The organism is Enterobacter sp. RHBSTW-00901 (assembly GCF_014103115.1).
Taxonomy (GTDB): Bacteria; Pseudomonadota; Gammaproteobacteria; order Enterobacterales; family Enterobacteriaceae; genus Enterobacter; species Enterobacter cloacae_P.
Genome location: NZ_JABXPB010000002.1, coordinates 57,672 through 112,817, shown reverse-complemented (window position 1 = coordinate 112,817; position 55,146 = coordinate 57,672). Strand labels below are relative to the sequence as shown.

At 48.2% G+C, this 55,146-nt stretch carries 64 protein-coding genes and 4 pseudogenes (2 of these 68 running past the window's edge); 16 read left to right on the top strand and 52 right to left on the bottom strand.

The features are described 5' to 3' along the window. The 16 genes from HV318_RS22975 to HV318_RS22900 form a co-directional block, all read right to left on the bottom strand. Positions 1-78, bottom strand: the 5' portion of a protein-coding gene (locus HV318_RS22975; RefSeq protein ID WP_009654999.1) for a hypothetical protein. 678 nt of this gene lie to the left of the window's left edge; 78 of the gene's 756 nt are visible here — the first part of the coding sequence; its start codon is at positions 76-78; the stop codon falls past the left edge of the window. A gap of 153 nt (positions 79-231) precedes the next feature. Beyond that, positions 232-1,941 carry a DUF4942 domain-containing protein gene (locus HV318_RS22970; protein ID WP_007372173.1) on the bottom strand — a complete coding sequence of 570 codons (1,710 nt, stop codon included), beginning with the start codon at positions 1,939-1,941 and terminating at the stop codon, positions 232-234. A gap of 191 nt (positions 1,942-2,132) precedes the next feature. After that, positions 2,133-2,717, bottom strand: coding sequence for a hypothetical protein (locus HV318_RS22965; protein WP_032951326.1), 585 nt, complete (start codon positions 2,715-2,717; stop codon positions 2,133-2,135). Positions 2,718-2,768: 51 nt separating this feature from the next. Beyond that, positions 2,769-3,209: a hypothetical protein gene (locus tag HV318_RS22960; RefSeq protein WP_223226831.1), complete on the bottom strand. Its 441-nt coding sequence runs from the start codon at positions 3,207-3,209 to the stop codon at positions 2,769-2,771. After that, complete coding sequence (locus HV318_RS22955; protein ID WP_032951323.1) at positions 3,199-3,681, bottom strand: hypothetical protein; 483 nt, start codon at positions 3,679-3,681, stop codon at positions 3,199-3,201. The genes HV318_RS22960 and HV318_RS22955 overlap by 11 nt, the downstream gene beginning before the upstream one ends. Positions 3,682-3,778: 97 nt before the next feature. Next, complete coding sequence (locus HV318_RS22950; RefSeq protein WP_032951321.1) at positions 3,779-4,207, bottom strand: HNH endonuclease; 429 nt, start codon at positions 4,205-4,207, stop codon at positions 3,779-3,781. An 18-nt stretch (positions 4,208-4,225) separates the two neighbouring features. Continuing rightward, positions 4,226-4,828 (bottom strand): hypothetical protein, encoded by a 603-nt coding sequence (locus tag HV318_RS22945; protein WP_223226832.1) that lies wholly within the window; start codon positions 4,826-4,828, stop codon positions 4,226-4,228. Next, a complete protein-coding gene (locus HV318_RS22940) occupies positions 4,825-5,703 on the bottom strand; it encodes a hypothetical protein (protein WP_009654998.1) in 879 nt (292 codons plus the stop codon). The genes HV318_RS22945 and HV318_RS22940 overlap by 4 nt, the downstream gene beginning before the upstream one ends. 11 nt (positions 5,704-5,714) lie before the next feature. Continuing rightward, a complete protein-coding gene (gene rdgC / locus HV318_RS22935; protein WP_007372167.1) occupies positions 5,715-6,698 on the bottom strand; it encodes a recombination-associated protein RdgC in 984 nt (327 codons plus the stop codon). Continuing rightward, positions 6,685-6,915 carry a hypothetical protein gene (locus HV318_RS22930; protein WP_007372166.1) on the bottom strand — a complete coding sequence of 77 codons (231 nt, stop codon included), beginning with the start codon at positions 6,913-6,915 and terminating at the stop codon, positions 6,685-6,687. The genes rdgC and HV318_RS22930 overlap by 14 nt, the downstream gene beginning before the upstream one ends. Then, a complete protein-coding gene (locus tag HV318_RS22925; protein ID WP_007372165.1) occupies positions 6,912-7,733 on the bottom strand; it encodes a DNA adenine methylase in 822 nt (273 codons plus the stop codon). Before HV318_RS22925 ends, HV318_RS22930 begins: the two co-directional genes overlap by 4 nt. Positions 7,734-7,883: 150 nt before the next feature. Next, positions 7,884-9,167: a DNA polymerase III subunit beta gene (dnaN, locus tag HV318_RS22920; protein ID WP_223226826.1), complete on the bottom strand. Its 1,284-nt coding sequence runs from the start codon at positions 9,165-9,167 to the stop codon at positions 7,884-7,886. Between the two features lie 72 nt (positions 9,168-9,239). Further along, positions 9,240-9,539 carry a hypothetical protein gene (locus HV318_RS22915; RefSeq protein WP_009653866.1) on the bottom strand — a complete coding sequence of 100 codons (300 nt, stop codon included), beginning with the start codon at positions 9,537-9,539 and terminating at the stop codon, positions 9,240-9,242. 13 nt (positions 9,540-9,552) lie between these two features. Continuing rightward, positions 9,553-9,897 carry a hypothetical protein gene (locus HV318_RS22910; protein WP_032951317.1) on the bottom strand — a complete coding sequence of 115 codons (345 nt, stop codon included), beginning with the start codon at positions 9,895-9,897 and terminating at the stop codon, positions 9,553-9,555. Then, positions 9,887-10,171 (bottom strand): hypothetical protein, encoded by a 285-nt coding sequence (locus HV318_RS22905; protein WP_223226827.1) that lies wholly within the window; start codon positions 10,169-10,171, stop codon positions 9,887-9,889. Before HV318_RS22905 ends, HV318_RS22910 begins: the two co-directional genes overlap by 11 nt. A gap of 104 nt (positions 10,172-10,275) precedes the next feature. Beyond that, positions 10,276-10,689 (bottom strand): hypothetical protein, encoded by a 414-nt coding sequence (locus HV318_RS22900; protein WP_007372162.1) that lies wholly within the window; start codon positions 10,687-10,689, stop codon positions 10,276-10,278. 133 nt (positions 10,690-10,822) lie between these two features. Here HV318_RS22900 and HV318_RS22895 point away from each other — a divergent pair, with 133 nt between their 5' ends. Next, positions 10,823-11,170, top strand: a complete 348-nt coding sequence (locus HV318_RS22895) for a hypothetical protein (protein ID WP_127649446.1) — start codon at positions 10,823-10,825, stop codon at positions 11,168-11,170. 17 nt (positions 11,171-11,187) lie between these two features. Here the strand turns inward: HV318_RS22895 and HV318_RS22890 are convergent, their stop codons facing one another. From HV318_RS22890 to HV318_RS22820, 15 genes are all read right to left on the bottom strand, one after another. Further along, positions 11,188-11,502 (bottom strand): hypothetical protein, encoded by a 315-nt coding sequence (locus tag HV318_RS22890; RefSeq protein ID WP_127649449.1) that lies wholly within the window; start codon positions 11,500-11,502, stop codon positions 11,188-11,190. A 27-nt stretch (positions 11,503-11,529) separates the two neighbouring features. Continuing rightward, a complete protein-coding gene (locus HV318_RS22885) occupies positions 11,530-12,210 on the bottom strand; it encodes a hypothetical protein (protein WP_007372161.1) in 681 nt (226 codons plus the stop codon). Positions 12,211-12,487: 277 nt separating this feature from the next. Further along, positions 12,488-12,841, bottom strand: coding sequence for a hypothetical protein (locus tag HV318_RS22880; protein ID WP_154050669.1), 354 nt, complete (start codon positions 12,839-12,841; stop codon positions 12,488-12,490). Between the two features lie 55 nt (positions 12,842-12,896). Next, positions 12,897-13,454 carry a single-stranded DNA-binding protein gene (locus HV318_RS22875; protein WP_008786804.1) on the bottom strand — a complete coding sequence of 186 codons (558 nt, stop codon included), beginning with the start codon at positions 13,452-13,454 and terminating at the stop codon, positions 12,897-12,899. Between the two features lie 322 nt (positions 13,455-13,776). After that, on the bottom strand, positions 13,777-14,307 hold the full coding sequence (locus HV318_RS22870; RefSeq protein WP_007372158.1) for a hypothetical protein: 531 nt from the start codon (positions 14,305-14,307) through the stop codon (positions 13,777-13,779). Between the two features lie 82 nt (positions 14,308-14,389). Further along, positions 14,390-14,842 (bottom strand): hypothetical protein, encoded by a 453-nt coding sequence (locus HV318_RS22865; protein WP_007372157.1) that lies wholly within the window; start codon positions 14,840-14,842, stop codon positions 14,390-14,392. A gap of 12 nt (positions 14,843-14,854) precedes the next feature. Next, positions 14,855-15,160 carry a hypothetical protein gene (locus tag HV318_RS22860; RefSeq protein WP_032941601.1) on the bottom strand — a complete coding sequence of 102 codons (306 nt, stop codon included), beginning with the start codon at positions 15,158-15,160 and terminating at the stop codon, positions 14,855-14,857. 5 nt (positions 15,161-15,165) lie between these two features. Then, on the bottom strand, positions 15,166-15,693 hold the full coding sequence (locus HV318_RS22855) for a hypothetical protein (RefSeq protein ID WP_007372155.1): 528 nt from the start codon (positions 15,691-15,693) through the stop codon (positions 15,166-15,168). A gap of 79 nt (positions 15,694-15,772) precedes the next feature. Further along, positions 15,773-16,657 carry a hypothetical protein gene (locus HV318_RS22850; protein ID WP_007372154.1) on the bottom strand — a complete coding sequence of 295 codons (885 nt, stop codon included), beginning with the start codon at positions 16,655-16,657 and terminating at the stop codon, positions 15,773-15,775. A gap of 199 nt (positions 16,658-16,856) precedes the next feature. Beyond that, a complete protein-coding gene (locus tag HV318_RS22845) occupies positions 16,857-17,258 on the bottom strand; it encodes a hypothetical protein (RefSeq protein WP_182274662.1) in 402 nt (133 codons plus the stop codon). A gap of 90 nt (positions 17,259-17,348) precedes the next feature. Further along, complete coding sequence (locus tag HV318_RS22840) at positions 17,349-17,810, bottom strand: hypothetical protein (RefSeq protein ID WP_009653863.1); 462 nt, start codon at positions 17,808-17,810, stop codon at positions 17,349-17,351. 383 nt (positions 17,811-18,193) lie between these two features. After that, a complete protein-coding gene (locus HV318_RS22835) occupies positions 18,194-18,529 on the bottom strand; it encodes a PerC family transcriptional regulator (protein ID WP_008786801.1) in 336 nt (111 codons plus the stop codon). A gap of 8 nt (positions 18,530-18,537) precedes the next feature. Beyond that, the gene (locus HV318_RS22830) at positions 18,538-18,855 is read right to left on the bottom strand and encodes a hypothetical protein (protein WP_020996134.1); all 318 of its coding nucleotides are present in this window, start codon (positions 18,853-18,855) and stop codon (positions 18,538-18,540) included. A gap of 109 nt (positions 18,856-18,964) precedes the next feature. Further along, the gene (locus tag HV318_RS22825) at positions 18,965-20,035 is read right to left on the bottom strand and encodes a phosphoadenosine phosphosulfate reductase domain-containing protein (RefSeq protein WP_007372151.1); all 1,071 of its coding nucleotides are present in this window, start codon (positions 20,033-20,035) and stop codon (positions 18,965-18,967) included. Further along, positions 20,028-20,351 (bottom strand): hypothetical protein, encoded by a 324-nt coding sequence (locus tag HV318_RS22820; protein WP_020996132.1) that lies wholly within the window; start codon positions 20,349-20,351, stop codon positions 20,028-20,030. The genes HV318_RS22825 and HV318_RS22820 overlap by 8 nt, the downstream gene beginning before the upstream one ends. A 122-nt stretch (positions 20,352-20,473) precedes the next feature. Between HV318_RS22820 and HV318_RS22815 the strand changes: the two genes are divergently transcribed. Beyond that, a complete protein-coding gene (locus HV318_RS22815; RefSeq protein WP_007372150.1) occupies positions 20,474-21,463 on the top strand; it encodes a hypothetical protein in 990 nt (329 codons plus the stop codon). 26 nt (positions 21,464-21,489) lie between these two features. Here HV318_RS22815 and HV318_RS22810 read toward each other — a convergent pair whose 3' ends face one another. From HV318_RS22810 to HV318_RS22790, 5 genes are all read right to left on the bottom strand, one after another. Beyond that, entirely contained in the window at positions 21,490-21,894 is a 405-nt protein-coding gene (locus tag HV318_RS22810; protein ID WP_008786799.1) for a hypothetical protein, read from the bottom strand. A gap of 326 nt (positions 21,895-22,220) precedes the next feature. Next, on the bottom strand, positions 22,221-22,772 hold the full coding sequence (locus HV318_RS22805; protein ID WP_007372149.1) for a LexA family transcriptional regulator: 552 nt from the start codon (positions 22,770-22,772) through the stop codon (positions 22,221-22,223). Positions 22,773-22,801: 29 nt separating this feature from the next. Beyond that, on the bottom strand, positions 22,802-23,038 hold the full coding sequence (locus HV318_RS22800) for a hypothetical protein (RefSeq protein ID WP_007372148.1): 237 nt from the start codon (positions 23,036-23,038) through the stop codon (positions 22,802-22,804). A gap of 77 nt (positions 23,039-23,115) precedes the next feature. After that, a complete protein-coding gene (locus HV318_RS22795; protein ID WP_007372147.1) occupies positions 23,116-23,406 on the bottom strand; it encodes a hypothetical protein in 291 nt (96 codons plus the stop codon). A gap of 185 nt (positions 23,407-23,591) precedes the next feature. Beyond that, a complete protein-coding gene (locus HV318_RS22790; protein ID WP_008786797.1) occupies positions 23,592-23,993 on the bottom strand; it encodes a hypothetical protein in 402 nt (133 codons plus the stop codon). Between the two features lie 356 nt (positions 23,994-24,349). On the opposite strand from HV318_RS22790, the gene HV318_RS24300 reads away from it, so the two are divergent. After that, entirely contained in the window at positions 24,350-25,033 is a 684-nt protein-coding gene (locus tag HV318_RS24300; protein WP_008786796.1) for a hypothetical protein, read from the top strand. Positions 25,034-25,118: 85 nt separating this feature from the next. Here the strand turns inward: HV318_RS24300 and HV318_RS22780 are convergent, their stop codons facing one another. From HV318_RS22780 to HV318_RS22755, 6 genes are all read right to left on the bottom strand, one after another. Beyond that, positions 25,119-25,610 carry a GNAT family N-acetyltransferase gene (locus tag HV318_RS22780; RefSeq protein WP_000217395.1) on the bottom strand — a complete coding sequence of 164 codons (492 nt, stop codon included), beginning with the start codon at positions 25,608-25,610 and terminating at the stop codon, positions 25,119-25,121. Between the two features lie 170 nt (positions 25,611-25,780). Beyond that, a complete protein-coding gene (locus tag HV318_RS22775) occupies positions 25,781-26,038 on the bottom strand; it encodes a helix-turn-helix domain-containing protein (RefSeq protein ID WP_001333498.1) in 258 nt (85 codons plus the stop codon). Positions 26,039-26,326: 288 nt separating this feature from the next. Continuing rightward, positions 26,327-26,707: a type I-E CRISPR-associated protein Cas6/Cse3/CasE gene (locus tag HV318_RS22770; RefSeq protein ID WP_127649377.1), complete on the bottom strand. Its 381-nt coding sequence runs from the start codon at positions 26,705-26,707 to the stop codon at positions 26,327-26,329. A gap of 312 nt (positions 26,708-27,019) precedes the next feature. Then, positions 27,020-27,910 carry a DNA replication terminus site-binding protein gene (locus tag HV318_RS22765; RefSeq protein WP_007372144.1) on the bottom strand — a complete coding sequence of 297 codons (891 nt, stop codon included), beginning with the start codon at positions 27,908-27,910 and terminating at the stop codon, positions 27,020-27,022. A gap of 149 nt (positions 27,911-28,059) precedes the next feature. Continuing rightward, complete coding sequence (locus HV318_RS22760) at positions 28,060-29,325, bottom strand: translesion error-prone DNA polymerase V subunit UmuC (protein ID WP_009652912.1); 1,266 nt, start codon at positions 29,323-29,325, stop codon at positions 28,060-28,062. Then, on the bottom strand, positions 29,325-29,741 hold the full coding sequence (locus HV318_RS22755) for a translesion error-prone DNA polymerase V autoproteolytic subunit (protein ID WP_008786793.1): 417 nt from the start codon (positions 29,739-29,741) through the stop codon (positions 29,325-29,327). Before HV318_RS22755 ends, HV318_RS22760 begins: the two co-directional genes overlap by 1 nt. A 253-nt stretch (positions 29,742-29,994) precedes the next feature. Between HV318_RS22755 and HV318_RS22750 the strand changes: the two genes are divergently transcribed. Next, complete coding sequence (locus HV318_RS22750) at positions 29,995-30,498, top strand: hypothetical protein (RefSeq protein ID WP_007372141.1); 504 nt, start codon at positions 29,995-29,997, stop codon at positions 30,496-30,498. 358 nt (positions 30,499-30,856) lie between these two features. Here HV318_RS22750 and HV318_RS22745 read toward each other — a convergent pair whose 3' ends face one another. From HV318_RS22745 to HV318_RS22735, 3 genes are all read right to left on the bottom strand, one after another. Then, the gene (locus HV318_RS22745) at positions 30,857-31,879 is read right to left on the bottom strand and encodes an IS110 family RNA-guided transposase (protein ID WP_001567660.1); all 1,023 of its coding nucleotides are present in this window, start codon (positions 31,877-31,879) and stop codon (positions 30,857-30,859) included. A gap of 356 nt (positions 31,880-32,235) precedes the next feature. Further along, positions 32,236-32,580 (bottom strand): hypothetical protein, encoded by a 345-nt coding sequence (locus HV318_RS22740; RefSeq protein WP_075552837.1) that lies wholly within the window; start codon positions 32,578-32,580, stop codon positions 32,236-32,238. A gap of 298 nt (positions 32,581-32,878) precedes the next feature. Beyond that, entirely contained in the window at positions 32,879-33,826 is a 948-nt protein-coding gene (locus HV318_RS22735) for a DMT family transporter (protein WP_071200094.1), read from the bottom strand. Between the two features lie 117 nt (positions 33,827-33,943). Between HV318_RS22735 and HV318_RS22730 the strand changes: the two genes are divergently transcribed. After that, positions 33,944-34,405 carry an Lrp/AsnC family transcriptional regulator gene (locus HV318_RS22730; protein WP_071200095.1) on the top strand — a complete coding sequence of 154 codons (462 nt, stop codon included), beginning with the start codon at positions 33,944-33,946 and terminating at the stop codon, positions 34,403-34,405. Positions 34,406-34,729: 324 nt separating this feature from the next. On the opposite strand, the gene lspA is transcribed toward HV318_RS22730, so the two are convergent. Together lspA and HV318_RS22720 are read right to left on the bottom strand one after the other, a co-directional pair. Then, on the bottom strand, positions 34,730-35,818 hold the full coding sequence (gene lspA, locus HV318_RS22725) for a signal peptidase II (RefSeq protein ID WP_071200096.1): 1,089 nt from the start codon (positions 35,816-35,818) through the stop codon (positions 34,730-34,732). Next, positions 35,815-38,220 carry a heavy metal translocating P-type ATPase gene (locus HV318_RS22720; protein WP_049592186.1) on the bottom strand — a complete coding sequence of 802 codons (2,406 nt, stop codon included), beginning with the start codon at positions 38,218-38,220 and terminating at the stop codon, positions 35,815-35,817. The genes lspA and HV318_RS22720 overlap by 4 nt, the downstream gene beginning before the upstream one ends. A gap of 85 nt (positions 38,221-38,305) precedes the next feature. On the opposite strand from HV318_RS22720, the gene cadR reads away from it, so the two are divergent. After that, positions 38,306-38,731, top strand: coding sequence for a Cd(II)/Pb(II)-responsive transcriptional regulator (gene cadR, locus HV318_RS22715; protein ID WP_049592187.1), 426 nt, complete (start codon positions 38,306-38,308; stop codon positions 38,729-38,731). 257 nt (positions 38,732-38,988) lie between these two features. Here cadR and HV318_RS22710 read toward each other — a convergent pair whose 3' ends face one another. After that, positions 38,989-39,630, bottom strand: a complete 642-nt coding sequence (locus HV318_RS22710) for a recombinase family protein (protein WP_049592188.1) — start codon at positions 39,628-39,630, stop codon at positions 38,989-38,991. A gap of 167 nt (positions 39,631-39,797) precedes the next feature. Between HV318_RS22710 and HV318_RS22705 the strand changes: the two genes are divergently transcribed. Both HV318_RS22705 and HV318_RS22695 read left to right on the top strand, forming a co-directional pair. Beyond that, positions 39,798-43,853 carry a Tn3 family transposase gene (locus HV318_RS22705; RefSeq protein WP_500697543.1) on the top strand — a complete coding sequence of 1,352 codons (4,056 nt, stop codon included), beginning with the start codon at positions 39,798-39,800 and terminating at the stop codon, positions 43,851-43,853. Positions 43,854-43,876: 23 nt separating this feature from the next. Further along, positions 43,877-44,899, top strand: coding sequence for an IS110 family RNA-guided transposase (locus HV318_RS22695; RefSeq protein ID WP_001567660.1), 1,023 nt, complete (start codon positions 43,877-43,879; stop codon positions 44,897-44,899). Positions 44,900-45,185: 286 nt separating this feature from the next. Here the strand turns inward: HV318_RS22695 and HV318_RS22690 are convergent. Continuing rightward, a pseudogene (locus HV318_RS22690) lies at positions 45,186-45,443 on the bottom strand (IS1 family transposase); the annotation flags it as partial. A gap of 98 nt (positions 45,444-45,541) precedes the next feature. Between HV318_RS22690 and HV318_RS22685 the strand changes: the two are divergent. Further along, on the top strand, positions 45,542-46,975 hold the full coding sequence (locus HV318_RS22685) for a DNA cytosine methyltransferase (protein ID WP_001288432.1): 1,434 nt from the start codon (positions 45,542-45,544) through the stop codon (positions 46,973-46,975). Between the two features lie 33 nt (positions 46,976-47,008). Here the strand turns inward: HV318_RS22685 and HV318_RS22680 are convergent, their stop codons facing one another. Further along, on the bottom strand, positions 47,009-48,217 hold the full coding sequence (locus HV318_RS22680) for a type II restriction endonuclease (RefSeq protein WP_000110241.1): 1,209 nt from the start codon (positions 48,215-48,217) through the stop codon (positions 47,009-47,011). A 245-nt stretch (positions 48,218-48,462) separates the two neighbouring features. Between HV318_RS22680 and HV318_RS22675 the strand changes: the two are divergent. Further along, positions 48,463-49,026, top strand: a pseudogene (locus tag HV318_RS22675) (recombinase family protein); the annotation flags it as partial. Positions 49,027-49,063: 37 nt separating this feature from the next. Here HV318_RS22675 and HV318_RS22670 read toward each other — a convergent pair. Beyond that, positions 49,064-49,768, bottom strand: a complete 705-nt coding sequence (locus tag HV318_RS22670; RefSeq protein WP_047389788.1) for an IS6-like element IS26 family transposase — start codon at positions 49,766-49,768, stop codon at positions 49,064-49,066. 64 nt (positions 49,769-49,832) lie between these two features. Here HV318_RS22670 and HV318_RS22665 point away from each other — a divergent pair. The 5 genes and pseudogenes from HV318_RS22665 to HV318_RS22645 all read left to right on the top strand — a co-directional run. Next, a pseudogene (locus HV318_RS22665) lies at positions 49,833-50,660 on the top strand (IS110-like element IS4321 family transposase); the annotation flags it as partial. A 277-nt stretch (positions 50,661-50,937) separates the two neighbouring features. Next, a pseudogene (gene trbF / locus HV318_RS22660) lies at positions 50,938-51,258 on the top strand (conjugal transfer protein TrbF); the annotation flags it as partial. Further along, positions 51,255-52,304: a P-type conjugative transfer protein TrbG gene (gene trbG / locus HV318_RS22655; protein WP_011191356.1), complete on the top strand. Its 1,050-nt coding sequence runs from the start codon at positions 51,255-51,257 to the stop codon at positions 52,302-52,304. The pseudogene trbF and the gene trbG, both read left to right, overlap by 4 nt. Next, entirely contained in the window at positions 52,301-53,521 is a 1,221-nt protein-coding gene (locus HV318_RS22650; RefSeq protein ID WP_011191355.1) for a TraB/TrbI/VirB10 family type IV secretion system protein, read from the top strand. Before trbG ends, HV318_RS22650 begins: the two co-directional genes overlap by 4 nt. A gap of 2 nt (positions 53,522-53,523) precedes the next feature. Next, complete coding sequence (locus HV318_RS22645; RefSeq protein WP_026227538.1) at positions 53,524-53,760, top strand: DUF2274 domain-containing protein; 237 nt, start codon at positions 53,524-53,526, stop codon at positions 53,758-53,760. Here HV318_RS22645 and HV318_RS22640 read toward each other — a convergent pair. Further along, the gene (locus HV318_RS22640) at positions 53,757-54,653 is read right to left on the bottom strand and encodes a LysR family transcriptional regulator (RefSeq protein ID WP_011191354.1); all 897 of its coding nucleotides are present in this window, start codon (positions 54,651-54,653) and stop codon (positions 53,757-53,759) included. The genes HV318_RS22645 and HV318_RS22640 overlap by 4 nt on opposite strands. Positions 54,654-55,020: 367 nt before the next feature. Here HV318_RS22640 and HV318_RS22635 point away from each other — a divergent pair, with 367 nt between their 5' ends. Beyond that, on the top strand, positions 55,021-55,146 hold the beginning of the coding sequence (locus HV318_RS22635; RefSeq protein ID WP_223296479.1) for a MarR family winged helix-turn-helix transcriptional regulator. 297 nt of this gene lie beyond the right edge of the window; only the first 126 of its 423 coding nucleotides appear in the window; the start codon lies at positions 55,021-55,023; its stop codon lies off the right edge, out of view.

The window sequence follows — 55,146 nt, the reverse complement described above, 5'->3', positions numbered from 1 at the left end:
TGCCATTGTTTTCATGGAGGACAACATTATTTGTTTGGTATCTTCGAAAGATAATTTATTGATGAGAAATGCTGACATTGTGTTTCCTCTTCATGTAGTTGGCTCAATTGTCGCATGTTGAAAAATTTGAATAGCATTTAACATCGACAAACTGACGGCTTTTTCTCTATCTCATTTTTTCTGTTCAGTTACGGGTGACGAAATTAACTCGACCAGCTCTTCCTTTCCCCACTATTCATGGGCATCAACGGAGAAAAGTTTTATGGATTCTGCGGTTCCTTCAAAGGCGTTGTCATAGCAACCCAGAATATTGATGTCGTAACCGGGCCCAGCTTCTCGGGTTAAAAGATGCTCCTTTGCGCTCCCTGGCAGTATTGCTATCAAGCGTCCTCCCGGTTTCAGGAATCTCATCGCATGTTGAAAATGTGCAATCCAGCGTGAGTCACTAAATGGAGGATTCATCAGAATTCTTTCAAACAAGCCGGTATTTTCAGGCTTGACCAATAGAAAATCATTAAGGGTGACGTTCCAGCGCAGGCCAGTAATTGCAACAGCTGCGGGGTGTATATCAAAACCAGTAACATCCACCCCCTCTGGTAACCCTTTCAGTAGCGCACCAAGACCGATATTCGGTTCCAGCAAACGCATACCTGAAGCCACCATACATTCATCAATTGCTCGTTTCTGGAGTTCTCCGACCGTTGCATAGAACTGGTGCGTATAGCGGTCAGGTATAGAACCATGTAATGCCAGAAGTTTGAATGCTTCAACGGGGCTAAAGTCAAAGTCATATACTTCTCTATATCTTCTGACAGCACCCAATGACTCCCATATGTTCACCAGTTCTTTTTTCTCACTAACAGACTGGTTGTCCCGCAGGATAAAAGTGTGCGGCCCCGGTGACAGGTGTTTGCCCGCGTTCAAATGGTCAGTGGCATATGATATTAAGGAGTTAACAGCAGAGAATGATATCAACTGCGACCGATATTCATTGGTTTTTACAGTTCTTGCGGAGTTATGGCCGGTGGTGTATCGGCGATCGAGAGGAATGCAGCCTGGCATTAAATGGGATAGTACCAGATTGAGATTGTCACAAGTTTCCTCCTCAATCAGGATATGCACATTGCCGTTAATAAACCCCTTCACTTTAAGACTATCGTTATCAATACTTACCCATTCGCCAGGGTTACTCATCATGTACTCTTTGACCGCAGCCGAATTCACATCCTCAGCACCGCTTCGTCCATACATCAGTCCAATAACCTTACGAAGGTCATTAAAATAGTTGAGATAGTCATAGGATCTGCGGTTATCTCTACTTGGTAAGCAGCTGGCTATGATGAGTTTGTTGCTGAAGCCCTGGGCACGGTTAGTCTTATGCAGAGCGGAGAGCTTTTCAAACACACCATGAACCATCTGGGCGAAGTAGTCTTTTTTCTCTTCATTCAATGCGAATGCGGTAGAAAAGATACTTTCTTCGTTGAAGGGTACAGGCTTAAGCTTCTCAAAATTTGATTCTGATGATTTTCGCCATGCCCTTAATCCTTCGTTCCAGTCATCGTATCTTTCGGTGGGCATAAATGGTTTTACGCCGGTCAGATCGAGCAGCTTTTGCCAGTACTTTTCATCGAGAGCACAGCGGGCCCGTTCTATACAGAACAAATTTTCTACAGCCAGCGTATATTTGATGGAATTGTCACAAGAATCACAGAACATGCGCCATGCTTCATCATGCCGGTTCCGCATCACTGCATCATACATGGCCTGCATGTGCTTCAGTGTTGTGTTGTATTCCACCAGCAGATCGCGCATGGCATTTAGTTTTTGAAAGCCGTCATGTTCAATGAGGCCACTTTGACTGTCTACGGGATTAGCATAAAGGCTGAGGACGTCTGATTCATTTTCATCGTTATTCGCTAATACAGCTGTCGGTAGGTTCATCAGATTTCTCCAAATAGAGAAATTATGAGACAGGTATGGCAGGTGACGAAGCAAATCGACGAACTACATAAGCCGGGATATTTGGGGATACCGTGAAGTACATAGCACGGCGGAAGTCCAAAAAAAGAGACCCCAGTAAGGGGTCTTAAATGAGGTATATATAACTATCAGATCACAGAGCCCGAAGCAGACTACTCAACGTCCTGAATTTCAGGAAGCTTCAACCCTTTCGGATAGAAGATTGTATGAACAGTCAGGTCAGCCAGGAACGTAGATTTGATAATTAATTTTATTATAGGGTTAATACTATCCCAAGAATCGGGCGAATTCCAGATAGTGGCATCACAGCTTTCAGGATACTGGTTAACTCCAGGAGCATGGCCAGCCGTGCAGCGCATTGGGTCGGTTGATTCATGCTCGCATTTAGGGCAAATATAGCGCCGCAGCTGGTGTTCACCTAGGTCTTGGTCAAAATCGTGAGGAGTTTCCCAGCAATGAACATCTTCAAGCTCAGGTAGCCTGGACGGAGTGTAAAAAGCCCACGGCACTTCCGTACCTCGCAGTACCTCAAGTGCGTGTATCACCCGCTCAGGCTCGATTTTAAGCACGTCACTGTATGCTTCTATTCGATCACGTAACAGGCTGGCCATTACAGAGATTGTATGGATATCGATACCGGCTGCTTGAGCGTCCCTTTCCAGCTGCTCAATAACGACATCAATACTTGCTGGTGGTGCAGACATAAATAACTGCGTTGCGGCTTCTTGTCGTGACATATACGAAGGTTCCTTCGGTTACCGGTGACAGTAACCGATATTTTCCCCTCGCTACAGCTGGTCACGAATTTTTTCAGCTTGTACATCGGATACCAGAACACAATCACCTGTTGCAGAATTACAAACGTAATATTTTCCGTCCTGATGCTGCTGTAATTTCAGTTTTGTACCCGTAAGTGACACTGTAACGCCACTTGCTTCAAACTGCCCTTTGTTGGTGATGAAAAAGTTGTTTTTTGCGAGGGTTCCGGCTTTCAAATCAACGCCTCTGATCACTTCACCCAGGTCCCATTCGTTCATTACTGAGCGTTGTTTATGGATCAAGGAGCCAAGACAGACAAACACCACGACACTGATTGCAGCAAGACCCATAAGGTTTTTAAACGAATGGTGGGCTTTCAGGTCAAGCGTCTTCGCTTCTACCAGCTGCTCGGACGTTAACTGGACAGCTCGATTGTTACGCGAAGGACGTTTACGTTGGTTAGCAGTCATGGTTCACCTCTGTTTGAAGGAGAGATAATTTTAAACCTGCCAGTATATAAGCGATCTGAATTGGGTGAAGCGAATCATCAATGCTCATGGCCAGTCTACCCTTCTGATTGGTATCTACGGCTTTGCTGCCTCGGTACTGGTATCCATATCTCTTCCTGGCAAGTTCCAGGCCAGCCAGCATGTACTGGACTTGCTGTAACGATAATGAATCAATTTGCAGAGACTTGAGCCTGTTTTTTTGCTGGCACAGACCAAATAACTCCCTCGACTCGAAATCGTCGGGGTAAGAGTGTAGTAACCCATCAACTGAGCAGGCATTCAACTTATCGAATTCACGTTCAATACCCTCGACCGAGAAATGTCGGTCTCGAACGGACTCGACTCTACATTTGCTGAGCTGGCCATCTGGTGTGGCTACAAATATAGTTGCGCCTTCGGTCAGGTCTCCAGTCCAGTTTGTATGATTAGTCATATACGCTCCGTAATGGGCCTACTAAACAATATTATCACGGCTGAATATTTGACGAAGCAGTGCGCGATACGCGCCATGATAATGTTAAATTAGTCGTTTATTTGATAGCACCATTTTTCTCTGAATACTGTTCAAACCAGAAAACAATGGGTTTCTCTACAATGCTTATCTGGCCGAATCTTTCTGCCGTTCTGAAATTCATACTACTCTTCCGTGCCCTTTCAACCTGTAAACTTATTTGTTTGCGGAACATTTCCAGTGAATATGTTGTTTTGAGCAGATTGCAGGGCGCACAGGCTGGGAAAAGATTTTCTAAGCAGTTGGCACTTTCATTAAACACTTCACCGGTAGCCTTAAGCTTAAATTTCCCTCTGGCCGCAGCTTGCATATCCTGGACGGATTTCCTTAGCACAGGTTCTACGTGATCAGCGTGCCAACCTTTTTCTTTCAGTACCTCGCCACAATATGCACATCGACCACCAAATTTAGCCCTCAGTACTATTCTTTGTTTTTTTGACAGAGACATAATAAATTCCTTGTGGAACTAAGAGAATCGGCCATCGTCTATTGATTCAGCGATGTTGACTGCCAGGGCGTTATCGTCCAAGCCTGACAACGTTTCATAGCGAAAGACAGGAATGTGAGTTCTTTTAAAAAGGGCAATAATGAACTCTCCTTCAGGCTGAGCGCTGATAGCATCTTCATTGATCATTGCTAGCACTAGTTCCCCGGTATGCGCATCGGAGAGAACAAAATCGAACACGAATTCATCTGCGTACTGTTGCGCCTGAAGTACGTCAACCGGGGCAACCGGTTCATCTTCGAGCTCCAGCTCTACTAAGTCCCGGGCAAGCACCTGGGGTGCGATAATGTACTGACCATTGAACACCGCACTCAAGCGCACATAAAGATCCATCAGGACTTTTGGCAATATCGAATTTTTTTTGATGAAGTACTCGCTCAACCCATCAAGTGCGGCGTTCTCGTCGGCATCGGCATTAATATCTGCCTGCTGATCATGCTCGTCCAAAGGTTGCTGAGTTTGTTGTTGTTCTCGTTTTGTTCGACTCGCGTAGATAAGTATGAAAGCTGCAAAGCACACAAATGTCAGAAATATTGCGAGAGCGATTATATATTTTAGAGTCATGGGTTCATTCCTATAGTCTGGAGATACTCAGGCTCCTTGAACTTCATATTTTCGGGTATATGCCGCATCACCTTTTTGATGTATGGTTGTTCAATTCTCTTAAGCGTATCTAATTGAGATTGATAATCCTTAGTTCTCAAATCATGCTCAGCACCCAGTTGTCCTAATAACGTCTGAAGTTTCTTTAAGGCTTTGCTGCACTGCACTTCGGCATTATCCAGCTTTTCAATATTTAACCAGGAGAGAATATCGATAACAGGATTTATAGTCAGATCGACAAACAGATCAAGCGTGTCATCTGGTAAATTTGAATCAATAGGTGATTGCCGGGCAGGCATTTCATCTGCTAATCGCTTAAGCGCACCCATAGCTCTCTTTAACGAACTACTCGCAGAGGATGTGTCTATTGCTGAAAGTATGGATATTGCTTTACTGGTAGTAACCATATCCAGAAATTCAGTTGTGGAAGCACTATTACATTCATCCTTTGCTGTTTTTAATAGTTCACGGGCATTTTCTGCAAGTTTGAGTCGTCTGCCTGACTCGTTATATTTTATCTGAGCTTCTTTCCAGCAGTTGACTAGATGCTGATAAATCTCACAATCTGGTGATTTCGAAATTTCTTCCAACGAGGACATAACTACGTATTGAAGAAAGATGCTCCTGCATTTTGGCAGCAGCAGGTTAAGATGCAATTCACATTCGTTCAGCTTTTTTCGCGCCGGTGTCTCTCTGAAGAGACCAATAAATAGCGCCCACAATGAAAACTGACGATCTCTTGTCTCTTTAACCAACTCTTTAACTGCCAGGGCTCGGGCAATGTTAGCATTTTCAACCTGGCGTGATAACTCTTGGAGTTCTGTAGCTGTAATCATCTCTCAGCCCTTTAATGGAAGGTTTTTTCTGGTTGTTTGGCTTCTGCCGCGACACCTTGTTGTTCGTCTGACGGCGTTGTGATGAGTCCTGGGCTTTCACCCCCGAGGGCTTTTATCATTGTGTCCAGAACCTCCATAACAACAGAGGTAAACAAAACGAAATCGGCATCAAATCTTTGGGCGTGATCTTCTGGCGAAATGTCATCGTTCTGTTCAATAAGTTCTTCCGTAAAGGTCAGTCGTGAAAAGATGAAATTGTCATTCAGGATGAAAAACATCTGGTTCATCCAGCCCAGTGCAACCTTTGTCACAAGCTTTCCGGCCTCGATGTGATGAGCGATCTCATCACATATCAAATCCTGGCGTTTTGTTGTAACGACCCCCCCGTTTTCGAGCACATCTTTGAGCGTGGCTTCGTCGCATAAAGCTAGGCCAGGCGGCAGACTTCCTGTTTTGACCCACTCTGTTAACGTCAGTTCTACCGGCGTTTCCAGCGTGAATGGGATAATTGGAAGTGAGCCAATAGTTTTACGTAGCAAAGCTGTTACATCATCTGCTTTTTTATGGCTGGTGGTCTCAACAAGCAGTAGACGTGATTTAGTATCCACCCAAATGTTTGTAGTGCTGTATTTGCTGAAAGCCTTTGGTATGAGCTCAGCGAGCACGGCATCGTTGACGGCCTGGATCTCCATTTTCTTTAGCCTGCGGTTTTGCTCTTTCTCCAGTTTCTGAACCCGGGTTCGCACAATTTCTTTGATGGTCGCGGGAGGAAGTATTTTCGATTCGTGCTTAACAGTCAGAAGAATGAGATTATTCGACTCATGCTTTAACAGCTCGACATCTTCACCCAATGGCGGGATCCATCCTGACCGTGCCATATCATTAGGCCCGCAGGGAGTGTATTTCAACTCACTTAACTGTTCATCCAGCTTGTCTAATTCCAGAGCTTTTTGGATGCGGTAGACTACAAGGCTTTTGGGTTTAAATTGGCTCATCGTGGCCCTCAGCTGTTGCTTGATTAATTTTAATAAGGTCAGAGACACGCTCGCGGATCACGACACACTCCCAGTAAGTTAGAGGCTTAGAGCTCAGCACTTGTTTAAACTGCGCCACGGCAATATCAGGTGCTGTCCGATATTGTTCGGCGATATCCTGACAAAATTTCTCAGTCTCTGGGTTATGCAGCTTTTCAGAACAATGGAAGCGTTTCATGCCGCAGCTCCCTTTTTCGAGTTATCCGCTAATTTGACCGCGAAGATTTCTGAAGCTTTTTTCCCATCCCCGCTGCCTTTAAATATGCTTCTCCGGGCAGTCACACCATGAATAGCGAAGGCTTGATAAAGCTCACGAATATCAGGCGCATCGTGGCATGATGCGATGACATGAACCCCGCGTTCAGGCAGCAACTGGAGCAGTTTGGTAAGCTCAATCTGCATAGCGGGTGTAAAACCGCTGGCATGGTAAGCCGTGAATCTGCCGGGATTAACATATGGTGGGTCGCAATACACCACATCACCCGGGCGGGCCATTGATAGCGTGGTCTGGAAGCTGGCGCAAAGTAAAGTTGCTGAGGACATTTTCTCAGCCATTGCGTATAACTCTGTCTCTGGGAGATAGGGGTTGGCGTAATAACCCCAGGGGACGTTAAAGATGCCTTTCCGGTTGTATCGGCATAGTCCGCGATGGCCAAACCTATTCAGATAGATAAACAGAGCAGCTTGAGTGTCACTTGCACTATCATGATTATTGAACTGGCTTCGCAGCTCATAATAGGCGTCCTCAGAACGCCCGAGACAGTAAAGGCGTTTAAGCTCAGAAAGTACCTTTTCAGGCGACTTAAAAATACTCTGGTATGTATCGATCAGGTCGCTATTAATATCGGCCAAAATGTATTCTGGGTAATTCGTATTCATCATTACAGCGCCTGAACCGCCAAAGGGCTCAATAAGCCGACCACCTTTCGGTAGTACATGCTTAAGACTTGCCATAATGTTGTGTTTGGCTCCTACCCACTTCAGAACGCTTTTCATTTCATTCTGGCTCCAGAATATTAGGACGCAGTGATCGCGACCAATGGGAGCGAGATGGCATATAGCCATCCCGTCAGGAAGCTTGTTTTAACGTTATCACGCCCATGAAATTGGCTATTTCGAAAAGGCCGACAAAACGAGAGCGTTTTGTCAGACACGGACAGGCATGATGATGTCGTAATTGTTTTTGTTTACTGAAATCAATATGCCGGTCGTTGTATCACGCAAAGCAATCTGTGCGGCTTCTCCTTCTTCCGAACACGCCCCCAGGCTTGCCAGTGATTCCAGGAGGTAATCGGCATTCATACCGATATCAACAATTGTTTCGGGCTCGCCTGCCTCTTTCGCAATGTCCATCACCTCTTTGCAACTGATTGCATTTGAGCCGGGCGACTTAAGCTGTAGGGCGTTGTCTTTGAATGACATCACACAAACACTGGTGTTGTTTGGCGAGCCCTCTTTAAGCAATGGGGTTGCGCGTTTTAGTGCGGTGGTGAGTTCAGAAGGATCAACCTTAAACAGTTCAGTATTTTTGGCTACCGTGCTGGCCACGCGCTTCCAGTCCGGGTAACGGCCATCGACAAGATTTGAAATGACTGTATGGCTTCCGAGCGTAAATGTCAGGTTACGGTTGCTGTAGTCAATTTTGAATTGACCCTGGCTACCGCTCAGGATTTTATGGAGCACGGGGAAAACCCCGTTGGGTAAAATCACACCTGCATTCGTGTTACTGATAGAGGTAGGAGCTGTCGGAGATTGAATCTCATCGCCCACGTCATCGCTGAAGTCGATATCATGAGAACTGACGGCCATACGATGTCCATCAGTGGCTACAGCAATAAATTGGCCATTATCGATACCGAGGTAGACCCCATTCATATAAAAGCGGACATCGTTCTGAGCCGCAGCGTGGCTGACACGCTTGATAATCTGACTCAGCATCTGCGTTGGAAAGTAAACGCTGTAATTATGTTCCAGCGTCTCAGCCTGAATTTCGGGTATATGGTCTAAGCAAACCGGGATGTTATAGGAGTTTTTGTCGGTGCGAATGACAAGATGGTTTTTTGCCGCATGGAAGCGGACGTTAATTTCATCTTCGCCGCGCATGTTGCGGATTAAAGAAAAGAGTTGTGTTGCAGGTACTGATACGTCCATATCACCATTGCCCCCCGATACCGTCCCTTTACTGGTAATTTGGGCAGAGTTTAAGTCAATGCCAAGGGCAGAAAGACAATCCCCACGTAACCGCAGCGTGATCATCTCCAGTACTTTCATTGCAGGAGACCGGCGAATAACCATACACGGCATTTCGATAATTTTGAGAAGTGCTTCAGCAGAAATATCAAACCCTGGAAGCTCTTTAAATGATAAGCGTCTTGCCTTTGGTTGAACTGCGTCTATTGTAGATGCGTCTGTCATTTTACTGTCTCCCATAATTATCCGTGTTAAATTAATCGTACCCCCGGTCAATCAAGTGACGAATAGCAAATTATGAAAAAATGAAGTTTATTTGTGGTGACGGCGATAACCTAATTCAAACGCGAACTGCCATTGGTATTCATTTAAAGCACATCCAAGAGATGTGATGGCCTCAACAATTTCCTTTATAATGAGGTTGCCTGAATTCAATCTGTACTCGTAGTACCAACCTATATCAAATGCGATAAGCTGGAGGCGGAAAAGATGGATCTGAGGAACGTAACCAGTAACGCCGCTAAGCGCTTTTATATAAATGAGTTCCCCTTCCATTTCTGATAGAAAAACCATGTCAAGAATATTGGACGCGAAATTCGTCATGGTGAACATAAATTGAGCCTCTTTATTGAGCCTCGCGTAACACATCGGATGCCTTAAAGTAGCCGAGTCGGTGCATCATTTTATTGATCTGACCTACTTTGCCATCAGACCCTTCATACTTACTCAACCGGTGAAGTAAGATACGCATGGACATCAACACACTGTCTGATGCGTTATCACCACGGGTAAGTAGTTTATCAGTACTATCTGAGTATGACCCCGTAAGTGCCGCGCTCACCAAATCACCGGCAATAGCATCCGGGTGGCACAATGCCATCAAACCGATAATCAATGCCTGCCGATTAAGTTCCGTTTCTGTCAGGCCTGTTTTTGAAGTGAGTTCTGCTAGTAAATTATCAGTGCTCATTATCATGCTCCTTTTGCTTATGTTCTCCCGGTTGAATGGCGGAAGAGTCTTTACTACTGCGTGAAAATACATCCGCGACCAGAAATTTAGCTTTCTCTGAAGGACTCATAAATTTCCAGAGTTCATCAGGATATTCATCGTCATGCTTTTCAGATTTTTTCAATCGGGAGATTCCTTTTAATTTTGCAGCCATGCGGCTCCGTCCATACGGACGGATTGGCATTGTAAAATTTTGCTGCGAACTATCAATCAGACCAGTAAAGTGACGACCCATATAAATACCTCTAAGTGCAGTAGTTATTTTTTCCCGATTCAAAGCTCCGCCTTTAACGTCATACTACGGGATAGCATTACTGCAACGAAATATTCAGGGATTGTTTACGGCGTTTTGAAGGTGTTATCCATTACCGTTTTACTTCTCGCTACCCAGTCGTTTGCATCACTGCAATTGATGTTTGACGCTACGACCTGACGGGCGGATGTATAGATTGGACTTGCATAACCACCATTCCCGGCAACTACCAGACGGATACTGTTGAGATATGCGTAAACAGGATCCTGTAGGATTGTAGAATCGATGGATGCCTGCTGTTTACAGCTATCGCTACGCATCTTTACTACATCAGTTGCGACCATGACGCATTCAGGACATTCATTTTTAAGCTGAATGAACTGAGTTGGTGTCTGCCCCGCTGCTGGACTTCCATCTGCTCTAAGAGGAATATTGGCTTCAGCAATATTGATGCAGAAAGTCGATCCCGCAATTAGCGCCAGCAATAATTTCGTTTTCATATAACCTCGCCTTATTTAATTCAGATTTATCGAACTGAGCTTACTGCTTTAAGTGGTGAGTAAGAAAAAAAAAGGGTGACAAAACGGGGGGTGTTTTTTAACCTTAATCATATCCCATATGATTAGGTTGATTATGAACAATGCCAATATGCAGGGAGATGGTACTGAACATCGCCTGGAGCGCTTTTCCCGTATTCAGAAGGATGCGTTGGTACTTCTTCTTTTGTGCAAAGAAAAAGGCACTGCGATAGTGCCATTCACCAGGTTGCTGGGGTTTATTAACTCTGTTCCAGACAGCCAGGATGTAGCTGAGCCCAACCTACGTAAGTCACTCAAAACATTGCAGCAAAATGGCTATGTATGGAAGTACCGGAACAAAAACGATCTTACAGTTTCATTTGAGTTAACTTCATCAGGAGAACTCCAGGCAACTTCATTTCGGGTGCGAAGATTAGAGGCATGGGGCCAGGCAGACGAGTAAAACTCGTCTGCTGGTGGTTACACAGAAAGATACTTTTTACTGATAGTTAAAGCGCTGCGTCGTTTTAATGCAAATGGACGATTATCAGAAAGTCTGGAAGCATTACCGGCGCGAATGAATATGCGTTTCATCCTGCGGTCAAAATGTTCTTCTGACCAGCCGAAGGGATACGTACCCTTAATACCATCTATTGGCCCGGCAAGAATGCGAGCGGTTTCGCTACGAAGAGTACTTCCCCTTAAACCAAATGAGCTAAGTTTATTTCTTATCAGACTTACAGAAAATTTCCTGGGTTTTAAAACACCCTTAATACAGTACAGATGTTTACTCATAGCATTACCCTTTTATTATGGGAACGATTAGCTGCGCTGCATAAAGTCGATGGATTGGCGTTTGTTTTCTTCGATTATCTTCATTGCCTCTTCAAGCCATCCAGCATCTTCACCCCGGCTGGTTAGCTCTTTGTGCTTTAGTTTGAGTGCAAATACTGCGTCATCAGCACCGGCAGTAAACAATTCTTGTCTGACTTGTTGTGTGCTGGTTGTACCATTTATAACACCAACCATATAATTCACGATATCAATAACTTGGGGGAGTAAATCTGGATCCTCATGATTAATCTCCTCGATACTGACAAACGGCAGTAACCGGTCAATCAGCATATGGGCTAGGTTGGTGATATTCAGCAGGAATAGGTTATCGTTCTCGGTGTCGCTTTTGCTTTTTACTTCTGATGCGGTAAACGACTGAACCCGGCGATTGTATTCGCACTGCCACTCCTTACAGGCACTGATCATCCAGTTCTGTATCTCTTCATCAGAAGCGTTGGATGATGGAATGTCCATCGCAGCAGGGAGAACTTGATCCCACGGGTAAACATGAGAATCAATCATCACGCCTTCCGCGTTACGCATTAACTCAGATAAAGCCACTATGATGCGGCGCATCAGATGGTTTTCAGTGAGGAGAGTAAACTCTTGTTTCGATGCACCAACGAGCTCGACGTTGAGTCCTGTCAGCGAGTCGTTAGTGTTTGGCATAGTAACAGGCCTCCTGCCCTAAAAGATGATTATGAACCAGTCCGTGGTCGCAGGGTTTAGTAGTGCCAGTCAGCGTATCCGATTTTACGCTTTCGTCTTGATCACCAGTGTTCACTGAGGGTAGTAAAGTTTTGACGACGTTTTTCATAAAGACCTTATACTGTCATGACAGTCGTATGTAATTTTAGATAAGTTCTATAAGACATCTCAAAAAATAATGGTAATCCGCGAGCAGATTACCATTCAGGCATTCATCAATCATAATATGCTACGGTTATTATTTTATAATACCGCACTGCTTTGCTATCTCGATAACATCGCCATTTTTTATGATGATACCCAGAGTTTGCGCATCCTCAATGTGTCTAGTGGCGCATCCACCGACAGCTTTAACCTGCTCGATGAGACGGTCTGAGGCAGCAGCAGTATACGCCAGTGTACTGTCTGGAGTGTTGAGACTGAACAGATAAAAGCCTGAGACAATTCCCAAAATTACCAGTAGTCCACTTCTGAGTATCGCCGAAAAAAGGGCCGCAACGCAAATTGCACCACCGGCATAAATAGCAGCCTGGCCATATGACATAGACCCATTTTCCAGTATCGTCTGGAGTGCGTTATTGAATTCATTCACGGCAATAATTCCCCATTAGTTATGATACAAATTAAAACAGATATGCTGCTAATCATTAAAAGGCTATCTCAGTTCCATAAGCACCAGTGCTTCCTGGAACTTCATCCTGATTTCCCAAATAATAATTTTCCATTGTTGGGGGCGAGTTGCGTGGTGTTGCTGGCCTCGCGTTCGTGTTTTGTGGCCTGCGGCTATAACTGGTATTCTGCCGGTGATCCTGCCCACGGTTCTGCTGGAGGTGACGACTCACCAGTTTATTACCGCCTACATTGACTTTGCGAAGAACATGCCCCTTCACGGGGTTGACAAGTACGTCCATAAAGAAGCGTTCTTTACCATCCTCCTTGATTAGGCGGGTACGCAATTGGGCCTCCAGGTACACTCCTGTCCCGACATGAAGATGATTGCGGGCCACATCAGCAAATTGACCAAGCAAAATGATCTGATAGTGTTCTTCCGTAATTTTCTCCAGACCAGATTTATCCTCCATTGAGGACTCAGATGTTGTTACATAAATCTTTGCGTAGATGCCGTGGGTAGGGTGTTGTCGGATTTCAGGCTCACGGCCTACAGTACCTTCGATAATTACTTTGCTATAGCCACGATTAGTCATACACCCTCCCCAGCTCTGTATCGGATGACATTATTATCAGCCTGTCCGGTCTGGTGACGAATGGTAATTCGTTAAATAATTGCACTGCACATCCATAAAAATAGTCAGGATATTAAGTTTGTGGTGAGAAGGACGGCACATCAGACAAAAAAAATCCCGGCCAGGCCGGGAAAGGTGATCTTTATGCCAGCGTACTCGCCAGCGTTCTCTTTGTTATGTCCCCATACTAAACATGTATGGCCCAGAGTGAAACAATTTTTGAAACCTGCAATGAAAATACATTGTGTTTCCATTTTGTTTACCTGAAAAGAGACGAAATGTATTATTGCTTGAGATGCCTTTTTGCCATACGTTTTAGGGTTTGGAGTATTGTTTGGTAAGCAGCGAGTTCATTTTTGTACTCAGCAATCTCCGTCTCATTCTTAACATAGTCGTTTTCAAGCTTAGCTATAGTATCAGTGTATTCTTGCATACTCTGTTCAACTTTTTTTGTTGCTGTACGAAACGCAGCGCTTTTAGTCGTTCTGATACCAACGGGGAATGTTTTCCCGATTTCCACGTCATGTTTATAGAAACTGCTGATGCTTGTATTCCAGACGCTTGGCTTTTTGTCGCTAGGCCGAATTTTGATAAATGTGATTCCAGGGATTTTATCCACAAGAAAAACAGTTTTTTCACTGCCTTCTGCCGCATTCTTTTTCATTCGAATTGTTTTTACGCCAACTTCTATTAATTCGACGCTGGTTTTTATTTTCGACGGGTTGTCTACGTCCATATCAATAAATACCCGCCAGCATGACTGGCCCTCTTTTATCGATGAAGGACACGCTTGTGGAAAATGGTCTTTGTACATGGTAAACCCCAACAACCTGAAATATGTAGGATAAAGATTAAGGGCATTTATGCTGCTTACGAAATTCGGGGCGACTCACTAATCACAGGGTGCGCTGGATTGACTCTGCGGCCTGTTGCCTTAGTGCGTTGCTGATACCAATTGCTTCAGCGAGATAAGCAAGATTATCCACCAGCACACATCGTGTCCCGGAACTGAGATCTCCAGTTACTCCCCAGCGGAGCATTTCACCAGGAGCCGGTTCATAATTATCCAGTTCACACTCAGGAAGGTCTACTGGCTCTCCCAGATAATCAATTAAGACCGGCCTGATATCGCTATATTCGGCATCAATACCAAGTGGCAGATCTTTCCTGACATATTGCCTCAGAACAAATAAATCCCTTTCGCTACATTGAGGGAAAATTCCAACCGGCAAGTTTGTGATAAGAATAGCTGCACCTTTTGAATCGCCAATTTCCTGAACGAGTTTTGCGGCGCACCAGACCGCCCCCTTCAGGAACTCCAGATTTTCATGCGATTGCTGTAATGACATATAACCTCTTTCTTATTGTCTGGCCCGCTTAAATCCATCGTTGCCATATGATTTAAAATACTCAGTAAACCCCTTATCGCTTTCACGAGTGTCGGCTGCGGCTTTCGAATTTGCCTCTTGCATGTCTCTTTCGCCTTTTTCCTGGCTGAGTTTCATGAAAGTCTTAATGTTATCGTCATTAGGGTCAGCCAGTACTTTCTGATAAGCCTTCTGGTAGCGCTCATCCAGGCTTAACCCTATTCCGAGACTCTGGCATCCGCTAATGCCGGTTATGAAAGCAATGATCAGAAACTTTCGTAGGTACGCACATTTCATCATTACTCCTACCGGGATGACCCGAGCATTTTGTTCCAGGCCGTAATCAGTGACTGAATCCCAGAAGTGGGCACAGGAGCAACCCATTTACAGCAGCTGAACCACAGGCGGTTAAACCGGTGAGGCATTTTCGTGATGTAGTTTTCCTTATACTCAAAGTTGTATTTATCACCAACGATGCGCGGAACTTCTTTGCAGAACGGACAGCGTTGAGCACCCGCGCTCATTTCAGGAACGATGATGAACTCGGTTTCCCCCAGCGTATCTGGATCCCACGGTTCGCGTTCACGCCAGCATGTGCCTTCTGGGAGCACGATATTCTCGTCGCATACGATGTATTCAAAGGTGGGAAATAACAGTTGATGAACACCGTGTTTACGCCAGCGCACTAACGCCAGAAACTCAATATGTTCTGAGCTATCGGCTTCCCGGGGAACAATAAAACGGTATACACCTGCTTTAGTCGGTAACCCTTCGCCCCGGATGCCAACTGGAGTCCAGCTTGGTTCTGTTGAGATACGGCGTAGTGCAGTCATAGTTACTCCCATTAAATTTTCTTCGTTCAATTTCCAGAATGAATCGATCTTTAAATCACTCTAACGGTAACTATTCCGATTACGAAATTCCGTTACCTTTAGGAATGATCGTGTTAACAGCCAGCATTGCATTTTTGAAGAAGTGTGCATTGCTACTTCTTAACTTAACAGAAGCATTAGAACTGACCGGGCTCAATGCCAGTAATGCGGTGCTGCGTCCCAGCCAGCGATAATATGAGAATAAACCCCACGAATTCAGGAATTCTCGTTTCATAATTGACATCAATTCAGATCTATCAGTCTGGTTAACTTTTGGGAACGTAATGAAAACTGCGCTATCCGGGTTCCGGGACAACCAACTGAAAACCTCTTCATTGGTGTAATAATACTTACCTTGCGTAAACACTCGCCCATTAAATCCTAATCGCACGACTGAGGACGGTATAATGTTATGGCAATAATCGAGCATGGGATATCCCATTTTCATCTGAGCGATATCAATGCGATTATCGCTCGGAATGCTTGCAGGTGCATTTGCATTTTTGAAACCGCGAGTACTGATCGAGTAATGACCGTCATCTGCATTCTGATAAACCCAGAATGGCTTGCAATACTCTTCTGAGTCTATAGCGGCTGTAAGATACGCTTCATCATAACTTTCAAATAACTTTTTTACTTTAGTCTGGTGGTCTGCAATATTTCTGGATTGAAGGTCTGGCCTGATTTTTAAAGGAATAGAATACACCGGTTCAAATGCCTTGACCGTATGGCCAGAACTCGTATGGTTTAGCAAATACCCAACCCACTCACGTTGAATTCCTTTTCCTATATACTCGCCGCTGTTCGCCCCTGCGTTGGTATCAAAACGCACGATAGATGTTCCACGCGCAGAAAGCATATTTTCAAATTCAGCACGGATAATGTTGGTATTTTTGCTAGTTAACGAATTCTGGAGATCATGCATATGTAGCCACCATTCATGTTTCAGCTTCGACTCTCACTATAATCACATGTTGAAATTTATTGTTACAGTGAGAATGAGGACGTTTTGCACCCAAAAATAAATAGCTTTTTCAACCGCAATTTGTGGGCATAAATGGTTTTTCTTAGCGTAAAAAAATAGCCGACTATGTCGGCTATTGTGACGATTCAACAGCTGGTGGTCAGAAAATGCACATCGAGGCGTATGCCGTCTTCTGGGAAACTTCAGTAGGGTTACGACCAATGAAAATACTACGGTTATTTTCTTTCTCGCTACGCATGAAGCGGTAGAGGTGGATGGCTACTCCATGAGCTTTCTGCACATCACGTCGGTGCAGCACAAGGTGCATTCTTTTTGGTGGTATGTGTGGGAAACGTTTCGCCAGAATTTGTCCAAGCACGTTAAGTGATTCACTGTTCTCGCGTAGCTGGTAAAGGTCTTCCACGATGAAAAAGATGTTATTCCCCCTGTCGAGTTCGTCAGGTACGGGGCACACTTTTAATCGGCACTCGATGACTTCACAACTACAGTCACGATGAGGCAGAGACATGATGATGTTTTCTTTCTGCAAGACATTCGACATAAATCCCACCTCACGGTAAAAGCTGTATCAGTTTAACTCCCAAAACCCTTCGGCTGTGGGTTCTGCATTACGCACCGGCTCTCAGATTCCTTAAGGCTTTGATCCAGTATTATTCTTGAGAAATTTGAGTTCAGAACTACCCGGCTTCCCTTTTTGGGCCGTCTTGATAAATTCCCGCTCTTTGAAATACCACCGTTCAACAATTTGTGAAGATAGCGTATTGGATTCCAAGGCATAAGCCTGCAACTCCCTCCATGCAGCTATGTTATGCGGTTTGTATTTTGCCAGCTTAATATCCAGTTCTTCTTGCCAAGATCTGGCGCGTTTTGTAAAAACCTTTCGACCCAGCATTGGGAAAACCAAGAGCCCTGCTATATTGCCGACGAACTGTACAGACCAGTCAGAGGTTATGTAAAACCATATCCCGGCATTAACCGAAACCAGAACCAATAACCATGTTCCATACGCTCGCTGAAATGGAGGGAAGCAGTTATCTCGCCACATTCGAATACTTTTTCCAATGCTGTTCAGCAGGTTTTCGTTTGTTTTCATCAGTTATCTCTGTTCCTCTTCAGCATAGGCCGTTTGTATCAATTCAAACCTGTTCACCCTGACTACTTGAAGAACTATCTGATCGGTAATGCACCTAACCGGCGTAGTGCATCAGTAACCTCGTCTATGCCGAATAAAGACATTGGCGGGACTTTATCTCCAGAGATTGAGCAGGCTGTACACAATGCATTGTATGAGCTTACTCGTTCACGATGTAGAGACTGAAGGCTTACGATCAACAGATCTCGCTCTGGGCCCGTGGTAGCTCCTATAAGGTCAAATAAACTTTGTTTAACCACTTACGTAATCCTCCGTCAAAATCAGTCAAGAGTGCGCTCATTCTCCTCAGTTTCATTTTTTAATGAACGGAAAAGGTCGACAAATCAGGCGGTATTAAAGACACCATCGTCTTTTAGTCCCATCCGTGTGTATACATCATTAATATGCTTGTGAATATATTGAAGATCACTTGCCTGCTCATGCTGTCTGATACGGTCTTCATGGCGAGAATTGGATAACCGAATGCAACGTTCCCGTTGTTCAACAATGTACTCAGTACACTGGGTATGTTCAAACATGACCTCTCCCCATTGCCTGGCAGCGCGGAGATACAACCCTCTTTCTTCCAGGTCCCGGGCAAGTATCACCGATTTGGTCGCTGGTATCTGGTACATTTCTTCAGCGAGCAGGAACGCTGCTGCACATTTTCTTTGTCCCATATCTACCTCTACCCTTTGTATAGAGTCGACATCTGGGCAGAAGTGAATGAGATTAACTCTTCAACCTGCCATTCGCTGATACTCTCCTGGTGGATAACCGAGTCCAGAAGTGAGCAGAAGACCCGACCTTCACAGAAGGCATCGAATAAGGTTTGCCAGGCACCGGCGAATCGCCCGGCCAGTTTACTTCGCTGACGTTTACTGCGGCAGCGATGCAATTCTTGCTGAAACAAGGATTCGTTTTCCGCACTGCTTTTTTCATGCAGAGCATCCCATAACTGGTTGAACCGTGTTTCAGTACAATTTCTGGCCGTTACCATCGTCATAATATTTCCTTCAGAGGCGGTTAAGCCTGTATCAATGTTGCTATTTGATATCTATTTTCCACGTAATATTCAGGTGACGAAATCTCAGCTATAAATCGCTGATGGCTAATTAGTCTGACCCGCATTTCTCCCGGTTGTACGCCCCACCAGGTAGCACCCATTCTTTTGACATGTTAATGACGGGCAATGTATAGACCGGATTTACCGCTTGCAGCAGCGCTTCCTCATCCGTGATATTAATAGGAGAAATATTCTGGCTTAGATCCAGAACATTTATTCGTTTACGACTGATAGTGACCCCAAAGCGGTTTTCATAGTTGGCCATTGCGTGAATACGCTCGGGGAAATAATGTTTGATGGTTGCCCATATGCGAGCACTGTTGTATATACACGTTAAGCATGAACTGCGACCCCATCCAAGACGATACGGTACTGGGGCTGTAACACGATGTTTTGCTAAAATCTCCCAGACTTGTTCTTCAGACCATTCAAGTACTGGCCTCCAGGCATCAACTTGTCTTTTTTTGCAACTGCTGGTATGTGGCTCCAGTTGTAAGTAATTGAATCTATTAGAGCTTTCCGCTCTCCTTTCCCCCGTAATAAAAAGCACCTTTTTTCCGTCAAAGCGTCTCTGATTTGTGAGTGCTCGCCGACCAACATCAATTTTTAGTGCTGATGAGCACCAACGTGTTTTAAGGCTTGGTGATTGCTGAGGGAACCGAAGTCGCGTGGCGGGAGTGCTTCGCTGGATATCACGTTCCGCGATTATTAATCCATCTGGGGTTTCGATACATTGCGGGCGACTGTAGCCATTCTCTTTCAGCATCTCACCTTCCATTCCTCCCTGAAGCCAGGAGAACATCAACGGTATCTGAAATGTTGAAGCTATTTTGCGGTTGTAGTCGGCCATAAATGGCCAGTCCATTAAAGTACTTCCCTCGCGGCCATCAACATCGTGATGCCAGAGTTCCACCCTGGACAGATCGACCCCGATGTCAATTAAGTGGAGAAGGCAGGCTATGGAGTCTTTTCCGCCGCTAAGGCAAATGATTATCACGTCATAGCAAGATATGTCGATATCTGGAGCGTTCCTGTACGTTTGTCCTGATAGTGGCGTGGTGATGCCTGCTATGCTACTCAGTGCAGGAATAATAAAGTTATCGTCGATTAAATCACTCACTTGCCGCGCTCCTGCTCTGAAGTGAATTTGTCAGAATCGCAGCAAGTCTAGTCTCGCCTAATGATGAGGCCAGATCTGATAGCGCTAGTTTACCTGCTGCTTCCATACCAAGTGCCTTTACTCGACTGGTATCAAGAACTGCAATTCTTTGGCCTGTTGCCTTACAGACAAGCGCATATCGACATACGCTTAATGTGCGATGGATGATGAATGAGAACATTTGATTGTCGATTTGTGCGCTGAATTTGCAGATCACATTTACTTTATGCGTCAACCCATTCTGGATTATGATTGTTGCAACATCGTCTTTAGGCATATCTACCTCCGGCTTTTTACTAAGCCTAATACGACGCTAACAGCTGACGAAATTTGCTTACAGATATAACTTTCACTGCAAATATCGTGTTATGAGTGACTGATTACTGCTTTGGAGACAGAATGGATTTTTCTAAAACTACTGTAGTGAAACCCGGTTTAATTGGTGATAACAACGCGTATTGGGCGATGCACTTTTGCTCAATTATTGAAACCCTTTATGATAATAACCGGATGAAGGTACGTTTTAATTCCCCTCTCATGGGGAAACATACACCAACAATGAGAAACCTAGTTTCATTAGCTGGTGAAGGATATTTTTCTTTAATTAAAGATCAGTTCAGAAACTTCGGTCTACAAAATTTGCTCTGCCACTATCTGATGAGTTATGAAGGTAGAGAAGTCTTAAATACTATACTTATTAATTTGTCTGATTATCGCAATGTCGATATCCTCGCTAATATGAGCCAGTTTGGTGTATTCATTAGCTGCCGTGACTTTAGAAGTGGCACTAATTTTGCGGTAGAGCATAATCCTTATCTACTTGGCCATGAGAATGTCTTTTATAATTCAGTTTATAATAGCTTAAAGTTTGCAGATCTATGCATTCTTTTCCGTATGAGAACGAATCCTAACCAAGAATCAGCTACTTTGTTTGGCATTCTTGGAGAGGTCGAAGGAAACAATGGTCAGGACTTGAAGAGACCGGCCTTCTGGGGAAGGAAAGGTTTGTATTTGTCTTTTGGTATTGGAGTCAATCCTAAACCCAAGGGGGAAAAACGTTCTAATCAATTTCAGCTTAATGACTGTACTTGCCAGTGGGTAAACGCTGCTGATGGTTATAAATTTGTCGCTATTTTTGAGTCAGAACACCATCTTGTTACAGATTATCTCGATGCAATAGGTACTATTGAACACCTTAATAAATTTGGCCCCAACCATCCTTTTCTAACACATTATCCAGCTCGGCACATTCTAAACATTGTGAGAGATGGCTGGGATAAATCAGTTGATATATTGATTACTGAACTGCGACGTTATCTTGCGCCTAACGAATTAGCTTCGCTAGGAACAAATCCAGTAATACCCTTTATACCCTCATTCAAACATTAAAATAAATGGGGCTACGGCCCCATTTTTTACTCACGATATAAGATGTAATAACATTTTCTGACCTGCATACTGTTGTTCAGGTAACCACAAAGTGCTTCACGACCATCCTGACTACGACCTATCCATAGGCCAGCCAAGCGTTTATCTGGTTGCTCAGACAGTATGAAAATTTTGCTGTTAATAAGACCAATGAATGGGCGTTCTACTCCCTGGGGGACTACAAAATTCCCCAGCGGTTTGTAACTTTCCAGGTTCAATACGATCGCAGCTGTCTGGTCACTGGAATTGTCAGCATCGTCCTGTTGCTCGCTGGCAGCAGGTTGTTGGTAGTTTTGAGAAGGCTGCTGAGCATAGAAATCGTTCGGATCGATCGATTCTGCGCTGGTTATGAAGGGCAATAGTGCTAAAAGGCCAAAAACAGCTTTTTTCATATGTCCACCATAGGGTTATGCGTTTAAATATGATTAGGCTATCAGTACCAATGCTGTCAGGCTAAAAACAATGGGGACAAATTGAGGGCTTTTATGTTGTGTTTATTGCTATTTTTGTCCTGCAATAGCATCTATTTCACACAATACACAGTGACATTTAGCTGGTGGCTCAAGTCGTTCGAATTGCGTCAGATTATGCAGACGTAATCGAGGTATACGTCTGACAGCATGATGGCCACACGAAAGTTCAAGAAACCAGATTCGTCCGTTACGGCTCCCGTCCTGAACCTTTACGTTTACAACTTCTCTCCATATGCGAATCATGGCTAACCTTCTGCCGGGCTCGGTGGTTCATCGTTGTCCTGGGTAATTTTAACGTAATCACCCTGATTGATAACGATTACTTCATTAAGATGAGGGCTGTAACGTACCCTCTCTACTTCGTCGAGATAGTCCACATGTCTACGCGCCTTGTTATTCGAGAAGCCGAGCGCTTTCCCTATTGCGTGAACTGATGGCCCACGGCCACCATTTCTGTTCATGTATTTTTTGACATACGTGATGATTGCTTTCCTGTCACTGGTCATGTCCGGGAGTTCGGCAATGTCATCATGACCTTGTCCTTTCGCTACGCGCAGCGTCATAGACTTTCTTTCACCATCGATAATGATTCGTCCCTGGTCATGCAACTGCCGGATACGCCGGGAAACGAGCCCTTTTGAATACCCCAGAGAAGAACAGATCTGCTCGTAAGACGGTGCTGCACCCTGCTCTTTGATTTCTGTCACAATGAAATCAAAGAGCCTGTCCAGGTGGGCATTTGCTTTTGGGGCGTTCTGTGCTTTTCCAGAAACACTACCGGCGTTGTCTTCAGTCATATCCCTTCCGTCCAGTTGGTGGTTGTTAATTAATGCGGGCTATCGACGTTCTTCGTCGAACTGAGACTAAAAGGCACGACGTCCGCTTTTACATCAGTTAAGGAGTGATTACCGCAGAGTTGCCCTTTAACTTTAGTCAGGCCCACCAGCGCATCCTCAAGCAGTTCTGATTCCTGAGATGTCACATTACTACCCAGTTCCATACCGATTTTTTCGCCCGCGTCCTTGAGGATACTGATAGCACGATCGATAGATTCACTGTACATAATCGCCACCTTGTTCGTTTTGTTAACATAGCCAATTAGTGCGTGTTCAGCTATAGCTGAGTTGTTTTATCACCTGTTTATGCGGCCCTTTTTCTTGCCAGGCAGCGAGCTAAAACCCGTTCCCTGGCTTCATGCTGCTCATCGATACAAAGCTGAATTCCCAACCCCAGGATGTAACGCTCCTGAAGTTCTGCCGGATGGAGGAAATTGAGCGCGGTGAAACCAGCTGGCACGGAACCATATTTGGCCAGGCTGTCTTCGTAACGTCGCTGGGCTATTTCACAAATTAAGTTATATTGAGCAATAGCTGCCTCACGTCCAACTTGATTGAATATTTCAACCGCCAGGACTTCCGAACATGTCTGCATTTTTGCATCCGTTTTGTTTACCTGACATCAGTATCACCCCGATGTGCTGGCTAACGAAATTTACGGATAGATGAATGTAATGAGGGGAATAGAACGTAATGGAATGTTTATACTGAACCCAAATTATGGGGAGCTTGATAATCAAATGTGGAAGTCTGTTGAGAAGCAGACTTCCAGACTTGGTATTAACTGGTTTTCTGACTATTAAGCCAGCTGATTAGCTCATCTTGCGTGTCAAAAGACGCGACAAAGGTCTGCTCCTGATCAGGACGTTGTGCATCCCTTATCGCTCTGAATGGAGCTTCACCGCTATAGTAGAATATTGGCTCCGCACGGCGTTTGACCCATGCTGATTGCTCGCGCTCTGCGAGCTCGCAGGCTTCTTCGTAATTGTCCGCTACTCCCAGCACTGTCGAACGATCCCAAGCTCCTCCATTCAGGCATCGAACAGTGATTTTCCCGTCCGGGCAAGTAATGCCATATGGATGATCCCACCAGGCATCAAGCTGAGACTTTGAGCGCTTTTCATTAGGTGTATCGTCGAAGTTTTTAGGTAATACCGGATTAAGGGGTATGCAGTTTGGCACTTGGATTCTCCCTGTAGCCTGAATCTACAAATAGGCAGTAAGCAATGTTCGTCAGGTTAACATGTACCTCCTGTTAGGTAATTAAGTACTTCGTTCCATTTTCGATATTCGCGTTATCTGACTCATTTTCTCCGACTTCAGGAGATCTCCATGCTGCTACGTAAGCCATGTGAATCAGGCTTGTTTTTCGCCCCGCTTTGACCCCATTTCCATGATGTTCTCAAACCTCGCGCTGTTACAGTAGGACAACTGCTACTGACGAGGTGAATATGACCAGATACCTTGGATACTGCGCCCTTGCGCTCCTTACCGTCCTGCCGACCGCTTCGGTATATTCTGCTGTACAGAATGATACAATGGGCCTATACGCTCCCGATCCCAGCTACACACCTGACATCCAAAATTCAGCACCTGTAACGCCTTCTCCGGGGGATGACAGTCTGTACAGTGATGACGTACCCGATTCATCTACCGCTCCAGAAAGCACCATTACCCCCCTGAATAGCTTTGATGTTATGTCTTTTTCTATAGGGCCGGTAAGCCTGCGGATGACAGCTTCTGAAGCGATCACTGCTATCACTGACAAACTTGGCCAGTCTGCTGGTGAAGAAATTCAAAAGCGCTACAGTAACAACTCATTGAATAGTATTTTCTGGGGAGATGCTCACCAGGAGACGGTGGTCTATTTTATCCCCGATACGGCAGTTGACCCCATTGAGCCGGTGGCTTACAAAATCCGCTTTTCATTCAGCAACCCTGATCTCTTACTGAAGTCGGCGATCGAGAAATATGGAGAGCCTTCAGTCTCTGATGCCCAGAGAGGTCGTTATATCTGGTGCAAGGCACTGGCGGAGAAAACGAATAAGTGTGATGACAGTAAATCTGAGCTTACGCTGACAACGCGAGAAGTTGAAGACACTGGCATCCTGACTCTCAGCGACCCAACGGTCTCATTTGATGCCTCGCGGACTGCAACGGCCACCCCGGATAAAGACCAGGCTGCGACTGAAGATAACCAGGGGCCATTGCCACAGCTCTGAAGTCGTCCGTCGCTGTCCAGCATCCTTTTGCAGGATTACTAAACCGACTGAATTCGTCAGCCGGTTTTTTTATCTGAATTTTACATTAGCGTCTGAAAGTACGCTTTCCAAACGGGCTTATCTCTTTGACGTGAAAACCCGCATTAGTCAGCATCCTGGCCATGACAACTGATGCAGGAAGACAGGATGCCTCCACTTTATGGCCGGGAGTAGCATCCAGAATACTTTGCAACATGGAGCGCCCAAATCCTTTTTGTCTTTGACTCCTGGTAACACCAAACATCCTGATTTCCAGATGTGAAGCAAGTCCATTTGCACCATTTTTGCCCGTCAGTAGGGCAAAACCTATCGCTGCGCCATTATGTTGAGCATCAAAGACAAACAAGAAATCGGCGCAATTCTCTCCCCGTTCCCGCCTGGCAATGGCTTCTGAGATCTGACTTTCGAACTGAGACAGTCCGTCATCATCATCAAAGTTAAAATACCCATCCCGCATACCGTCGCGAATCACCGCTATGATAAAGGGAACATCCTGTTTGGTTCCAAAGCGCATTTCAGGGGCAGATAACACCGTCATCAGTTTGTCTCTCGTAACCGTTATTATTCCATCAATTTGATTACATGGAGGTAAAGAGGTCAATAGAAATGAACGGGGTATTTCGCTGATGACCATTTGATCGGTGTTAGTGGTTTCAGTAGCAGAGCCAGGAGGTATATAAGGCCAGCAAAAATGCCAGCCTTTTTCATTTAAACCGGTTTTCTTATGATTCTCTTGATCGGCATTCCTGCCTTATCAAAATATCGGGTTGGCCATATTTCTTGAGGTTCTTCACCAATTGCATTAGCGATGATGATCTCGCCTCTAGGCCAGTCACGTGTCAGTGCATTTGCCAGAGTGCTGCTTGAAAGACCGTTAGCCCTACTCAGTGAGGCAAGTGACAAACCTTTCTTATGTAGCGCAGCTATGATGTCTGCCTTATGCCAGTCCTGTTTTTCCATCTCCATTTCCTTTGGTGGTGAATCGGAACATGGTTTGCAGTACCAGCTAATGACGACTGGCGAGCCGTAAGGCTCCCACGCCCCGACCCACCATTGACAAAAAACAGGCGAGCGAGTGCGAACCGTTCAAGTACATGAACGGCGTGTCATTAGTCGGGGCTGCAAATCCCCACTCTTACGATTTAGTAAGGGCTACAACAGTTTACAGCATTTAAAGGGTGTATCAGAAGTGTTAATGCCGTAAGTTTGCGAGTCGGTTTGAAATTCAGATAATAACTATGCTTAATGGCCTGTTCAGGAAAGCACTTCGATGCTGTTCATATAGCCAAAGCCGAATATCCGCTTTCTGCCGATCCCGAAAGCGTATGCCTGTTCAAGTGCGCCGACATCTTCAATCACGCATTCAGCATCGTACTGGCTCATCGGTACAATGATCTTGTGGGATGTACGGCCAACGCTCCCGGGCTTAATAATATGGAACTTGGTGCTTCGAACGATACGTAACCGTCCACAGATCACTCCGGCCCGTTCCAGGTGATAGTGGATATAATCCGGGAGTTCATGGGCAGGTGGACAAATCTCTCTTTTCCGGCCTCCAGCTTCCTCGCGTCGAATAGTGGCCAGCGAGCCGCAGATTCGAATTTTCTGGCCAGACACAAACATGATTTCCTTCATGACTTCGCCAGGGAGCCCGAGTGCAACAGCCGTTCTCAGAACAACCTGGGTGTCGGAGGCACTTTGTTTGCGAGAGTAGAAGGTGTATGGGAGTCGCGACCCAGAACGTTCCTGGACTACCTTATCCAGTTGCTGGTGGATCCCATACACGTCACCTGGGGCGATTCTGAACCTGAGCGCACATTCAAAGTATTTCACGCCACATTCCTTGCTGAACATAATGAATTTTCAATATTAGTTTCAGGGTATGGCATGGACGGCGAGTGACGAAATTATGAGGGGGGAATACGGCCAGTCCTTTGGCCGGTGTGGTCAGAGAATCATTTCGATACTTTCGCCGTGGAATATACCGATCACATCTGTCTTGAGGCGGTTACTCCTCGGCTTTACTTCATTGGCCACGAACTCTGGCAATGGCCGAATTTTCACGTGCTCATCCTGAATGATAATGAACGGCATAGATGAAGCGGCAGAAAGACGCAGTATCTGGTCGGGGTGTTCAGGATCAGCCATCGCGATGTTTGCAGCTGGATGCACTTTAACCGGACGGCGTAAGCGAAGCTTTTCTTCCGGTACACGCGCAATAGCCTTAATCAACGAGTTGAGTCTGACTGATTTATCTTCATCTTCCTCGATGTCCTTGCCCATCTTCTGGAGCAACTCGATTTTGTTAACCCTGCTAAAAAGCGTCTTTTGCCTCCAGCCGAAACTGACCAGATTGACGTTAGCATTATCAAACATACGCAGCTGCCGATAGAGATGCAGGGTCATGACACCAGGGCAGGCGCTATGCAGCGCGTTGAAGCGCATGTATTCCGGTCGGCGATCACCACCGTAGTTTTCGATGATGTGGCGTTGAATGCTCTCTTTATGCTGGTTGATGGATGTCACCAAACGGGTAACCAGCTGAGAGAATTCCGCATCTGTATTGTCGTACCATAATACGCCGGTAGTGCGCCGAGCGGACTTCTGCGAATAGCCATCCCTGATATGCAGGTCAGCGTATGCCGCGCAGGCAGCATGGACAGCATCGTGTCCCTGTTTCAGCTCAGGCATGATGTGTTCGATGGCCATATCTTCTTCGCCATCAGCAACGGCTGGCAGGACGCAGACACTCGCCTTGAGCGGAAGCCGGGAACCCAGCACTCCACGAAGTTGTGTGATCTCGCTCTCCAGCGTCTGGAAAGTTGTTGAGATATTCATTTCTATCCCCGAAAAAGGGCTCTAAACTCCCTCCGCTGCACGGAGGACTGTATGTACATACATACTCATAACAAGCGAAACCGAGTATATCAAGTTCGTTTTGTTTACAGACGAATTTTATCGATGACGAATGAAGTTTTCACTGCTGATTAGCCAATCCTGACGCGAGGGATTTCATTAATGTTAGTGAGATAGGATGGTGACAATAACTCCCGCCGCATCGTCCAGTCTTTGTCGATGCCCTGGCCCGCAAACCATAATTTCCCCCGACCTGACCGGTTAATTCTATCCATCACGCCCATCAACGCTTCACCATTGGCAAAGAGTCGGTTCTCACCAAACAAATCGAGCTGGCTGGTGGCGCTATCATAAAAGTCAGATAGCATCACTCCGGCTTTATGGTATCGGTATCCCTCCTGCCAGATATGCCGGAGCCCTGCGACCGCAGCCGCAATGATTTCCCGGGTATCGGCGGTGGGGTTTTCCAGCTTGACTGTCTGCTGGCCACTGTAAGGGGCCGTTTTCGAATAGTAACTTGTGCCAATAAAAACCGTTATGCAGCGACAGTATTGCTTCTCTTCGCGCAGCTTCTCGCCTGCACGTTCGGCATACTCACACACCGCCTGGTGCATTGCTTCGTAGTGCTCTATTTTCTGGCCGAATGAACGCGAGCTGATGATCTGCTGCTTAACCTTCCTCACCTCTTCCAGGGCTATGCAGGACTCGCCATTCAATTCGCGCTGCGTTCGCTCCAGTACGACTCCAAATGTGTTACGGATAAGCGATGTTGGCGCATTGGCCAGATCGAGAGCAGTCCTGATGCCCATGCTGTTCAGTCTGGTGGCATATCTCCGGCCCACCCCCCAGACATCGCTTACGTCAATATATGGCAATAATTTACGTTGTCTTTCTGGACTGCTGAGATCAACCACTCCGCCTGTTTTAGTCCATGTTTTTGCAGCTTTATTTGCTAGTTTTGCCAAAGTTTTAGTTGTCGATATGCCCACCCCCACGGGTATATGGGTGCTCTTTAATACGGTTTTCTTTATTTCTCTTCCATAGTCATCAAAATTATAATTTTTCTGCATTCCTTCAAACGAAAGGAAAACTTCATCAATACTGTAGACCTCAGTATTACTGGAGAATTTAAATAATGTCTCACACACCCTACGGGAGATCTCCGCGTACAAGGCATAGTTAGAACTGAAAACATGTACACCGTTAGCTTCAAAGAATGCTTTCTTCTGGAAGTACACGTCACCATTCTGGATACCTAATTTTTTAGCTTCCGCTGAACGTGCCACGACCATGCCATCATTGTTCGAAAGGCATACAATTGGCTTGTTCACCAGATCGGGCCGAAAGACTCTCTCGCAGGAGGCGTAAAATGAGTTGCAATCCACCAGGCAGAACATCACAAGGCCTTGTACACGATGAAGGTCACCACGCCAAAAATGGCCAGTTCTTCGCCTTCTTTCAGATAGATCGGTGACATCCGGCTATTCATTGGCAGTAGCGCGGGAGCCGGGCTTAGCTGCAACCGCTTAATGGTGAAATCACCATCAACGGTCGCAATCACAATATCCCCCTCTTTCGCCTCAAGTGAGCTATCCACGATGACCAGATCGCCTTCGTGAATACGTGCCTCTACCATCGATGAACCTGTTACTCGTAAGAAGTAGGTTGCAGATGGATGTTTGATGAGGTGAGTATTTAGATCAATAAATTCATCAACATAATCGGAAGCGACTGAAGGGAAACCTGCGCTGACAGGCTCAACGAACAACGGGAATTGGCCTGGTGATTGTTGTGTCACTGGGATAAGTTTCATAATGCTCTGCTCTTCGTGGTGCTGTATATCCATACAGTATTATAGACAGGAGCCAGGAATTTTCGCACCTCCTTTTCCGAAAGTTATTTTCCGCTATCACTCTTCAGGTTTTTCTTATCACTTGTCCAGAAGTGGGTAACTGCACATAACAAATTGCAACCATATGATTCCTCAGTTCATTTTCAGAATTTACTCGTGCTTACTTCGTATACAATTCGGAATTTATCCGTACATTTTATAAGGAGTAATAACGATGAAGCAGTTTACAAATGAAGCAACTCAACAAATGCTGGCCGACTTTGACAAATCCCCTTTCTCTGACGCTGATCTGGCCGCAATGGATGTGGATGCTCGACAAATTATTGAGCAGAACGCTGAAAGGGATCGCCAACACCCGGTAACAGCAATCTGGCGTGTTGCGGTCGAGGGAAGCCTGACTGCGCGAGGTGGTGTCGTAACCGCTGTTGATAGCGCCAGGGTTATGGATCTAGGCAACGGTCAAATGGTCAAAATCGCAGTGGAGGGTGATGCAGTCACTTATACCGATGGTTCATCTGCACGGATTGTTTCAAGCGCTGGCCAGAAAGCTACACACTTCGAGAAAGGGCTCGCGCTGGTGGGCAGCGTACTGGATAACGGGGATGAAATTGTCTCGACCCCGCAGGACAGATTAGTGCTGTTATCGCGCAAAGGTATGGCTGAAGCCCCCGACTTTCTGGCAATACCCGGAGGCGTGACTCATGGGGTATCGAACTAACAATTATGGCCGGGGCCAGGCGCTCCACGGAGATAAAACCACCACAGGCGCGACCGTCCTTACTTGGGGTCAGTTTGGATATCGAAAATTATTGTACTATAAGGGCTTCCCCGGCATGTCAACGCCGGTGTTTACGGTTTCTGTCTGCACTATAGTAAAAAAATAAAGGGGAGAGACTGCGGTACTATAAACGGTCATGATGAATCGTCATCGATTCGGACCCTGATGAAAGACGCTCGTGAGGCTCTAGTTCGTTAGTCGGGTACACTTGCCCTGTACAATAAGCAGATATACCTCACGGGGTCTAACCCTTTATCATCAACGAGTTGCAGAACAGATGGTCATACAGCTTTGTACTTTAGCTGGCTGAGTACAACCTGAAATCATCACCGTAATGCAATGATGCCCAGCACAGTCTTGCATTTTTGGCAGCGATGGCAACAACAGCGCGCCAGTATCCTCTGCGTTCGACCAGTGAGCAGACCCAACGACTGAATAAATCAGTCCTTTTCTCCGCCCCGATCAGTACCGAGCGGGCACCCTGAACCAGAAGTGTTCTCAGATACGAATCGCCAGCTTTCGTTATCCTGCCAAGCTTCGACTTTCCGCCGCTGCTGTACTGCGATGGTGTCAGTCCCAGCCAGGCTGCCAGCTGGCGCCCATTCTTAAAATCATGTGCATTACCGATACTGGCGACCAGCGCACAGGCCGTTGTGGGGCCAACGCCCTTCAATTCCATCAGCCGCTGACTGCGATGATCTGTTTTGGCCATGCGGGACAAAATTCGGTCATATTCAGCGATGTTATCTTCAATGCGAGCAACGTGCTCCAGCAAATCATCAACACATTGCTGAACCTGAAGTGGTAAAGAATTCTTCTGCTCAAAAACTATGTGGCGCAGGGCATCTGTACTTTGTGGGGCGATAACGCCGAATTCAGATATCAACCCCCGGAGACGATTATATGTTGCTGTTTTCTCTTCGATAAAACCCTGTCGGGTACGATGCAGACACTGCATTGCCTGCTGGCTCTCATCCTTAACCGGCACAAACCGCATATGTGGGCGACGAACCGCCTCGCAGATAGCCTGAGCATCAGCTGCATCATTTTTCCCTGATTTACCAGCCATGCGGTAAGGCGATACAAATTTAGCGGCCATCAGACGCGGCTCATGACCATACTGCCGAAACAGTCTTGCCCAGTAATGAGCCCCGGAGCACGCCTCCATCCCGATAACACAGGGCGGCAAACCAGCAATCAGCCCGGGAAGAGCTGCGCGGGTTACTCTGGATTTAACCAGAACGGTTTTGCCATTCTGGTCAACGCAATGAACAGCGAACACATTTTTAGCAAGATCGATACCGACAGTAGTAATGGTCATAACGAATCCCTCCGGGGTTGTGTTTACCCCATGATTGCACAAGAGTTAATCAGGCGCATAATCAGGGGAAGTCCCTTCCATTCGTTAAGCCTGTTTTTTGAACAGGTTAAATATCGCAATAGAGTCAGCTACAAGCTACATGCCGTCCGACTGGTGTTATAAGTAATGAACTACTGAATGCGCGAGATCTTAAATGAGATAGGCACTGGATTTTAAATTAAATAGTCTCCTGACCGCATCGGTAAAATACTGCGTTTAACATGCAAACTTCTGTTCCATGAGCCTTGCTTTGTTCTACAGGATGCTGAGTTATATCCCCGTAAACACGGCAAACGTGCTTACGGGGTTTATTCACATTACCAGCAGTGGTCGTAATGACCATTACGATCCCAATTATCTCTATTGCGCTCACCTTGATACGGGCGGGCTGACTGTCTTTCTTGTTGCATTTTAGCTGAAAGAGAATCCAAATCTTTAATTAACACTTTAGCTTTGTCATCTGTTTCGCTAACCCCCTGATCATACAATTTATTTAGTTCATACCTTTTAGCTTCGAAGTCACGAGCTAATTTTGAATAATTTTCACTGTACGCTGAATGATTACGGTTATTATATCCATAGCTATATGGACAAGCTGTCGCTATGGATGAGTACAAAAAAAACGATGACAACACAACAGGTAACAAAAATTTCTTACTCATGGCTTATCCTTTGCACCATTCAAGGTGCACTTTTTGATATATTCAATATTTTAACCCATATTATACAGAGGGAATTATCTCTCCTGTACGGCAAGTAATCAATCTTTACTACAAAAAACTGATACCAACTCGATGTTTTAAAAAAAAATACACAATAATATCAGTTATTTGCAATCAACATGTGCATTGATGGATCTCAGAGAGTTGGATGCGGCAACTGTCTCTCACTAGACTGTGAGCCTGCATCTACCGTTTACTCGCCACATTGGCCGAAAATAAAGACCCAGCCTACCGCTTCTCAGGAAGTTTTTACATCATTATTCATCGGATTGCTTGTTATCGATAATTTACCCCGCAGCCTGTCAGTTCCAGGCAATTCCCTGAAGACAAGAGTCAGAAATATCCCGATAGCTAACGGTATAATAAGTAGCATTGAGTGTGTTGAAATGGCATATCCATAAATATAATTTTCCAGACTTACCGCAATCAGAGGAAAAATAAGAAATACAAGTGAGGCCTGGAAAGCATTCGCCTTTTGCTGAAGAGCAAAATAGCACAGAATACCAAAAACACCTGCGAAAGAACCTAAATATATGGTCGCTAATATTGAGTTCGTTGAGAAAGTTGAAATCTGAGGTCTTTCGAATAACCATCCCGCAGCAGAGAGGAGTAATCCTGCAAAAAAACATGGTAGCGCATTAAATGTTATAACAGAGACGCTACAGTCTCTTTTTTTACATTGAGTGTATATTATAGCATGGATGATCACAGCTGAAACAAGAGCAAGAATACCCTGCCAGTGGCTCTCCGTAATGGTTTTTGTCTCTTCGAGAAGAATACCCATCAGTGCAGCTATTGCGATAGTTAAACCAGTGACCTGCATTCGGTTTGTTTTTTCATTCAGAAACAAAACGGATGTAATCAAAACAGCCACAGGCATATTCGAAAATATTATCGATGCCAGGCCAGAACTGACATAAGTTTCACCATAAATCATTAATGAGAAAGGGATGGAAAAATAAAAAACACAAATTATGATCTGGAATAAACGTTGTCCGGGTGGAAATAAAAGTGGTGTTTTTCTGAACCATGCAATGCTGATTAAAAATGGTGCTGCAAACATAAATCTCATCCCGGTGGCAAATACCGGAGGGATAGTTTCAGCGGCTATACGCATGGCCAGCCATGTGGTCCCCCAGGTCAGTGCAACCAGCAGGAATAATACCGATATCGTCACTCTGCGCATAAGATGCTTCCCAGTAAAAGAAATTAATGTATCTTTTTCTTGGGAGAAAAATATTGTTATTCTCAGTATTTTTTCATACGTTTAGAGAAAAATTTTCTCTATCAGAAGGGGGCGGTTATGCTGGACAAGAAAGATAAGGAGCTACTCAGGCTGTTACAGCGCGACGCTACCGTGTGTCTGCAGGATCTTGCAGCGGCTGTAGATTTAACGCCTAATCCTTGCTGGAAGCGTATAAAACGTCTTGAAGATGAGGGGGTCATCATTGGTCGGGTTGCCCTGTTGAGCAAGGAAAAACTTAACTTATCGCTTACAGCCTTTGTGATGATAAAAACACAAAACCACAGTCACGACTGGTACAAACATTTTGTATCTCAGGTCAATGGCATGCCAGAAGTGATGGCTTTTTTCCGTACCACGGGAGAATATGATTATCTTCTTCAGGTAGTGGTTTCAGATATGAAGGGTTACGACAGTTTTTACAAAAAGCTGGTAAGTTCAGTAAGTGGATTGAGTGATGTAACATCCAGTTATTCCATGGAGGAAATAAAATACACAACTCAGCTTCCTCTGTCTGGCTAATTATCCTCCAGGAATGAGTTGTTTGACCTACTCAGGCACATCAAACAACTCTGGTTCGACGGTTATCAGAAGGAAAAACTGGCCTTCAAAGAACCATCACTGATGGCCTGGAGTTCCAGTCGCTGAGAATTATTTCCCGATGCCATTTCAGAGTAAGCTATGTTCACCGGAGCGTGCTAAAGCTAACGCTCCGGGTTCTGGTAACCACTACAGATCCGCACGAATGCTATGGCCAGGCCTTTCAGCCCTTTTTCAGGAAGTATTATAAGTCTTTAGTTCATATAGCAATTAGCTTTCATTCCATTCTGACACGTCGACCCCGGTTTAAGGGATAACTCCGTCTGACTTTTTCTCAGTTCGGGCTAACCTGGTCTGATACAAACTGGAGATGATCAGACAGGTTACGCCTGCGGCAACAAACACATCAGCCAGGTTGAAGGCGGGCCAGTGAATGTCTTGCCAGTGGACGTCGAGAAGATCGACAACTGACCCGCGCAGAATGCGATCAGCAATATTTCCAAGCGCACCTCCGAGCATCAGGCTATATCCCAGTGCCTCAGGGCGTGAAAGCTGTTTTTTCAGCATGTACGCTAGCCAGGCAGAGAAAGCTAAGCCAAAAGTGATGAAGAAATAACGTTGCCAGCCCCCCGCTCCTGCCAGAAAGCTGAATGCAGCCCCCGGGTTTAAGACATGAACTAAATTGAAGAATGGCGTTACTTCGACCTGTTCGCCATAAGAATATATGCGAACGATAACGAATTTTGTTAGCTGATCGGTGATGAAAGCAAAAAAAGTCACTCCATACCAGATTAAGGACGATGCGTGGCGAGTTGTCTGCCATACAGGAGCAATAAATGCTATCAGCGTTCTTGCAATAACAATGCAGCCCAAACCTATGCACCAGCCTGCAAGTATATCAGCCGGGAATGATATCCCGGCAGCAATGCATGCCCATCCAGCGAGGACAGCATATAGTACCAAAGAGATTTGTCCACGGTACCCGACCAGCGTCCAAAGAGTGCCGACAACCAGCGCCGAATAAGTCGCATGTTCACTGGGAAAACTGTAGTTTTTCTCATGCTCACCTGCGATGCTTACCAACTCGCCAAAGACGGCTGTCGGGCGCGGGAAATCGAGCCACAGCTTCAAAACACTGGTGGCCAACAAGGCAAGAAGAATGGCGGTGCTAAAAATGATGAACCGATACCAGACCGCATTAGCCTGGGCCGGAAGGAGGGCAAATCTCGACCATCCCCACAGCCCAAGCAGCATCAATGGCGCAGTCCAGTAATTACTCACCAGACTTAAGAACCACACAAGCGGTCCCAGCGTGACAGGCATCCCCGCATTGATGGCCTCGAATAACTCGGCGTTCAGACCATACCAGTCATAGAAAATGAATTTCCAGTTCATCGGCGTAACAACCTAAGACCGTTGCCCACCACGAGCAAGCTGGCCCCCATGTCGGCAAATACGGCCATCCACATGGTCGAGTGCCCCGAGAAAGTAAGTACCAGAAATATCGCTTTAATGCCTAATGCCAGCACGATATTTTGCTTTAACGTCTTAGCCGTCACACGCGACAGACGCACGAATGTCGATATTTTGCGTAAATCATCGTCCATCAGGGCAACGTCCGCCGTCTCAATGGCGGTGTCGGTGCCCGCCGCACCCATTGCAAATCCGATGTCAGCACGAGCCAGGGCTGGTGCATCATTGATTCCGTCTCCCACCATACCGACTTTGCCCGTCAGAGTCAGTTGCTCAATCTCGTGTAATTTGTCCAGTGGCAATAAGTTACCCCGTGCACGATCGATCCCGGCTTGCGTGGCTATTGCGTGCGCGGTGTGCTGGTTGTCTCCAGTCAACATCATCGTATTGATGCCCAGTGCATGCAGCTCCGTGATAGCGCTCCTGCTGCTATCCTTGATGGTATCTGCTACCGCGAACAGGGCTTGAGCCCCCTTTGTACTCACCAGAATGACTACAGTTTTCCCTTCACGCTCCATTGCATCGATGCGCTGTTCCAGTTCAGGTGAACAATAGTCCAGTTCTTTGAGCATCCGATGATTACCAAGATGATAAGTTACGCCATCAATGCTGCCACTCACTCCACGCCCTGGTAATGCCACGAACTCGGCAACATCACGTAGCGTAATACCATCGATATTTGCTGCGTGCGCAACGGCTCTGGACACGGGATGATCGGATCGAGCCGCGAGACTCGCAGCAATACTTCGACTACTGGCCGCTGACGCTTCGCCCCATGCGGCGAAATCGGTCTGTTCAGGTTTGCCGTGAGTGATCGTGCCGGTTTTATCCAGTGCCAGCCAGCGAAGGTTACGACCTTCTTCAAGATAGACACCTCCCTTGATTAGAATTCCATGCCGGGCTGCGGCGGCTAAGCCACTAACGATAGTCACTGGCGTAGAGATCACCAGCGCACACGGACAGGCGACAACCAGTAAAACCAGCGCGCGATAAATCCAGTCCAGCCACGCGGCGGAGTAGAACAACGGAGGAATTAGCGCTACCGCGATAGCAACAATGAATATTACAGGCGTGTACCAGCGTGCAAAACTATCGACAAAACGTTGGGTGGGTGCACGACTGCCTTGTGCTGCTTCTACCGCGTGAATAATACGGGCCAGTGTGGAGTTACTGGCGATAGCCGTAACGATATACTCGAAGGAACCGGACTCATTGATGGTGGCTGCGAACACCTGATCACCTGGTGCTTTTTCAACAGGCAGGCTTTCTCCAGTGATCGACGCTTGATTTACCGTAGAACGTCCCACTTTCACTTCGCCATCTAAGGCGATTCGCTCACCAGGTTTAACCCTAACCCGGCTGCCGATGGTGACCTGGCTTGCCTCAACTTCCCGCCACGAGCCATCTGGCTGCTGCACTGTGGCCTGTTCGGGAGCAAGATCAAGCAGGCTCCGGATGGCGTTACGGGCACGGTTGAGCGATTTTGCTTCAATCACTTCAGCAAGTGCAAACAGCACCATCACCATCGCCGCTTCTGGCCAGTGGCCAATCAACATGGCCCCAGTGACTGCTATTGACATCAGGGCGTTCATGTTCAGGTTGCGGTTTTTAAGTGCAATCCAGCCTTTCTTATAGGTAGAAAGACCGCCAGTTAAGATGGCGACCAGTGCCAGAACAATGACTGACCAATGGTTGCCATTCAGGAACCAGTAGACAGCCTCCGCAGCCAGTGCAGCTACCAATGAAACACCAAGCGGCCACCAGTTGGTAGAATCCCGTGCCGATACTGCCGAAGATAAGGTGGTTCCCTCTGTATTAAGTACCTGAGCCTCAAAATCCAGAGTTTTCAGCGCATCCAGAACCTCGGGCATCGTGTTAGGAGTATGATGCACGGACAGGGTGCGCTGCAACAGGTTGAAATCGAGACGGGTCACCCCGGCTATCTTTGAAAGCTTATTACGGATTAAAACCTCTTCAGTTGGACAATCCATTTTGGCAATTACCAGTCTGGTCGTCTGTTCGCCAGAAGCGCTATCCAGGCGTTCGGTCTGCATTCCGATAGCTTTTAAAGCTTGTTCAACCGGAGATAACGATGGCAATTCGTGCCGCACGGTTAATGTCCGCTGCATCAGATTGAAGTCAAGGTCAATCACACCCGTCAATGTAGCCAACTTGCTCCGGATCAGCGCCTCTTCTGTAGGGCAATCCATGTTCTCGATTCGGTAGACGGCCTGAGCCACTTCAGCTGTTGGCTGGGCTTGCGAAGCGGGTTGGCTCATCGGTATGGTCGAACAACCGCATCCCTTTGAACTGCAGTTACTCATAGCGTTTCCTGTGATTTAGGTTTATGTGTTGTTCATTAAGAACTCTATAGCTACTATAGAGTCAAGTTTTAAATGAGGATGAGGGATGGAAATCAAGATTGGTGAACTTGCCAGGCGGACAAAATGCGAAACTGTCACTATTCGTTACTATGAGAAAGAGGGGTTATTGCCAAAGCCAGCGCGCAGTGATGGTAACTTCCGGCTCTACAGTGAGTCTCATGTCGAACGCCTGCAATTCATTCGCTATTGTCGGTCTCTGGACATTACGTTGGTAGAAATACGGACATTATTGGCGCTGCGGGACAATCCGGGTCAGGATTGCGGCGAAGTCAGTTTACTACTGAATGATCATATCCAGCAGGTGGAGGCACGCATAGAAGTATTGTTGCAGTTGAAGAAACACCTGTCCGTTTTGCGCGAAAGGTGTTCTGGCACCCGGCAGGTAGATGAGTGCGGTATCCTGCAAGGGCTAACGAATCACTCTTGCCATCCAGTTCGCATTCCAACTTGAAGGGAACCGAGCCCGGTGTTTTGATAATGCCAGTGATGAATGACATATTGTGTATGATGTTGCTGGCAGTCAATTATATACTACCGGTAAAGAACAAAATCTAATCCTGAGTCAGTAAGGGCAGAAATAATCTGGCATATTGCTTATCTGTAAGGCTAGTATGAAGAATAAACACAGAGACGCCCGCCTCTTCTCTGAGAGATATAGACAAGGGCTCCTTTTGAGGGAACGAATATCATAGTTGTCAATGTTGCTTTTTAATCAGATGTCACTTCTTTATAAAGAGCCTGAATGCGGCAAATCTGGGAGGGACTGTACCCTGTCGCATCCGCTGTTTCCCTGATACTCAGTTTCTTGACATGACGGTAGTACAGGACTTTCTGATGACGCTCCTGATCGGCCTGCTTACCCCGGTATTTTCCCAGTTTATGCGCCCGTTCAATACCCTGCTTCTGGCGCTGGCGGCGGTTCAGCCAGTCCTTATGCGACATCGCGGCCATCAGATCGATAAGCATGTTATTGATGGCGGTTATCACAGCGCGGGTGATCGGGTCAGCCTGCGAAGGGTCTTTATCTGACAGTGCCTGCCATGAGGTTGGGACATCCAGGCTGACAATCCGCAGTTCGTGTTGTTCGATCTGCTTTTTCAGCGTCCTCCAGTCGCTGTTACTCAGGCGGGTCAGGCGGTCTATCTGCTCGACCAGTAAAATATCATTACGGTGACTGTCCATCAGCAAGCGTCCCAGTTCCGGGCGGTCAAGTTTTGTACCGCTGATGTTCTCCCGGTAGTAACTGGCAATTTTATGCCCCCGCTCCTGAACGAACTGCTCCAGCATCTCTTTTGCCCGGTCGGCGAACTGATCTTCCGTCGATGCTCTTAAATAAGCTCTGATGAACATTTTTTAACCGCATTGTCGCATTTAGATTATTGCATTAATTCTATCGCATATAGGTTATGTCATTCATGGAGTATCGTCACATTTTGTTTATGCCGTCAGGGTGTACCCTTATGCGATAACCATTTTTGTTAAAAATACCGCATCGGATAATTTATGAGGGAAACTATATGGCAAGGAGGCAGATTCTTTCTCTGTCGGAAAGAGAATCATTACTGGCATTGCCAGACGATGAGTTAACGCTGACCCGGATGGCCTATTTCAGTGAGCATGATCTGGCGCTTATCTGTGCTCACCGTAAACCCGCCAGCCGTTTTGGTTTTGCCGTCCTTCTTTGCTATCTGAAAAATGTTGGCTTTGCCCCGGATAAAAAAATCCCACCCTCTGATGCACTGCTGAAACATATCGCCAGCAGGCTAAATCTTACCGGTGATCTCTGGCCTGCTTACCTTTCCGGCAGGGATACGACCCGGCGCGAGCATTTAACCGAACTGTACCGCTATCTTGGCGTGAAGGCATTTACCGGCAAAATACAGCAGGACTGTATTACACACCTGCTGTCGATGGCGACGCGTACTGATAAAGGTATTCTCCTGGCCGAAGAGATGCTGGTCTGGCTCCGGCAGAACAACGTAATAATCCCCGCGATTGATGTCGTGGAGCGTACCTGTGCTGAGGCCATGGCAGGCGGCGATAAAATCGTATTTCAGACTCTGAATGCCCCGTTAACTCCGGCTCACAGGGATGCCCTGGATCGTTTACTTGAGTCATCGGATAATCAGTCTTCCAGGCTGACATGGCTTCTGCAACCGCCGGGTAAAATCAATGGTAAGAACGTGCTGCAACATCTTGATCGGCTCAGCAGCGTTGAATCGCTGGCATTACCGGAAGGTATAGATCGTACCATTCACCAGAACCGGTTGCTGAAACTGGCGCGGGAAGGCCGGAAGATGAGTAGCCGTGATTTGACCCGATTTTCAGCAACCCGGCGTCATGCGATCCTGGTGTGCGTGCTGGAAGAAGCCAGAGCCACACTGACAGACGAAGTGATTGAGTTGCATGAGCGAATGCTGAACAGCCTTTTCAGCAAAGCCAAAAGAACACAGGCAGAGCGCCTTCAGCAGACCGGAAAGCTGATCCAGTCAAAACTGAGGCAGTACATCGATGTCGGTCAGGCGCTGTCTGATGCCCGCGATTCCGGTGACGATCCATGGCTCGCAATAGAAAATATACTCCCATGGCCTGAATTTGTCGCCAGTCTGGAGGAAACACGCCATCTCGCCAGAAAAAATAATTTTGACCCGCTGCATATTATTACCGAGAAATACAGCATATTACGGAAATATGCCCCACGCATGTTATCCACTTTACAGTTAGTCGCAACCCCGGCAGCGCAACCTCTGGCTGATGCGCTGGTTGTGATCAAGGATATGTACCTGAAGCACTCACGTAAAGTTCCGGCGACTGCGCCGCTTGAGTTTGTCCCTGAAAGCTGGCACAGGGTGGTGATTACACCTGCGGGTATTGATCGGCAGTATTATGAATTTTGTGCGCTCAGCGAGCTTAAGGGAGCGTTGCGCTCCGGGGACATCTGGGTTAAAGGCTCACGGCGCTACAAAAATTTTGATGATTACCTCATTCCCGAAAAGGACTTTGACAAACTCACTCCGGCGCTGCCACTGCCCGTATCTGCTGATTACCATGAGTACATTACCAGCCGTATGACCCTGCTTCAGTCCAGACTTGAAGAGGTCAATGCCATGGCAGCCCTTGGTGAACTGCCCGATGTGGAAATTTCCGACAGGGGCGTAAAAGTCTCTCCGCTGGATAACTGCGTACCGGCGCAGGTTTCACCGCTGGCAGAGCTGGTTTACAGCATGCTACCGCGCCCTAAAATCACGGAAATTCTCGATGAGGTAAACGGCTGGACGACGTTTACCCGACATTTTTCGCATATAAAAAATGACATTACCCGTCCCGATACCCGCCTGCTTCTCACCACCATTCTTGCGGATGGCATCAATCTTGGCCTGACAAAAATGGCAGAAGCCTGCCCCGGGAGTACCAAATCATCACTTGAAGATATTCAGGCATGGTACATCCGCGACGAAACCTATTCAGCCGCCCTTGCAGAACTGGTAAACGCGCAGGGGAAAAGGCCGCTGGCGGCATTCTGGGGAGACGGGACAACATCATCATCAGATGGACAGAATTTCAGAACAGGCAGCACTGGCCGCTACGCAGGACAGGTTAACCCGAAATATGGGCAGGAGCCCGGACGACAGTTTTATACCCATATTTCGGATCAATACAGCCCGTTTTACACCTGCATAATAAGTCGGGTCAGGGATTCAACCCATGTTCTCGATGGCTTGCTGTACCACGAAAGTGACCTGAAAATCAGGGAGCATTACACCGATACCGCGGGTTTCACCGATCATGTCTTTGCCCTGATGCATCTGCTGGGATTTGCGTTCTGTCCGCGAATCAGGGATCTCCATGACAAGAAGCTGTTTATCAAAGGGAAAGCAGACCAGTACCCGGCGCTTCAGTCACTGATATCAACGACCAGCCTGAACCTGAAAGAGATCGAAATTCACTGGCGTGAAGTGTTGCGTCTGGCAACCTCGATAAAGCAGGGAACAGTGACGGCATCCCTGATGCTGAAAAAGCTTGCCAGCTACTCAAAGCAAAATGGACTTGCCAAAGCACTGAGAGAAATTGGCCGTATTGAACGAACGCTGTTTATGATCGACTGGTTCCGCGATCCGGCACTTCGTCGGCGGGTCCAGGCGGGACTGAATAAAGGAGAAGCCCGTAACGCGCTGGCGCGCGCGGTATTCCTGCACCGTCTGGGTGAAATCAGGGATCGTAAACCGGAAAATCAGAGCTATCGCGCCAGTGGACTGACGCTGCTGACGGCAGCTATCTCGCTGTGGAATACCGTCTATATGGAAAGAGCGGTCGATGCCCTGAAGCGTAAAGGGGTGAAGATCAACGATCAATTGCTGTCGCATTTGTCCCCGCTAGGCTGGGAGCATATCAATCTGACAGGCGATTATATCTGGAAAAGCAACCGGATACCGGCTTCCGGTAAGTTTCGTCGGTTGAGACCCGCTAAAGTCGAAAGGTCAAAAAATAGCCTTAACGAACTGGTAAACGCGCAGGGGAAAAGGCCGCTGGCGGCATTCTGGGGAGACGGGACAACATCATCATCAGATGGACAGAATTTCAGAACAGGCAGCACTGGCCGCTACGCAGGACAGGTTAACCCGAAATATGGGCAGGAGCCCGGACGACAGTTTTATACCCATATTTCGGATCAATACAGCCCGTTTTACACCTGCATAATAAGTCGGGTCAGGGATTCAACCCATGTTCTCGATGGCTTGCTGTACCACGAAAGTGACCTGAAAATCAGGGAGCATTACACCGATACCGCGGGTTTCACCGATCATGTCTTTGCCCTGATGCATCTGCTGGGATTTGCGTTCTGTCCGCGAATCAGGGATCTCCATGACAAGAAGCTGTTTATCAAAGGGAAAGCAGACCAGTACCCGGCGCTTCAGTCACTGATATCAACGACCAGCCTGAACCTGAAAGAGATCGAAATTCACTGGCGTGAAGTGTTGCGTCTGGCAACCTCGATAAAGCAGGGAACAGTGACGGCATCCCTGATGCTGAAAAAGCTTGCCAGCTACTCAAAGCAAAATGGACTTGCCAAAGCACTGAGAGAAATTGGCCGTATTGAACGAACGCTGTTTATGATCGACTGGTTCCGCGATCCGGCACTTCGTCGGCGGGTCCAGGCGGGACTGAATAAAGGAGAAGCCCGTAACGCGCTGGCGCGCGCGGTATTCCTGCACCGTCTGGGTGAAATCAGGGATCGTAAACCGGAAAATCAGAGCTATCGCGCCAGTGGACTGACGCTGCTGACGGCAGCTATCTCGCTGTGGAATACCGTCTATATGGAAAGAGCGGTCGATGCCCTGAAGCGTAAAGGGGTGAAGATCAACGATCAATTGCTGTCGCATTTGTCCCCGCTAGGCTGGGAGCATATCAATCTGACAGGCGATTATATCTGGAAAAGCAACCGGATACCGGCTTCCGGTAAGTTTCGTCGGTTGAGACCCGCTAAAGTCGAAAGGTCAAAAAATAGCCTTAACGAATGGAAGGGACTTCCCCTGATTATGCGCCTGATTAACTCTTGTGCAATCATGGGGTAAACACAACCCCGGAGGGATTCGTTATGACCATTACTACTGTCGGTATCGATCTTGCTAAAAATGTGTTCGCTGTTCATTGCGTTGACCAGAATGGCAAAACCGTTCTGGTTAAATCCAGAGTAACCCGCGCAGCTCTTCCCGGGCTGATTGCTGGTTTGCCGCCCTGTGTTATCGGGATGGAGGCGTGCTCCGGGGCTCATTACTGGGCAAGACTGTTTCGGCAGTATGGTCATGAGCCGCGTCTGATGGCCGCTAAATTTGTATCGCCTTACCGCATGGCTGGTAAATCAGGGAAAAATGATGCAGCTGATGCTCAGGCTATCTGCGAGGCGGTTCGTCGCCCACATATGCGGTTTGTGCCGGTTAAGGATGAGAGCCAGCAGGCAATGCAGTGTCTGCATCGTACCCGACAGGGTTTTATCGAAGAGAAAACAGCAACATATAATCGTCTCCGGGGGTTGATATCTGAATTCGGCGTTATCGCCCCACAAAGTACAGATGCCCTGCGCCACATAGTTTTTGAGCAGAAGAATTCTTTACCACTTCAGGTTCAGCAATGTGTTGATGATTTGCTGGAGCACGTTGCTCGCATTGAAGATAACATCGCTGAATATGACCGAATTTTGTCCCGCATGGCCAAAACAGATCATCGCAGTCAGCGGCTGATGGAATTGAAGGGCGTTGGCCCCACAACGGCCTGTGCGCTGGTCGCCAGTATCGGTAATGCACATGATTTTAAGAATGGGCGCCAGCTGGCAGCCTGGCTGGGACTGACACCATCGCAGTACAGCAGCGGCGGAAAGTCGAAGCTTGGCAGGATAACGAAAGCTGGCGATTCGTATCTGAGAACACTTCTGGTTCAGGGTGCCCGCTCGGTACTGATCGGGGCGGAGAAAAGGACTGATTTATTCAGTCGTTGGGTCTGCTCACTGGTCGAACGCAGAGGATACTGGCGCGCTGTTGTTGCCATCGCTGCCAAAAATGCAAGACTGTGCTGGGCATCATTGCATTACGGTGATGATTTCAGGTTGTACTCAGCCAGCTAAAGTACAAAGCTGTATGACCATCTGTTCTGCAACTCGTTGATGATAAAGGGTTAGACCCCGTGAGGTATATCTGCTTATTGTACAGGGCAAGTGTACCCGACTAACGAACTAGAGCCTCACGAGCGTCTTTCATCAGGGTCCGAATCGATGACGATTCATCATGACCGTTTATAGTACCGCAGTCTCTCCCCTTTATTTTTTTACTATAGTGCAGACAGAAACCGTAAACACCGGCGTTGACATGCCGGGGAAGCCCTTATAGTACAATAATTTTCGATATCCAAACTCACCCCAGATAATGCCCGATGACCTTGTCATGCAGCTCCACCGATTTTGAGAACGACAGTGACTTCCGTCCCAGCCTTGCCAGATGTTGTCTCAGATTCAGGTTATGTCGCTCAATGCGCTGAGTGTAACGCTTGCTGATAACGTGCAGCTTTCCCTTCAGGCGGGATTCATACAGCGGCCAGCCATCCGTCATCCATACCACGACCTCAAAGGCCGACAGCAGGCCCAGAAGACGCTCCAGCGTGGCCAACGTGCGTTACCTAACAATAAACCTGTTTAAATATCCAGATAAAAACATTCAATCTGGGTCAAATGAGTGATACAGTTTCACCCATAAGACCCAATGGAGGCAATATGTCTGAATTTGAATTACTGGCGCAGGATCTGCTTGAGAAAGCAGAAGCGGAAGAACAACTGCGACAGGAAAATGATAAAAAGCTGCTCGGGCAGGTGCTGGAAATCTATGACCAGAAGTACGTGGCTGAACTGCTTAGAAAAGTTGGTAAAAATGAGTGGAGTCGCGAGACTCTTAATCGCTGGATTAATGGTAAGTGCTCACCTAAGACGCTGACGTTAGCCGAAGAGGAACTTCTACGAAAAATGCTTCCGGAAGCGCCTGCACATCACCCTGACTATGCCTTCCGGTTTATTGACCTGTTTGCTGGGATTGGAGGTATACGGAAGGGCTTCGAAACCATCGGTGGCCAGTGCGTTTTTACCAGTGAATGGAATAAAGAGGCTGTGCGCACATATAAAGCTAACTGGTTTAACGATGCTCAGGAACACACTTTCAATCTCGATATTCGGGAAGTCACGCTCAGTGATAAACCTGAAGTACCTGAAAACGATGCCTATGCTTACATTAATGAGCATGTGCCGGATCATGATGTACTTCTAGCAGGTTTCCCCTGTCAACCGTTCAGCCTTGCGGGCGTAAGCAAGAAAAACTCGCTCGGGCGCGCGCATGGTTTCGAATGTGAGGCTCAGGGAACGCTTTTCTTCGATGTGGCGCGTATTATACGCGCAAAAAAACCTGCCATCTTTGTTCTTGAAAACGTTAAAAACCTGAAGAGCCATGACAAGGGTAAAACCTTTAAAGTCATCATGGATACCCTCGACGAACTGGGCTATGAAGTTGCGGATGCAGCTGAGATGGGCAAAAACGATCCTAAAGTTATCGACGGAAAGCACTTTTTACCTCAGCACCGAGAACGTATCGTTTTGGTCGGTTTCCGTCGTGATCTGAACATTCACCAGGGCTTTACCCTGCGCGATATTAGTCGTTTTTATCCGGAACAGCGTCCGTCATTTGGCGAACTGCTGGAACCCGTGGTTGACAGCAAATATATACTGACGCCGAAACTCTGGGAGTATCTCTATAACTACGCCAAAAAGCACGCAGCTAAGGGTAACGGATTCGGTTTTGGCCTCGTTAATCCTGAAAATAAAGAAAGCATTGCCCGTACGCTTTCTGCTCGCTATCACAAAGACGGGTCTGAAATTCTGATAGACCGTGGCTGGGATATGGCCACAGGTGAAACAGACTTCGCGAACGAAGAAAATCAGGCGCATCGGCCCCGCAGGCTGACTCCACGAGAGTGCGCGCGCCTTATGGGTTTTGAAAAAGTAGATGGCAGGCCTTTTCGCATTCCTGTGTCAGACACTCAGTCGTACAGGCAGTTCGGTAACTCCGTAGTGGTGCCCGTGTTTGAAGCCGTAGCCAAACTGCTTGAACCTTATATCCTGAAAGCGGTTAATGCCGATTCGTGCAAGGTTGAACGAATCTGATCGCTCCTCCCGGTATTTATGCCGGGAGATAATCTATGGAATATCTGCGTAAAGCCCTGTCAGCTCAGCAATAAACGCACCTAGCGTCATTAGCTCAGCTCTCACCGCCTCCGGGTATTTTTTGTGCAGCGATGATGGCACGACCAATCTGACACCCGACTCCCGCATCTCCCGATATTGAGCCAGAGAAACTCCCTCCTGGAGTGTAAACAGATGCACCTGATGAATTTTATCGGCCTCATTCAGTATCTGACGCCAGCGATCCTTACAGGTAGTCTTGACTGCCAGCATGCGCAGATTTTCTACGGGAAACTCAGTATCGTGGTAAGCCCCTGCGGAAGGGAAAAGGAAATCGGGTTTTTTATTACCTTCTGTGATGGCCTGCGTCGCAAAGTGTCGCAGGCCGTGCTCAATGAATAGATGCTCCAGGTGCAGTTCCAGCGACTTCCCGGCTCTGGATTTACGGCGATTGCTGACAGAATTGGCCAGCGCAATAAATTCATCCACAGAGCCAAATCCTTTCCGGATGATATCCAGAACATGCAGTTCCTCAACCAATAGAAATATGTCGTACTCCACGCGCCGGCGGTCAAGAAGTTGCTCATCCGGATCAAGGGAATTTTTCACATAATGGCTGGCTGCATACTGAATAATTTCACTTCCCGACGGAAAGCGCAGGTGCCAGTCTTCAGGTAGAATATATTTATGATTTACTGGCGCTTGCTGTAGAGATAGTCCGCCTAGAATCTGTCCTGCGGGGCCGGATATTAGCGCTCCGGGTATAACTTCACCAATAGCGGTCTCAATGACGTCCTCTTCATCAGTGCTGGCGCATACCCAAATATTTACTTCCTTACAGTCCCCCCCTTGCTCATCAAGCTTGAAAGCCAGGAGCGTCAGAGCCCCTGTATTTTCAGGATTCTGAAGTGGGCTGCCTCTACCCCAGCGGGTAATCCTTTTTTCATTCCGGGTTTTACCAAAATGACGGCTGTTATAATAAATTGCCCGGGCTTCGCTGTCAGGGCAATCATGCGATGACACATGTGCGGTGAGAAAAACCGAAGGGTTCAGTTCACGGGTATGGTTGATAGACGGAAAGAGTTTTTCAACGATACCTGAAGGGATATAAAGCCCTACCTGGTGACCACCTGTTGCGCCGGTATCGTTGGCGGAAAGGCGTTTGATGTAGACGAAGTAATTCTCACATGCGATCTCAAGTAGCCAGTTGTGGAAAACCGACATAAGCATCCCCTGTTACCCTGAAACTCTACTCACCATTTTTTCATGATTATATACAAACAGCCAGAAAGGCTGTTACAGACGATTTGATCTGCAACCTATTGGTTAAATTAATGTATCAAAAACGATGGTTTTTGTGACAGTCTTGAAAAGTCCTGACTTCTCCCGAAAAATGACTCCCCTCATGTAACAAAACTCGTTACTGTATCAACATAACAATAACCCCATAACTAATTAGCGAGAAAAGAATGAAAATCGGCTATGCACGTAAATCTACGCATCTTCAGGATGTGGCGCACCAGGTTGACGAACTAACAAAAGCTGGATGTGAGCAAATCTATCAGGATCAGACCTCACGTAGCGGCCCAAAGCGCGACAAAAAAGGTGCGCTGGAACTGGAGAACTGCCTGAAAGCATTGCGCGAGGGAGATACCCTAGTAGTTTGGGCACTAGATCGGCTCGGTGGTTCATTGGGTCAAGTCATTACTTTACTCGACGACCTGAAGAAACGCGGAATAACTTTCATAGCCATCAAGGACAGAATAGACACAAATGCGCCAGTTATAGGGGAAATCTATACTCATCTGATGGCGATATTCTCTAGCTTTGAACGCAACCGCAATATTGAAAGAACGCGCTCAGGCCTTGCAGCTGCACGCGCAAGGGGCCGTGTGGGAGGGAGAAAACCGTCACTTTCTGAAGAAGATGTTAAACAAATTAGAATCTTACTTGCTGATCCTGAAATGACAGTTGGTGCAGTTGCTAAGCGCTTCAACGTTTCTCGCATGACTATTTATGGCACTGTTGCAAAGTTAGCGATGAGGCAGCCTTTTGTCTTATTCAAAGGCCTTACATTTCAAAAACTCTGCTTACCAGGCGCATTTCGCCCAGGGGATCACCATAATAAAATGCTGAGCCCTGGCCTTTGCGTAGTGCACGCATCACCTCAATACCTTTGATGGTGGCGTAAGCCGTCTTCATGGATTTAAATCCCAGCGTGGCGCCGATTATCCGTTTCAGTTTGCCATGATCGCATTCAATCACGTTGTTCCGGTACTTAATCTGTCGGTGTTCAACGTCAGACGGGCACCGGCCTTCGCGTTTGAGCAGAGCAAGCGCGCGACCATAGGCGGGCGCTTTATCCGTGTTGATGAATCGCGGGATCTGCCACTTCTTCACGTTGTTGAGGATTTTACCCAGAAACCGGTATGCAGCTTTGCTGTTACGACGGGAGGAGAGATAAAAATCGACAGTGCGGCCCCGGCTGTCGACGGCCCGGTACAGATACGCCCAGCGGCCATTGACCTTCACGTAGGTTTCATCCATGTGCCACGGGCAAAGATCGGAAGGGTTACGCCAGTACCAGCGCAGCCGTTTTTCCATTTCAGGCGCATAACGCTGAACCCAGCGGTAAATCGTGGAGTGATCGACATTCACTCCGCGTTCAGCCAGCATCTCCTGCAGCTCACGGTAACTGATGCCGTATTTGCAGTACCAGCGTACGGCCCACAGAATGATGTCACGCTGAAAATGCCGGCCTTTGAATGGGTTCATGTGCAGCTCCATCAGCAAAAGGGGATGATAAGTTTATCACCACCGACTATTTGCAACAGTGCCCTTTATGGCACGCAAGTTGGAAGAGTTGGGGCATTCCCCAAAGCTGATATCACCACAATTTGTCCGCCCGTTCGTTAAAAGCAATAAAAACGACTTTGTCGACGCCGAAGCTATTTGTGAAGCTGCATCGCGTCCGTCTATGCGTTTTGTGCAGCCCAGAACGGAATCTCAGCAGGCAATGCGGGCTCTGCATCGTGTCCGTGAATCCCTGGTTCAGGATAAGGTAAAAACAACCAATCAAATGCATGCTTTTCTGCTGGAATTTGGCATTAGCGTTCCCCGAGGAGCTGCCGTTATTAGCCGACTGAGTACCCTTCTTGAGGACAATAGTTTGCCTCTTTACCTCAGCCAGTTATTGCTGAAATTACAACAGCATTATCACTATCTTGTTGAGCAGATTAAAGATTTGGAATCCCAGTTGAAACGAAAGTTGGACGAAGATGAGGTTGGACAGCGCTTGCTGAGCATTCCCTGCGTCGGAACACTGACAGCGAGTACTATTTCAACTGAGATTGGCGACGGGAAGCAGTACGCCAGCAGCCGTGACTTTGCGGCGGCAACAGGGCTTGTACCTCGGCAGTACAGCACGGGAGGTAGGACGACATTGCTGGGAATTAGTAAGCGAGGTAATAAAAAGATCCGAACTTTGTTGGTTCAATGTGCCAGGGTATTCATACAAAAACTGGAACACCAGTCTGGCAAATTGGCCGATTGGGTCAGGGATTTACTGTGCCGGAAAAGCAACTTTGTCGTCACTTGTGCTCTGGCAAACAAGCTGGCCAGAATAGCCTGGGCCCTAACGGCACGACAGCAAACTTATGTAGCATAACGGCAGAAATACACCGGTTTAAAGAATTACTGATCTGGTTTTGCGAATACTGATATTGATGATACTAACGGCCCACCGGCCTGTTGAGGAACCTGTAAAACGGAAAGGCTCATTGAAGCCGTATATTTTCTGGAGGTTCATCAGGCGCGGAACTCATCAAGGCGCGGGAATAAAATCCCATTCAGACGCCGGATAGATTCAAGCAAGCCAACTTGTCGTCAAAATCGGTGTTGCAAAAACGGGAGTGACCATAGATTCCGTTTTCTGAGACGACCCCTGGCTGCGCGCCTACGACTTCACGACTGACCGCGGCGCCATGGCGCTCAATGACTACGCCCGCTCCAACGACCCCTTTACACGGGTCGGCCGGCAGCAGGTCGCTGTCGACGTCTCCAGCGTCATCCGCGCGTCCCCGGACAGCTTCCGCGTCGCCTGGGTCGAGCGCCGATACGAAAATGGCCAGCTCGCCGAGACCACGCGCTGGACCGCGATCCTGACGATCGTCGTGCAGATCCCCCGAAACGCCGACCGGCTCAGGGCGAACCCGCTCGGCATCTACGTCAACGCCATCAACTGGTCACGGGAGCTTGGGCAATGAAGCCGTATTTCCGTAAAGCCGGAAACCCGGCTTCACACACACACGTACTCCCGGCTCTCCGTAGAGCCGCATTCCCGGTCGTTCTGCTAGCGGCGACCGCGCTCGCGGGCTGCGCGACCACCAATCCGCCGCCGGAGATTTCCTACGACAATGCGGCTCCGGCGGTGCAGACCGTCGATCCACCCGCGCCGGTCACCGTGGTCGAGCTGCCCCGGCCGCTGCCGCTGCCTGGCCAATTGCAGCGTGTGGAGGAGACGCGGCGTGCCCCGGAGCCTTCTAATCCGACCGCTCGCGTCAACCAGGCAAACGAGGCGGCACGAGTCCAGCCGGTGCGCGACGGCTTCATTAACTCGATGCAGGTCTACCCGTGGACTCAAGGGGCGCTTTATCAAGTCTATACCGCCGTCGGGCAGATCACCGACATCGCGCTCCAACCCGGGGAGCAGCTTGTCGGCGCAGGCCCGGTGGCCGCCGGCGACACAGTGCGCTGGATCATCGGCGACACCGAGAGCGGATCGGGGGCAACGCGCCAGATCCACATCCTAGTAAAGCCCACCCGCGCCGACCTGATGACAAACCTCGTCATCAACACCAACATGCGCACCTATCACATGGAGCTGCGCTCGACAGAGCGCACCTATATGGCGTCGGTCTCATGGCAGTATCCGCAAGACCAGCTCATTGCGCTGCGCCGTCAGAACGCCGAGGCGCAGGCGGCCCAGCCGGTGGCGAGCGGCGTCGATCTCGCGAACGTCAACTTCCGCTATGCGATCGAGGGCGACCGTGCGCCGTGGCGGCCGCTGCGCGCCTTCGACGACGGACGCCAGGTCTTTATCGAGTTTCCGCGCGGCATCGGTCAGGGCGAGATGCCGCCACTCTTCGTCGTCGGCCCCGAGGGCAACACCTCTGAGCTCGTGAACTATCGCGTTCGCGGCCACCACATGATCGTTGATCGTCTGTTCGCGGCTGCCGAACTTCGCTTCGGCTCCGGCCGCGAGCAGAAGCGCGTCAGGATCGTCCGCACAGACGGGAGGCCGACCTCGTGAGCGAGAACCCGCCCCGGATTGAGGAAGTGCCGGACGACGATGCGCAGCCCCTGACCGGCGAGCCGGTCGGGCCTGCGCCGATGCGGCTGCGGGCCGAACCGCCCCGCGTCACCCGGTTGTCGCGGAAGGTTCTCGCCGGCCTCGGTCTTGTCGCCAGCGTCGGGCTCGGAGGTGCGCTGATCTACGCGCTTCAGACCCGCGACGCCGGTCGGCCGAACGACGAACTCTATTCGACCGAGAACCGCTCGACCGCTGACGGACTGGCCGGCCTGCCGCGAGATTACAGTGGCGTGCCACAGCTCGGTCCCCCTCTTCCCGGTGACCTCGGCCGGCCGATCCTTAGTACCCAGGATCGCGGACAGCCGGTGCCCACACCCGGGACGGCCACGCCCAATCCCGGCATCAGCCCGGAAGAGCAGCGCCGCCTTCAGGAAATCGAGACCGCGCGCACCAGCCGTCTCTTCTCCGGATCGGAAAGCCGGGGCACACCCGCTGCTGCGGGAGCTGCCCCAGCGCTCGCGCCGGTGCCGGATTTGGCGAGCATTGGCCTCGCTCCGCCGCCCGCCACGCCCTCGGCGCAGGACCGGCAGAACGCGTTTCTGAACGCCGCGGCCGATCGCAGGACGGTTGCGCCCGATCGCGTCGCTGCGCCAGTATCGCCGAACGTCCTTCAGGCGGGAGCAGTGATATCCGCGGCGCTGATCACCGGCATCCGATCCGATCTACCCGGCCAGATCACCGCGCAGGTCACCGAAAACATCTACGACAGCCCAACCGGCCGTATCTTGCTTGTGCCGCAAGGCACTCGTGTGGTCGGGCAGTACGACAACAACGTGCAGTTCGGCCAGAGCCGAGTCCTGCTCGTCTGGACTCGGCTCGTCTTCCCGAACGGGCGCTCGATCGTTCTCGAGCGCCAGCCTGGTGCTGACGCTGAAGGGTTCGCCGGGCTGCAGGATGGCGTCGATTACCATTGGTGGGATCTGGCCAAGGCTGCGGGATTGTCGACACTGCTGAGCGTCGGCGCCGAACTCGCGGTCGACAACGACGATCAGCTCGTTCAGGCGATCCGGAACGGTGGGCAGGACACCATCAACGACGCAGGGCAGCAGATTGTGAGGCGTCAGCTCAACGTCGCGCCCACGATCACTATTCGGCCCGGATTTCCCGTGCGCGTTCTCGTGACGCGAGACTTGGTACTGGAGCCATATGGAGGGTGATGATGTCGAAGCTTAAGCTAGGCCCCATCGCGGACGACAAGCCGCTTAAGGTACAGGTCGAGCTACCTGCAGCTCTCCACCAGGACCTTGTTGACTACGCCCACCTATTGGGCCGAGAGCAAGGTCAGTCCGCTGTTGACCCAGCTCGGTTAATCGTCCCGATGTTACAACGGTTCATCGCGACAGACCGTGGCTTCGCCAAAGCCAGGCGAACGTTGACGCCGGGGAGCGCCGATTAATCCGTGGTCCCCGCTCTAGAGGGGGTGTCGAAACACTTCAGCAGCAGCGGCAGAGTCGGGTTGTCGTTGTCACTGGAAGAAATTATAGCGGCCGTCGGCGCCCGCGCCGATGGGAGCGGGATCAACGCGATATCCGGCCGGTAGATCACGCTGGTGATGGTCAAGCCGAAGCCCTGTTCGACCATCGTCAGCAGGGTTTCTCGGCTGACTTGTTGGATCGAGAGTTGAACCGCTCCGTCTCCGGCGCCCACCATGCGCCGGAGTATGCCAGCGAGCTCACGCCCAGCGCCATCCGAGCGAACGAGGAAGACTTCGTCACAAACGTCCTCCCACGACAGCTGTGGCCGTGCTGCCAACTCGTGAAGCGGGGACAATGCCACGAACAGATCTGGTTCGCAGAGACGTCGAACTTGGAACTGAGGGCTCTTGCTCGCACTCAGGCTGATTGCTGCGTCCAGTAATCCGCGCTTCACCCCCAAAGTGTTTTCTTCTGAAGTGCCTTCCTCAAGCTTTACCTCGATCGTCGGATGTCTATTTCTGAATGCCGAGAGAATGTTGATGATCGGGCACGCCGGGAACGCTTCAAGCATTCCAAACCTCACGAGCCCGGTCTTGAGTTTCCGCGCGGAGCGGATCTCCGTTGCGGCGTTACGAAGGTAGCGCGCTCCCACCACCGCTTGTTGAAGGAAGCGCTCACCTTCTGGAGTCAGCCCTGCCCCCGCTCGCGTACGCTTGAAGAGAGAAAAGCCAAGTTGGCGCTCAAACAGCTGCACACGTCGGCTGACGGTGGATTGCGATATCGATAGGCGCTCCGCCGCTCGGCGGAAGCTGCCGGCCTCGGCGACCTGAACGGCGTACTTCAGGTATCGGAGATCAAGAGTCAGGTCGGGCATGAGACCCGTCCGATCATACCGGCGGTCTCATCGGCGAACCGCCTGCGCCCGGTGAGCGGCACCCATGCACGTCCACTTTCATCGAGCCCACCCCCGCTAGCGCCTGGGGAACGAGCACGTCCGTTGATCTCAGATGTGGAATCCGAGCTGAGCCCCTCAATGAGCATGACCATGTCCGAATCTGTCATAGATGCATGCGGCGGTCATACATTTTCACACGCTTGAAGTCTATGCGCGAAGCATATATTCTTGCGGTATGGAGCCTGAGGTCGCCAAGTACCATTTAGGTGCACTCGCGTTGGCCGTTGCAGACAGCATCGCCAGTGTCTCGGCCTCGTTTTCACCAAGCGGCCCGGGGACCGCCGTGATGGTGTTACTCAGCATGGAGCCCGGACTGCCGATCAGCGTTTTGGCTACCTCGATCGGGCTTTCTCATGCCGGGACGGTGCGATTGATCGATAGGCTCGAGCGCGAACAGTTGGTGGAACGACGA

What these genes read in the sequence shown, in the direction of transcription:
- HV318_RS22860 (WP_032941601.1), bottom strand. Translation starts at nt 15,160, where the DNA reads ATGATGAAATGTGCGTACCTACGAAAGTTTCTGATCATTGCTTTCATA.
- cadR (WP_049592187.1), top strand. Translation starts at nt 38,306, where the DNA reads ATGGAAATCAAGATTGGTGAACTTGCCAGGCGGACAAAATGCGAAACT.
- HV318_RS22865 (WP_007372157.1), bottom strand. Translation starts at nt 14,842, where the DNA reads ATGTCATTACAGCAATCGCATGAAAATCTGGAGTTCCTGAAGGGGGCG.
- HV318_RS22795 (WP_007372147.1), bottom strand. Translation starts at nt 23,406, where the DNA reads ATGCAGACATGTTCGGAAGTCCTGGCGGTTGAAATATTCAATCAAGTT.
- HV318_RS22805 (WP_007372149.1), bottom strand. Translation starts at nt 22,772, where the DNA reads ATGACTGAAGACAACGCCGGTAGTGTTTCTGGAAAAGCACAGAACGCC.
- HV318_RS22835 (WP_008786801.1), bottom strand. Translation starts at nt 18,529, where the DNA reads ATGGGACAAAGAAAATGTGCAGCAGCGTTCCTGCTCGCTGAAGAAATG.
- HV318_RS22840 (WP_009653863.1), bottom strand. Translation starts at nt 17,810, where the DNA reads ATGAAAACAAACGAAAACCTGCTGAACAGCATTGGAAAAAGTATTCGA.
- HV318_RS22845 (WP_182274662.1), bottom strand. Translation starts at nt 17,258, where the DNA reads ATGTCGAATGTCTTGCAGAAAGAAAACATCATCATGTCTCTGCCTCAT.
- HV318_RS22680 (WP_000110241.1), bottom strand. Translation starts at nt 48,217, where the DNA reads ATGTCGGTTTTCCACAACTGGCTACTTGAGATCGCATGTGAGAATTAC.
- HV318_RS22940 (WP_009654998.1), bottom strand. Translation starts at nt 5,703, where the DNA reads ATGATTACAGCTACAGAACTCCAAGAGTTATCACGCCAGGTTGAAAAT.
- HV318_RS24300 (WP_008786796.1), top strand. Translation starts at nt 24,350, where the DNA reads ATGGGCCTATACGCTCCCGATCCCAGCTACACACCTGACATCCAAAAT.
- HV318_RS22775 (WP_001333498.1), bottom strand. Translation starts at nt 26,038, where the DNA reads ATGGAGATGGAAAAACAGGACTGGCATAAGGCAGACATCATAGCTGCG.
- HV318_RS22745 (WP_001567660.1), bottom strand. Translation starts at nt 31,879, where the DNA reads ATGACCATTACTACTGTCGGTATCGATCTTGCTAAAAATGTGTTCGCT.
- HV318_RS22955 (WP_032951323.1), bottom strand. Translation starts at nt 3,681, where the DNA reads ATGACTAATCATACAAACTGGACTGGAGACCTGACCGAAGGCGCAACT.
- HV318_RS22925 (WP_007372165.1), bottom strand. Translation starts at nt 7,733, where the DNA reads ATGAAAAGCGTTCTGAAGTGGGTAGGAGCCAAACACAACATTATGGCA.
- HV318_RS22720 (WP_049592186.1), bottom strand. Translation starts at nt 38,220, where the DNA reads ATGAGTAACTGCAGTTCAAAGGGATGCGGTTGTTCGACCATACCGATG.
- dnaN (WP_223226826.1), bottom strand. Translation starts at nt 9,167, where the DNA reads ATGGGAGACAGTAAAATGACAGACGCATCTACAATAGACGCAGTTCAA.
- HV318_RS22970 (WP_007372173.1), bottom strand. Translation starts at nt 1,941, where the DNA reads ATGAACCTACCGACAGCTGTATTAGCGAATAACGATGAAAATGAATCA.
- HV318_RS22965 (WP_032951326.1), bottom strand. Translation starts at nt 2,717, where the DNA reads ATGTCACGACAAGAAGCCGCAACGCAGTTATTTATGTCTGCACCACCA.
- trbG (WP_011191356.1), top strand. Translation starts at nt 51,255, where the DNA reads ATGAAGCCGTATTTCCGTAAAGCCGGAAACCCGGCTTCACACACACAC.
- HV318_RS22770 (WP_127649377.1), bottom strand. Translation starts at nt 26,707, where the DNA reads ATGAAGGAAATCATGTTTGTGTCTGGCCAGAAAATTCGAATCTGCGGC.
- HV318_RS22885 (WP_007372161.1), bottom strand. Translation starts at nt 12,210, where the DNA reads ATGCCAAACACTAACGACTCGCTGACAGGACTCAACGTCGAGCTCGTT.
- HV318_RS22875 (WP_008786804.1), bottom strand. Translation starts at nt 13,454, where the DNA reads ATGACTAATCGTGGCTATAGCAAAGTAATTATCGAAGGTACTGTAGGC.
- HV318_RS22850 (WP_007372154.1), bottom strand. Translation starts at nt 16,657, where the DNA reads ATGCATGATCTCCAGAATTCGTTAACTAGCAAAAATACCAACATTATC.
- HV318_RS22915 (WP_009653866.1), bottom strand. Translation starts at nt 9,539, where the DNA reads ATGTTCACCATGACGAATTTCGCGTCCAATATTCTTGACATGGTTTTT.
- HV318_RS22640 (WP_011191354.1), bottom strand. Translation starts at nt 54,653, where the DNA reads ATGCCCGACCTGACTCTTGATCTCCGATACCTGAAGTACGCCGTTCAG.
- HV318_RS22910 (WP_032951317.1), bottom strand. Translation starts at nt 9,897, where the DNA reads ATGAGCACTGATAATTTACTAGCAGAACTCACTTCAAAAACAGGCCTG.
- HV318_RS22730 (WP_071200095.1), top strand. Translation starts at nt 33,944, where the DNA reads ATGCTGGACAAGAAAGATAAGGAGCTACTCAGGCTGTTACAGCGCGAC.
- HV318_RS22855 (WP_007372155.1), bottom strand. Translation starts at nt 15,693, where the DNA reads ATGACTGCACTACGCCGTATCTCAACAGAACCAAGCTGGACTCCAGTT.
- HV318_RS22670 (WP_047389788.1), bottom strand. Translation starts at nt 49,768, where the DNA reads ATGAACCCATTCAAAGGCCGGCATTTTCAGCGTGACATCATTCTGTGG.
- HV318_RS22960 (WP_223226831.1), bottom strand. Translation starts at nt 3,209, where the DNA reads ATGACTGCTAACCAACGTAAACGTCCTTCGCGTAACAATCGAGCTGTC.
- HV318_RS22820 (WP_020996132.1), bottom strand. Translation starts at nt 20,351, where the DNA reads ATGCCTAAAGACGATGTTGCAACAATCATAATCCAGAATGGGTTGACG.
- HV318_RS22895 (WP_127649446.1), top strand. Translation starts at nt 10,823, where the DNA reads ATGAACAATGCCAATATGCAGGGAGATGGTACTGAACATCGCCTGGAG.
- HV318_RS22760 (WP_009652912.1), bottom strand. Translation starts at nt 29,325, where the DNA reads ATGTTCTGCCTGGTGGATTGCAACTCATTTTACGCCTCCTGCGAGAGA.
- HV318_RS22780 (WP_000217395.1), bottom strand. Translation starts at nt 25,610, where the DNA reads ATGACGGTGTTATCTGCCCCTGAAATGCGCTTTGGAACCAAACAGGAT.
- HV318_RS22755 (WP_008786793.1), bottom strand. Translation starts at nt 29,741, where the DNA reads ATGAAACTTATCCCAGTGACACAACAATCACCAGGCCAATTCCCGTTG.
- HV318_RS22905 (WP_223226827.1), bottom strand. Translation starts at nt 10,171, where the DNA reads ATGGGTCGTCACTTTACTGGTCTGATTGATAGTTCGCAGCAAAATTTT.
- HV318_RS22750 (WP_007372141.1), top strand. Translation starts at nt 29,995, where the DNA reads ATGAAGCAGTTTACAAATGAAGCAACTCAACAAATGCTGGCCGACTTT.
- HV318_RS22645 (WP_026227538.1), top strand. Translation starts at nt 53,524, where the DNA reads ATGTCGAAGCTTAAGCTAGGCCCCATCGCGGACGACAAGCCGCTTAAG.
- HV318_RS22945 (WP_223226832.1), bottom strand. Translation starts at nt 4,828, where the DNA reads ATGACTCTAAAATATATAATCGCTCTCGCAATATTTCTGACATTTGTG.
- HV318_RS22830 (WP_020996134.1), bottom strand. Translation starts at nt 18,855, where the DNA reads ATGACGATGGTAACGGCCAGAAATTGTACTGAAACACGGTTCAACCAG.
- HV318_RS22765 (WP_007372144.1), bottom strand. Translation starts at nt 27,910, where the DNA reads ATGAATATCTCAACAACTTTCCAGACGCTGGAGAGCGAGATCACACAA.
- HV318_RS22800 (WP_007372148.1), bottom strand. Translation starts at nt 23,038, where the DNA reads ATGTACAGTGAATCTATCGATCGTGCTATCAGTATCCTCAAGGACGCG.
- HV318_RS22740 (WP_075552837.1), bottom strand. Translation starts at nt 32,580, where the DNA reads ATGAGTAAGAAATTTTTGTTACCTGTTGTGTTGTCATCGTTTTTTTTG.
- HV318_RS22890 (WP_127649449.1), bottom strand. Translation starts at nt 11,502, where the DNA reads ATGAGTAAACATCTGTACTGTATTAAGGGTGTTTTAAAACCCAGGAAA.
- HV318_RS22685 (WP_001288432.1), top strand. Translation starts at nt 45,542, where the DNA reads ATGTCTGAATTTGAATTACTGGCGCAGGATCTGCTTGAGAAAGCAGAA.
- HV318_RS22695 (WP_001567660.1), top strand. Translation starts at nt 43,877, where the DNA reads ATGACCATTACTACTGTCGGTATCGATCTTGCTAAAAATGTGTTCGCT.
- HV318_RS22810 (WP_008786799.1), bottom strand. Translation starts at nt 21,894, where the DNA reads ATGAAAAAAGCTGTTTTTGGCCTTTTAGCACTATTGCCCTTCATAACC.
- HV318_RS22705 (WP_500697543.1), top strand. Translation starts at nt 39,798, where the DNA reads ATGGCAAGGAGGCAGATTCTTTCTCTGTCGGAAAGAGAATCATTACTG.
- HV318_RS22735 (WP_071200094.1), bottom strand. Translation starts at nt 33,826, where the DNA reads ATGCGCAGAGTGACGATATCGGTATTATTCCTGCTGGTTGCACTGACC.
- HV318_RS22930 (WP_007372166.1), bottom strand. Translation starts at nt 6,915, where the DNA reads ATGAAACGCTTCCATTGTTCTGAAAAGCTGCATAACCCAGAGACTGAG.
- HV318_RS22815 (WP_007372150.1), top strand. Translation starts at nt 20,474, where the DNA reads ATGGATTTTTCTAAAACTACTGTAGTGAAACCCGGTTTAATTGGTGAT.
- HV318_RS22900 (WP_007372162.1), bottom strand. Translation starts at nt 10,689, where the DNA reads ATGAAAACGAAATTATTGCTGGCGCTAATTGCGGGATCGACTTTCTGC.
- HV318_RS22950 (WP_032951321.1), bottom strand. Translation starts at nt 4,207, where the DNA reads ATGTCTCTGTCAAAAAAACAAAGAATAGTACTGAGGGCTAAATTTGGT.
- HV318_RS22870 (WP_007372158.1), bottom strand. Translation starts at nt 14,307, where the DNA reads ATGTACAAAGACCATTTTCCACAAGCGTGTCCTTCATCGATAAAAGAG.
- rdgC (WP_007372167.1), bottom strand. Translation starts at nt 6,698, where the DNA reads ATGAGCCAATTTAAACCCAAAAGCCTTGTAGTCTACCGCATCCAAAAA.
- HV318_RS22710 (WP_049592188.1), bottom strand. Translation starts at nt 39,630, where the DNA reads ATGTTCATCAGAGCTTATTTAAGAGCATCGACGGAAGATCAGTTCGCC.
- lspA (WP_071200096.1), bottom strand. Translation starts at nt 35,818, where the DNA reads ATGAACTGGAAATTCATTTTCTATGACTGGTATGGTCTGAACGCCGAG.